The organism is Galbibacter kalidii (assembly GCF_026241135.1).
Lineage (GTDB): Bacteria > Bacteroidota > Bacteroidia > Flavobacteriales > Flavobacteriaceae > Galbibacter.
Genome location: NZ_JAPFGA010000011.1, coordinates 100,599 through 157,685 on the forward strand (window position 1 = coordinate 100,599; position 57,087 = coordinate 157,685).

The following is a 57,087-nucleotide window of genomic DNA, read 5'->3' on the forward strand; positions in this document are numbered from 1 at the left end:
GAAGTCAGAAGTCAGAAGTCAGAAGTCAGAAGTCAGAAGTCAGAAGTCAGAAGTCAGAAGTCAGAAGTCAGAAGTCAGAAGTCAGAAGTCAGAAGTCGGGAGTCGGGAGTTTGTAATTTTGAAAACGGTCAACACTAATCAGGGAAATACAGATTTTGGAGTTACGAAATTAGAAATACGGAAATCCACTACCCAGTGGTGACACTTCACTCCCCAGAGGGGAATTTGGAAGCTTGGAATTTGGAATTTGGTGCTTGAAATTCCACACTTCGAATTTCAACATGTTAATAAACACAACAAAGAGTTATCAACTATTTGGCTTCCCTATAAAATAGTGATACTAAGGCATAGAAAAAAATATTGAACAACTGTTAACAAATTTCATTTTCTAAACTCACAAATAATCGTATTTTTACCTGACTGAATTATACCTTACTAAAATTGAACATACACCATGGGCAAAGTAATTGCTATAGCTAATCAAAAAGGCGGTGTTGGAAAGACCACAACATCTGTAAACCTTGCTGCTTCGCTGGGAGTGCTGGAAAAAAAAGTGCTTCTCATCGATGCAGATCCGCAGGCTAATGCCACGTCGGGTTTGGGCATAGATGTTGAAACGGTCGAAGGAGGTACATATCAATTATTAGAGCATTCTGCATCTGCAGAAGAAACTACATTAAAAACGGATTCCCCAAACGTTGAATTAATACCTGCTCATATTGACCTTGTTGCTATCGAGATTGAACTCGTCGATAAAGACGCAAGGGAATATATGATGGCAAAAGCCATTAAGAACCTAAGGGACTCCTATGATTATATTTTGATTGATTGTGCTCCTTCCTTAGGCCTGCTTACATTAAATGCACTGACCGCATCAGACTCTGTGATTATTCCAATTCAATGTGAATATTTTGCATTGGAAGGACTCGGAAAATTGTTGAACACCATCAAAAGTGTTCAGAAAATACACAACCCCAATCTGGACATTGAAGGTTTGTTGTTAACCATGTATGATTCCAGATTACGCTTGTCAAATCAGGTGGTAGAAGAGGTGCAAAAGCATTTTAGCGATATGGTTTTTGATACCATTATCCAACGAAATGTACGTTTGAGCGAAGCGCCGAGTTACGGAGAAACCATTATCAACTATGACGCCACTAGCAAAGGAGCCACAAATTACTTAAATTTGGCCCATGAAATAATTAAAAAGAATAAGCAAACGGTTTAATGGCAAAAGCAACAAAAAAACAAGCTTTAGGAAGAGGTTTATCAGCTTTACTGAATGACCCCGAGAATGACATCAAGTCGGTATCGGACAAGAATGCTGATAAAGTTGTAGGAAATATTGTGGAGCTGGATATCGATTCCATTGAAGTGAATCCGTTTCAGCCCCGTAGCAATTTTAATGAAGAAACCCTTAAGGAACTTGCTACTTCCATTAAAGAATTGGGGGTTATTCAGCCTATTACAGTTCGTAAAATAGAATTCAACAAATACCAACTGGTTTCGGGAGAACGGCGTTTAAGGGCATCCAAACTAGCCGGACTGGAAGTTATCCCGTCATATATCCGTATTGCTAATGACAGGGAATCACTGGAAATGGCATTGGTTGAAAATATCCAGCGTCAAGACCTCGACCCTATAGAGATCTCGCTTTCTTACCAACGCCTTATCGACGAGATCAACATCACCCAGGAACAATTGAGTGACCGTGTGGGTAAAAAACGCTCTACCATCACCAATTACCTGCGTTTGTTAAAACTCGACCCCATCATCCAAACGGGAATGCGAGACGGTTTTGTAAGTATGGGGCACGGAAGGGCGCTTATCAATATAGAAAACAAAAAAGACCAATTGGAGATCTATGAGAAAGTGATTTCAAACTCACTTTCCGTTAGGGAAACCGAAAAACTAGTTAGGGAATATCAAACAGGTAAAGACAAGAAAACCACCAAAAACACTGTTCCGGAACTGCCCGATTATGTCAAATCGAATGTTGATGGGCTAACCGAATACTTTTCTTCAAAAGTCGACGTTAAAGTAGCCAAGAATGGCAAAGGAAAGCTTATTATCCCTTTTCATTCCAAAGAAGACTTTTTACGCCTTACTAAACTTTTAAAATAGTGTTTTACAGATATCTCGCTGTCATATTTTTCTCTTTTTTCCAATTTTACGCCACAGCACAGGAAAAAGAAATCGACTCGGTTAAAAATACAACCGATTCTGTCGCTACGCACGAAATGACCAAAAGGGAATTGCGCAGACTGGAGCGGGAAAGGCAAGACAGCCTGAAACTGGCTCAGGTCGACAGCATTGATACTGACACTCTTACCAAAAGGCAACTTCGCAGGCTGAAAAGGGAAATGAAGTTTGACAGTATTGCAAAAGTAGCGGTGGATATCGACCCGCTTTCCCCCGCCAAAGCTGCTTTCTATTCGGCTATATTGCCAGGGCTCGGGCAGGTCTACAATAAAAGTTACTGGAAGGTCCCCTTGGTTTATGGAGCGATAGGAACCGGAGTCTATTTCTATATTAACAACACAGATCAGTACAATCGGTATCGCGATGCCTACAAAAGACGCCTTGCCGGATTTCAGGACGATGAATTTTATGATATCAATGGCGACGGTATTATTCCCGGAACGCCCGATGTAAGTGATGATGCGCTAAGAGATGCACAGGAATTCTACCAACGTAACCGCGATCTTTCGCTCTTGATCACTATCGGACTTTACGCCCTGAACATTATTGATGCCAATGTTGATGCACACCTCAAACAGTTTAATGTAAACGAACAACTTTCGTTTAAACCTTATCTTGAACAAAACCAAATTGATTACAGGACAAATTACGGGCTTACTTTGAGTGTTAATTTTTAAGGGAGCCTCCTATACAAAATAATAAAACCAAACAGATGAAGATAGCATTACTCGGATACGGAAAAATGGGAAAAATGATAGAACAGATGGCCATATCCCGTAATCATGAAATTGTGGCCAGAGTAGATGTAAACACCAAGGATTTTGATATTTCGAAAGCCGATGTAGCTATCGATTTCAGTATTCCTTCGGCAGCTTTCGACAATATTTCCCTTTGTTTGAACAACAATGTCCCTGTTATTTCCGGGACTACCGGATGGCTTGACAATTATGATAAGGCCGTAGCACTTTGCAAAGAAAAGAAAGGGGCTTTTATCTATGCTTCCAATTTCAGTTTGGGGGTCAATGTGTTTTTTCAACTGAATGAATACCTTGCCAAGATGATGAAAAACCTCTCACAATATGATGTAAGTATTGAGGAAACCCACCACACACAGAAACTGGATGCTCCCAGCGGAACTGCCATTACCCTTGCTGAAGGCGTTATCGACAACACTCATAAAACAGGTTGGAAACTGGACAAAGCAGCAGAAAATGAAATTCAGATTACAGCAAAACGTGAACCTGAAGTCCCGGGTACCCATACCATCACATACAACAGTGATGTGGATACCATCGACATTACCCATACCGCACACAGCCGGGAGGGATTTGCTCTGGGTGCTGTTATTGCAGCCGAGTGGATTATTGGCAAAACAGGTGTTTTCAGCATGAAAGACGTGTTAAACTTGGGTTAAAACCAACTGCTATAAGCTTTTATGATTGTTATTTTACCCATGAAAGTCAAAAAAAGACATATTTTTACCCTTAATAAAGCATACAAACTATGACGATAACACAATGGTTTATTTTCTTCCTTATCATTCAGGTAATTCATTTTCTGGGAACTTGGAAACTCTACGTTAAAGCCGGAAGAAAAGCATGGGAAGCAATCATTCCCGTATACAACGCAATAGTTTTAATGAAGATCATCAACCGTCCGTGGTGGTGGGTTATTTTGCTCTTTATTCCCATTATCAACCTCATCATGTTTCCGGTTATTTGGGTGGAAACTATCAGGAGTTTCGGAAGAAACAACAATGCGGATACATGGCTGGCGGTACTTACCCTCGGGTTTTACCTTTTTTATGTCAACTACGCCTTGGATGTCAATTATATTGAAGACAGAAGCTTAAAACCACGAACATCTACCGGAGAATGGGTAAGTTCGATACTTTTTGCCGTTGTTGCAGCAACCTTTGTGCATACTTATTTTATGCAACCCTATGTGATCCCGACCTCATCATTGGAAAAAACGCTCTTGGTAGGTGACTTCCTTTTTGTGAGTAAATTCCACTACGGAGCCAGGACACCGATGACCACAGTTGCTTTCCCTATGGTTCACGATACTATTCCAATTGTAAATAAGCGTTCATATCTCAATAAGCCCCAACTTCCCTATTTCAGGCTTCCGGGCTTTCAAAAGATAAAACGCAATGACATTGTCGTGTTCAGTTGGCCGGCAGATACAGTAGAGCGATTCTTCAAAAAAACCAATAAAAAAATCAGGAAACCCATTGATAAAAAATCCAACTACGTAAAAAGGTGTGTTGGAATTCCAGGGGATTCCCTATCCATTATTGATGGCTATGTTCATATTAATGGAAAACAGACCGTACTTCCGGACAGGGCAAAACCTCAGTTTTCATATTATGTACAAACTACAGGACAGTTGAGTCCACGATATATGTATGAACGCTATGGGGTCACCGGCGGATTCGGAAAGGTACAAGAAGGGATGTATTATTTTTCTGCCATGACAGCAAAAGCCGCTAAACAACTTGAAGACAACCCGAATGTCGTTAATGTACAACGAAATATTGAACCGGAAGGAGCTTCAAAAATAGCACCTGTATTCCCACAATTTGGTAATTTTCAATGGAATCAGGATCAATACGGACCTATTTACGTTCCGGAAGCCGGAAAAAAGGTAGCCCTTGATCTGGATATACTTCCACTTTACAAAAGAATTATTGAAGAATATGAAGGGAATACCCTCAAAGTACAAGGCAATCAAATCCTAATCAACGGACAAGCTACCGATAGTTACACCTTCAAACAGGATTACTACTGGATGATGGGTGATAACCGCCATGCTTCTGAAGACAGCCGTTATTGGGGATATGTACCCGCCGACCACGTTGTTGGAAAACCGGTATTTATCTGGTTTAGTTGGGATAGCAATGCCAGCGGTCCCTTCTGGAACAAAGTACGCTGGAAACGTGTTTTCACCACAGTTGGCGGCAGCGGAGAACCACATTCATATTTGATGTATTTCCTTATCGCTATAGGGGCTTGGATTGCTTATAGCAGGTTTAGAAAAAGGAAGAAAAGTTGATGGTGGTTGTTAGTTGTTAGTTGTTAGTTGTTAGTTGTTAGTTGTTAGTTTAAGGAAAATTATTTTTTAGCATATGCAGCCAATTATTCACCCCACCTATTTTCCAACCGTAGCCCATTGGGTGGTCATCAATAATGCTGAAGGAAAACTGGTCTTAGAGAAAGAAGACAACTATCAGAAACAAACTTACAGAAACAGAGCTTATATCTATAGCCCTAACGGCATCCAAATGTTGTCTATCCCTATAAAACACACTAAGAGCAAGGGACACAGAAAATACAAGGATGTTATTTTAGAGGATAGCTTCGATTGGAAAAAACAACATTGGAAATCGCTGCAAACCGCATATCGAACCTCTCCTTTTTTTGAGTTTTATGAAGATGAACTGGCTCCTTTTTTTGAAAAAAAGCACCGTTTTCTTTACGACATGAACCTGGAAAGTATGGAATTGATGTCCGAATGTTTACAGTTGGAACTTGATCTCACACCTACTCAAAGCTATGAAACACAAATAAGTGATTATGCAGATATGCGTTTTTTGGTCAACGCCAAAAGTGGAAAAAAATACGATTTCACCCCTTACACACAAGTATTTGGTGACAAACACGGATTTATTGAAAACCTAAGCGGACTCGACCTTTTGTTTAATGAAGGCACTAACGCGTTGAGTTATTTGGAGGAGCAGGGATTCTGAGGTGGTTAGAACATTTGGATTATAAAAACACCTACTACGTTAGCATTGACAGACAGGAAAAAATATAAAATTTTGACTTACCTAATTGGAGTGGTATGGCTTGTAAATGGGCTATTTTGCAAGATTTTAAATTTTGTCCCAAGACACGAACAGATTGTTGCAAGGATTTTAGGTGATGATTTCTCAAAACCTATTACCATTTTAATCGGACTCTCAGAAATTATAATAGGTTTATGGGTTTTAAGCAAGTTAAAATCACAGCTAAATGCTATTGCACAAATGACCATTGTAGCTTCAATGAATATTTTGGAATTTATCTTGGCACCTGACCTTTTACTTTGGGGGAAATTAAACGCCCTATTTGCACTAATGTTTATTATACTTGTTTACTACAATGAATTTGTGCTGCATAAAAAACTAAAACTGGAAGCCTCAAAATGAAATTCTTAAAAAATCATCCTTTTGCGGTTGAAGCATTTTTTGACAGTTCACTTGTACTGACATTCGCAGTTCCCAAAAAAGAACTTCAAAACTTGATTCCCGAAAGTTTAGAACTCGATACTTTCCATGATAAATGGGCTTTTATTGCTGTCGCATTGGTTCAAACAACAGGGCTAAGACCAAAAGGTTTTCCAAAATTCACGGGCAATAACTTCTTTTTAATTGGCTATCGCATTTTTGTTCGTTACACGAATAATGCTGGAAAAAGACTTAGGGGATTATATATCATCAAATCGGAAACAGATAAAAAGAGAATGGAATTTTTTGGTAATATTTTCACCCACTACAATTATACAACAACAGACATTCATCAATCAACAAAAGGAAATCTAAAAACAATAAAATCAGATAAATCAAAATTTAAGGTTACCATTGAACAAACCAATAATGAAGTAGATATCCCTGAAGGCTCTCCATTTTCAAATTGGAAAAATGCAAGAAAATTTGCAGGTCCTTTACCGCATACATTCACATATAATGAAGAAGATAAAACAGTTTTAATCATTTTAGGAGTTTGCAAAAACTGGAAACCTGAACCTGTAAAAATTGAAAGCTATAATTTTGATTTTCTCAATAGTTTGAAACTAAAAAACGTAGTTTTAGCCAATGCTTTTGAGATTAAGAACATTCCCTATTATTGGAAAAAAGGCAGAATAGAAAAATGGAGCTAAAACGTAAGCCCTTTCAAGGCGTATTAAACATCATTCACTTTAACTGGCATTTTTTCTTATTGTCAGCCTTGGTTCTTATTGTATTAACCCTTTTAAAAAATCAATTCTCAGAAACTATTCAAGATGTCTTAATCATTGGTGTGATCATTACCACATTCACGATCACTATTTCACTGCTAGTATCTTTTTATATTTATGATCTATCCGATCTTTATCAACTGAAGTGGCTTAAAAATTCCGGTTCCAATAAAATATTGAATATCAATGCAGGTTTTGATGAAACAAGTGAAATCATCAAGAACAAATTCAATAATGCTGATTTAACAATTTGTGATTTTTACAACCCAAGTAAACATACAGAGGTCTCAATAAAAAGGGCAAGACGGACATATCCACCACATCCAAAAACAATTTCTGTCCAAACAGATCAACTTCCATTCCCTGAAAATACTTTTGACAAAACACTTGCTATTTTATCAGCACATGAGATCAGAGATAAGCAAGAAAGGGCACAGTTTTTTAAAGAGCTCAACCGAATCACAAAATCATCAGGACAAATATTTGTAACTGAGCATTTAAGAGATTTAAATAATTTTTTGGCCTACACTATTGGTTTTTTGCATTTTCACTCAAAATCAAGTTAGTTACAAACATTCAAACAAGCTAATTTGGCTATAAAACAAGAAATTAAAACAACTCCATTTATTACAACCTTTATACTTGAAAAGAATGGAAATACACTTTAAAATAATAGGGGTTTTATTAATGGCTTTGGCATTAATTCATGTCTTTTTCCCGAAATATTTCAACTGGAAAGAGGAACTGAAATCATTAAGTTTAATCAATAGGCAAATGATGACAGTCCATACCTTTTTCATTGCTCTTGTTGTCTTTTTAATCGGCTTATTGTGTTTGACATCTGCTACAGACTTAATCCAAACTGAACTCGGCAAAACAATATCACTCGGATTTGGTATCTTTTGGACAATTCGATTGTTCGTCCAATTTTTTGTCTATTCATCAAAGCTATGGAAAGGAAAAAAATTTGAAACCACAATACATATTATGTTCTTGCTATTTTGGATCTATTTAAGTGGAGTGTTTTTATGGACAGCATTCCATTGATTATAATCAACTATTTTGGAGCAAATCCACATAGCGGGATCAAAACGGCACATCATCATCCCCCTCAAAATCATCGTCGTTCATGGAACTACCAAAAGCTTCATCGGCACTTGGAAGGCCTTTTGTGGTAAACGGATTATCATCCCCTGAATTCATTTTTGACTGGAACTCGAAAGGTGAATCAAAATCATCGAGATTATCAAACTTACCAAGATGACCGATAAACTTCAAGCGGATATTATCCAATCCCCCATTACGGTGTTTGGCCACGATAAATTCTGCCTGACCTTGTGTTGGCGTTCGTTCTTCGTCATCCCATTCTTCAATTTTGTAGTACTCCGGACGATAGATAAACGAAACGATATCGGCATCCTGCTCGATCGCTCCCGATTCACGTAAATCCGACAGCAACGGACGCTTACTTCCACCTCGCGTCTCCACAGCCCTTGACAATTGGGAAAGTGCGATAACCGGAACATCCAATTCCTTGGCCAGGGCTTTTAAATTTCTCGAAATGGTCGATATTTCCTGTTCACGGTTTCCTCCTTTTTGGCTTCCTCCGGCAGTCATCAACTGCAAATAGTCAATCACGATCAGTTTAATATCGTGTTGAGAAGCCAGTCGGCGTGCTTTTGCCCGAAGGTCGAAGATGGAGAGCGAAGGTGTATCATCGATAAACAGCGGAGCTGTTTCCAGAGCTTTTACCTTTACATTGAGCTGTTCCCATTCGTGTTTTTCCAGTTTCCCTGTTCTCAGTTTTTCTGAAGAAAGCCCGGTTTCAGAAGATATCAAACGCGTGATCAACTGTACAGATGACATCTCCAAAGAGAAAAAGGCCACCGGAATATTAGAGTTGACTGCAATATTTCTCGCCATGGAGAGGGTCAGGGCTGTTTTACCCATACCCGGTCTTGCCGCCACGATAATCAAATCACTGGGTTGCCATCCGGAAGTCAATTTATCGAGTTTGTCGAATCCGGAAGGGATTCCGCTCAAACCTTCTTTATTGGATATCTCTTCGATCTTCTTTTTGGCCTGTATCACCAAACTTTGGGCTGTCTCTGAAGATTTTTTGATATTCCCCTGGGTAACTTCGTAAAGTTTGGCTTCAGCCTTGTCCAACAAATCGAAAACATCGGTCGATTCGTCATAAGCATCTTCTATGATTTCACTGGAAATCATAATCAGGCTACGCTGAATATATTTCTGAAGAATAATACGCGCGTGAAACTCAATATGTGCCGAAGATGACACTTTTTTGGTCAATTGGATCAAATAAAAGTCACCTCCCACCTGTTCCAACCTTTTATTTTTCTTCAATTGGGCTGAAACTGTTAATAAGTCCACCGGCTCCGAAGTTTCAAACAATTGAACTACAGTTTCATATATGTATCGATGTGCATCTTTATAGAAAGCTTCAGGATGTAAAATGTCTATAATCTCGTCAACCCCTTTCTTGTCGATCATCATCGCACCTAATACAGCTTCCTCTAAATCAATGGCTTGCGGAGGTAATTTACCTTTTTCAAGCTTAATCACGTTGGATTTATCAATCTTGACTCCTTGTATCGGGTTTGTGTTCTCCATGAATGCGAAAGTATATAATTGCAGCCTCAAAAACCATTAATCACTGTTATTGGTTTTTAACTGGTCATCAACAATTTAACTGTTAATAACTTTTAATTCCTGTTAATAAAGTTAAAAAAAACCGAAGTAACAACTTCGGTCTTAACAATAAAGTAACAAACACGGGGGATTAGTCTTTAAAAACTCCCATACCTCCATACTTGTCCATTCGTTTTTTTACTAAATCTTCTGGGGATAACTTTTTTAATTCACTGTATGCCGATGAAATTTGTTTTTCAACGGTTTTGAAAGTCTTTTCCCTATCGGCATGTGCACCTCCCAATGGTTCTTTTACGATACTATCGACCAAATGCAGTTTTTTCATATCCACGGCAGTCAATTTTAAAGCTTCTGCCGCTTGTTCTTTATATTCCCAACTTCTCCAAAGGATAGACGAACACGATTCGGGGGATATCACGGAATACCATGTGTTTTCCAACATAAAAACCTTATCACCTACTCCGATTCCCAAAGCACCACCGGAAGCTCCTTCTCCTATGATCAATACAATAATAGGTACTTTCAAGCGTGTCATCTCCAAAATATTCCTGGCGATAGCTTCCCCTTGTCCTCTTTCTTCAGCTTCGATTCCGGGATAAGCACCGGGAGTATCGATCAAGGAAACTACAGGGATTTCGAATTTTTCGGCCATCTTCATCAAGCGCAGGGCTTTTCGATAACCTTCAGGATTGGCCATTCCGAAATTTCTGTACTGACGGGTTTTGGTGTTGTATCCTTTTTGTTGACCGATAAACATATAGGTTTGGTTTCCTATTTTACCCAAACCGCCTATCATTGCCTTGTCGTCTTTTACATTTCTGTCCCCGTGAAGTTCAAGGAAAGTATCCCCACATATCGCCTGGATATAATCCAAAGTATAAGGTCGGGAAGGGTGCCTGGACAACTGAACCCGTTGCCACGCACTGAGGTTTTTATAAATATCCTTTTTTGTTTTTTCTAATTTTTTCTCCAATTGCGTGCAAGTATCGGAAACATCAATATCACTTTCGGTTCCTAAAACCTTGCATTTATCCAGCTGCTCTTCAAGCTCTTTAATCGGTAACTCAAAATCTAAATACTCCATGAGTCGGTTTTGATCATTTTGTTAGCTTACAAATATAAAACTTTTAACTATTCAGTCGATTCAACAGGCGGTTTTCTTTTTACTGAATTCGTTTAAACTTTTTCCAACCTGCCCGTTTTGTTCAGACGGGTTGGCTGCAAAATTATCGTTTGGCATTTTTAAGCAAAAATATAGCCAATACCCCAAACAGAATATTAGGAATAGCCACGGCGAGCAAGGGAGAGAAATCCGATTGTTCGGCCATGGTGCCAAATACCTTATCAAAGAAAATAAAAATAAAGGCGAGGGAGATCCCCACGGCTAAATTCATCCCCATACCGCCCCTTCTTTTCATGGAAGATACCGAAACGGCAATAATGGTGAGTATAAAAGCTGAAATAGGCAAACTCCACCGTTTGTATTTTACGACCAAATAGGTGTTGATATTAGGCGATCCTTTTTTCCGTTGTTCTGCGATAAATTCATTCAACTCAAAAAGGTTTTTGGTCTCGGCAACATAAGAAACGGGTGTCAAATCATCTAAATCAAAACTGAAGAGTGTATCGAGTCTGTTTTGTTTTTCAATAATATCATCATCGATCCCTACAATTCTTTTTACATAGCCACTGAGTCGGTAGGTGCTATCTTTGTCTATCCAACGGATGTTGTTGGCTTTGATCTTGTATTCGAGTTCGTTGCCACTGAAATGCTCCAAGGTGAAATTGTAACCTATTTTTGTACTGGGCGTAAAACTGCTCACGTAGATATATTCATTATCATTGATCTGATTGAACAGATTAGTGGTTTCCCGGTTTTTATCCTTGCCCCCTTTCAGGTATTGTATCCTGAAGTCGTTATAACCTTCACTAGCATCGGGCACTATAAACATTCCCATAACAAAAGAAAATATGGCTATAACAGTCGCTCCAATAAAATAAGGCCTTAAAAAGCGCCAAAAGGAAACGCCTGAACTCAAGATTGCAATGACTTCTGTATTATTGGCCAATTTTGAGGTAAACCAAATAATAGACAGGAAAAGGAAAATGGGAAATAAGAAACTCGCAAAGTAAAAAGTAAAATCAATATAATAGGAAATGATTGCACTGGTAGGTGCTTCGTTGGAAATCATCTTGTCTATTTTTTCCGAAACATCCACCATAATCCCAATGGGGATAAAAAGCAAGATCATCGCAAAAAAGGTGATCAGGTATTTTTTTAATATGTATCTATCTATGATCTTCATTAACTACAAGCGCTTATCCATTTGCTTAACCATCATATTCTTCCACTCATAAAAATCTCCTGCTAAGATATGTTTTCTCGCTTCACGAACCAACCATAAATAAAAACCAAGATTGTGAATGGTCGCAATTTGTTTACCCAAATATTCGTTGGCTGCAAACAAATGCCTCAGGTAAGACTTTGTATAATAAGTGTCTACATAGGTCATCGCCATCTCATCAATAGGAGAAAAATCGTCCTCCCATTTTTTATTTTTTATGTTGATGGTTCCATGGGCGGTAAACAACATTCCATTTCTCGCATTTCGAGTAGGCAATACACAATCAAACATATCAATCCCCAAGGCGATGTTTTCCAATATATTGATCGGTGTCCCTACCCCCATCAGGTAACGGGGTTTGTCTTCAGGAAGGATCTCACATACCACTTCGGTCATGGCATACATTTCTTCAGCAGGCTCCCCTACTGAAAGTCCTCCGATGGCATTTCCATCTGCACCGGCATTGGCGATATATTCAGCCGATTGTTTCCTTAAATCTTTATAAGTAGAACCCTGAACAATAGGAAACAGGGTCTGCTCATATCCGTATTTTGAAGAGGAGTCGTTAAACCTTTTTATACAACGGTCCAACCAGCGGTGTGTCATATGCATGGAACGCTTGGCATAGTTATAATCACACGGATAAGGTGTACATTCATCAAAGGCCATGATGATATCGGCGCCAATGGTGCGCTGAATATCCATCACATTTTCAGGGGTAAAAACGTGGAACGAACCGTCGATATGACTTTTGAATTTTACGCCCTCTTCTTTTATTTTTCTATTGGCTGACAAGGAATACACTTGATATCCGCCGCTATCGGTCAGGATATTGCGATCCCAATTCATAAATTTGTGCAGACCTCCAGCTTTTTCCAGAATATCCGTTTTCGGACGCAGGTACAAGTGATAGGTATTCCCCAGAATAATGTCCGGATTGATATCCTCTTTCAGCTCCCGTTGGTGTACCCCCTTAACCGAAGCCACCGTTCCGACAGGCATGAAAATAGGTGTTTCAATCGTTCCGTGATCTGTGGTTACGACCCCTGCCCTGGCCTTGCTTTGTATATCTTTTCCGCTTAGCGTAAAATCCATCAATCTGTATTTTTGTGGTACCTTTTCAAGTCCGCAAAGATAAACAACTCTACCGCTCAATACTGATAAAAAAACTTTAAAACCTGATATTTGAAACAATAATGTTTAATATGTGTACAAAATTACTTTGTCAGGCTTTCTTAATGGTTTATTTTTGTCAAGAATTTAAATTAATCAATACAAATGCCAGACACACAACAATTAAACGATCTAGTAACCCAAGTAAGAAGGGATATCGTAAGGATGGTACACAAAGTGAACTCAGGGCACCCCGGAGGTTCTTTGGGATGTACAGAATTTTTTGTAGCACTGTACAATGAAGTTATGGAACTTAATGACGGTTTTGATATGGACGGAACAGGAGAAGACTTGTTCTTTTTATCAAACGGGCACATCTCTCCCATCTTTTACAGCGTATTAGCAAGAAAAGGATATTTTCCAGTTGATGAACTCAACACTTTCAGATTAATCGATTCCAGATTACAAGGGCACCCCACTACACACGAAGGGCTTCCCGGTGTTCGCGTTTCTTCAGGTTCTTTAGGACAGGGAATGTCTGTTGCCATCGGTGCTGCCTTGGCTAAAAAACTCAACAAGGACAATCATCTTGTCTTCAGCCTTCACGGTGACGGAGAGTTGCAAGAAGGACAAAATTGGGAAGCGATCATGTATGCAGCCGGGAATAAAGTAGACAACTTGATTGCTACTATTGACTATAACGGACAACAAATTGACGGAGCGACCGATGACGTATTGCCGATGGGCGACCTGAAAGCAAAATTTAAAGCTTTTGGATGGGACGTTATGGAAATAGAAAAAGGAAATGACCTTGAAGCTGTTATCGCCGGACTCAACGAAGCCAAATCGAGAACAGGAAAAGGAAAACCCGTATGCGTTTTACTGCATACCATAATGGGACACGGTGTAGATTTTATGATGGGAACACATGCATGGCACGGAAAAGCTCCTAACGACGAGCAACTGGAACAAGCTTTGGCACAAAATGCCGAAACTTTAGGAGACTATTAATCAATCGGATGTGAAAAACTCCTTCAATCAAACACTAATAAAAGAACATTAAAATGAAAAAATATACATATACTGAAACAATAGACACCCGTAGTGGTTTTGGAGTCGGCCTTGCGGAATTAGGACGAACCAATCCTAATGTTGTAGCCTTATGTGCCGATCTAGTTGGATCCCTGAAAATGGCCGAATTTATTAAAGAAAACCCTGAACGATTCTTCCAAATAGGAATTGCTGAAGCTAATATGATGGGTATCGCTGCCGGACTGACCATAGGCGGTAAAATTCCGTTTACCGGAACCTTTGCCAACTTCTCTACCGGACGTGTATATGATCAAATACGCCAATCTATTGCCTATTCGGATAAAAATGTAAAGATCTGTGCTTCCCACGCCGGACTTACCTTAGGCGAGGATGGAGCAACACACCAGATCTTGGAAGATATCGGTTTGATGAAAATGCTACCCGGAATGACGGTTATCAATCCTTGTGATTTCAACCAAACCAAAGCGGCTACCATTGCTATCGCAGAATATGAAGGACCTGTTTATCTTCGTTTCGGAAGACCAAAAGTGCCTAATTTTACGCCTGAAGATCAAAAATTCGAGATCGGTAAAGCTATCATGATCAATGAAGGTACCGATGTAACCATCGTTGCCACAGGACATTTGGTATGGGAAGCTATCCTGGCCGGAGAAGAACTTGAAAAACAAGGGGTTTCTGCTGAAATTATTAATATTCACACCATCAAACCTCTTGATGAGGAAGCTATTTTAAAATCAGTTGCCAAAACCGGATGTGTTGTAACAGCAGAAGAGCACAACTACTTAGGTGGATTGGGAGAAAGCGTTGCCAGAACATTGGTAGAAAACACTCCGGCACCTCAGGAATTCGTTGCAACACAGGACACTTTCGGAGAAAGTGGAACACCGGCACAATTGATGGATAAATACGGATTGAACAGTGAAGCTATTATAAAAGCTGTTACAAAAGTGTTAAAAAGGAAATAAAATACCGAACTTTCTGTTTATAGAATGAAGAACTCGTTTAAATGAGGTCTATTATTAACATCTTAAAAAGCAACATAATGAAAAAAGTATTTTTAATGATATGTGTATTAGTCGGATTCATCGGTTATTCGCAATCTACCTCGGGATTTGGGGTGAAAGCAGGATTTAACTTTAACTCCAATGGAGAGTTAAGAGATGTACAGAACATCAATGCTGATTCTCAAATTGGTTTTCACATTGGGATTTTTGGGAAAGTAGAGGACGGACAAGCCATCTTCTTTAAACCGGAACTGGTCTTTACCAAAACAAATTCTGATTATGACGGTGATAAATTTGAAATGAGCAAATTGGATGCACCTTTATTGGTGGGACTTAATATTGTTGGTCCGTTACACGTTTTTGCCGGACCATCGTTGCAGTATATCCTTGATACCGAATTAGAAGGAGTTACTCTTAACGATGTAGAGAATGACTTTACCGTAGGTTTAAACATGGGCGTTGGACTCAACTTAGGCGAAAGAGCCGCTGTTGACCTCCGATGGGAAAGAGGTTTTAGTGACAATGAAGCCGAATTTGTCGGCCTAAGTCCTGAAGGAGGAAGAATAGACACCCGACCATCACAACTTATTTTAAGTTTATCTGTGCAATTATAGACTTCAACAAGTTTGAACATAAAAAAACCGACATTCAAAAAATGTCGGTTTTTTTATGCTTAATTATTTCCTATTTGATTATCGGGATCCAGATAATCTGGGGTTCCATCGCCATCGCTATCATCGGGGACACCGTCACCATCGGCATCATATTCAAATTCCGTTAATATACCATCACCATCATCATCGGCATCCTGATAATTGGGGATTCCATCTTCGTCCGTATCATCATTCCTTGGATCGCCATCACCATCAACATCTTCCAAATGAGAAGGGATTCCGTCCGGAGATGAAGCTGTTTCAGTTCGGGAAATAAGAACAACATCTACATCCAATTCGTTAAAAGTCAATAAATCTACTTTAAAGATCAACGGGCTATAGGCAGGGATACCGGATTGTGCAGCATTAAAATAGCCTAATCCTGAAGGCACAAACACAGCTCCTATCCCATAATCTTGATTCCAAGTAATGGTACCATCCGGGTTTTCTGCCTTCCCTGTTCCGGTTTTTAGTTTAGGAAAAATATAGTTAAACCCATTCACACCATTTACAATTGGTAAATTAAAAGGCACTGCTACATTAGAAACATCAAATACAGTTCCGTTGGTCAGACTCCCCTCATATCTGGTAATCACTTGATGTCCTAAAGCAGGACTTTCCCCTTTCTCTTCATCACCTTTTCTTACAATCAAATAATAAAGTTTGTGTGGTACATCTTGAAAATCGATGGTCATAGTTTCTACCTGATCAGCCAAAGGCGTCCTGCCGGCATTTTCGCCCGCAATGGTATCAAATACGATTTTATAATCAAAACCTTCGGTAGGGGTTTGAAAATCCTCATCATTATAAAAATGTGTTTCTAGGTACAACTGGAGTTCGGCGTCATCTTCTGCTTCCACTTCAGCTACATCCCTCACCTCAACAGTGTTACCACCATCGTCATCGTTATTACAGGCCATAAAACCCAATGTCAACAAAAAAACAGGTATTAAACTTTTTATCTTCATCAATCTTGCTTTTTCTTTAGTATATTCCATAAATATAAGTGCGCAAGATACTATTTTCTAATATTTTTGCTTCAGCTATTAACGAAATTTTTTGTTTAGGGTTCGTTAACATTACCAGAAAAGATGGGTTTTTGAAGATATTTTTTGTCTATTGAGGCATTTTTGACGAATTTGGCAGCGTCAAATGAGAAAAACAACGAGAAGAGACGGGAAATAGACCAAAAAACCGCTTTGAGTGTGTAGTGTTAACAGACCCCTTAGTTTATGCGTATTGACAAGTATTTATGGTGTGTTCGTTATTTTAAAACCCGAAATAAGGCTACGGAAGCCTGCAAAAAAGGGCATGTCAAAATAAACGAACAGCAGGTTAAACCATCACGCGAGGTCTTCCCTACTGATAAAATAGAACTGCGAAAAAACCAGATCAACTACCAAATAGAGGTTTTGGACATCCCTAAAAACCGTGTGGGAGCCAAAATTGTAGACCTCTACCGCAAAGATACCACACCACAGGAAGCTTTTGAACATACCGGCTTGCTAAAATATTCAAAGGATTACTACCGAAAAAAAGGTAGTGGTAGACCTACCAAAAAAGACCGAAGGGATATTGACGATTATCTGGAAGATGGTGAAGGTTGAGTAGGAAGGAAATTTCAAAAACTGTTCTGAAAATTATGTACTTTTTCTCTGTAAAAAATTATGTATTTTTGGAAAAAAGAAGCCATGACCATACAGGAGAATAAAATTCTAAATCATCAGGAGATTCAGCACAAAATCAGAAGGATTGCCTATCAGATTTATGAGACCTATAGTGACGAAAAGGAAATCGTTATTGCGGGAATCGCCTCCGGCGGATTGGAATTGGCTAAAAGGATCAATAAGGTAATCCTTGAAATTTCCGATATCAAAACCGTTTTTTGTGAAGTAAATATCGACAAGGAAAATCTATTGATCCCTGTTCAAACTTCCATTCCCGAAAGCGAATATCAAAACAAGGCCTTGATTTTGGTGGACGACGTACTTAATTCGGGTGGCACACTGATCTATGCCGTAAAACACTTTTTGAATGTTCCACTGAAAAAACTCAAAACCGTGGTCTTGGTAGATAGAAATCACAAGCGTTATCCTGTAAAAGCTGATTTTAAGGGTATTTCCCTGTCAACATCCCTTCAGGAACATGTTGATGTTGTTTTCAAAAAAGGAAATGACGCCGTTTATTTAAACTAACTTCTTCTCTATTTTTTCCGATATCCCTTGCGGAGTTTCGTCACCAACAGTTATGATATGGTGCGACCTTAAATAGAAGAAATTCCTTTCAAACAAATGCTTTCTGATGAAATCGGATAAATCGATATCGGCAATATCTTTGATCAAGGGTCGGTGTTCCTTTTCAGCCTGCAAACGCTCTACTAGTTTTTCAACGGACAGTTTTAAATAGAATACGTTTTGGGTAGCTTCAACAACAACATCCATATTATTCCCAAAACAAGGAGTTCCTCCACCTAAAGAAATCACTGCATTTGGTTTTTCCTTGAGCAAGACCGACAAATAAGCTGTTTCTTGTTTCCTGAAATAAATCTCGCCCTTTTGTTTGAATATTTCCGGGATAGTGAGTTGCTCCTTTTCTTCAATATAATCATCGAAATCTATAAACCCCATCCCTCTTTTTTTAGCTATAACTTTCCCCACAGTTGATTTACCACTGCCCATATATCCTATTAAAACTACCATCATATACGATTCACTTTCTTAATAATCATTTAATTATATCGCTCCCACAAAAAAAAGACAAATTTATGGGAAAAAGGTCTTGAAATATAAATAAATGATATTATATTTGCACCCGCATTCAAGCAATGCCACGGATAGACCTGGTAGCTCAGTTGGTAGAGCATCTCCCTTTTAAGGAGAGGGTCCTGGGTTCGAGCCCCAGCCAGGTCACTTGTTGGGACAAGTCTAAAAATGATAGGCTTGTCCCATTTTTTTTACCCTTTAATTTATTGGTTTTAAAATAGATAAGGTCGAAAGCAGTATTTAGTCTTTGAGTTCGATGTCGGTTTCCGTCAAATAGCAGATTTTCGGGGAACATCGAACTTATGATTGTCCGTTTTTCTTCAATATCTCCTCTTTCGTATTGTTTATCAATACCTATAAGCTTTCTTAGGTTTTTTCGGAGCAGGTCGTTTATTTCAGAGTTGATATCAGAGAGGTCATTCAATTTAGATTCCAGTTCTTCTAATTCTTTATTCGTAAACTTCTTTATCTTTTGATAATCGTCATCGTCAAGTTTTCCATCGACATTTTTGATTAGTGCTCCCTTTAACCGACTATTAAGTTTATCAATTTGAGCCAACAGATCCTTTCTTTTCTTCCTATCTGTTTTTCTTCTATTATTGTATTCTTCGAAAAAAGAATCGAGATACATATCAACTATTGCTTCACTTGGGCTTAAACGGCGGAGTTGCTCTATGAAAATTTCATTAACCTCTCCCGCTTTAAAACGCGTGCCACATCGGCTTGTACAATGGTAATAGTAATAATATTTTCCCATTTTTCCTTTGGAGGCACTGCCAGTGAGCACCCTGTCACAGTTAGGACATTCGAGGAATCCCCGTAACGGTAGATTATCCAATGACAGGATTTTGGGTTTCACGACCCTTTTTCGGCCTTCGAGTATTTCCTGTACTTCATTAAACTTACGTTCACTGATAAGAGGCTCATGCTGCCCTTTTACATAATATCCCTCCTCCTCTTTGTAAGGGGGGACGAAAATTTTGCCACAATACAGTGGGTTACGCAAGGCTACCCAAAAGTTGTTTTTGCTAAACCTATATCTATTTCCACCCTTCTTGAGAAGAAGTTTCCATATCTGTTCAGTACTAAATTTATTCTCAAGGATCTTCTCAAAAGCCCATTTCAATAATGCCCCCTCCTTTTCATGTATAGCGATATATTTTTTCTTATCCTCCGACATTTTATTTACATAACCCACCGAAGCCGGCCCCATATAGCGCCCTTCTTTCTTTGCCCTTCTCATACCGTGGAACACATTAAGAGACCTACGATCATTTTCAACTTCAGGAGAGGCAAGATAAAAAGCAAGCATCATCTTGTTTTCGGGAACAGAAAGATCCAGGGGTTGTTCTATGGCACTCGGCTCCACATAGAGTTTCCTCAACCGGTTAATCATTTGATAAGCATCGCCGGCATTACGACTAAACCTATCCCATTTCGTAAACAATAGTAATGTAGTATTCTTAGCTTTTTGTTTCCGAAGGTTGGAAAGAAGTTTTTGCCATTCAGGTCTCTTAAAAGATTTGGCAGAATAATCCTCTATATACACATTCCGTACTTCCAGACCTTTTATCTGGCAGTATTTCCTTAACCGTTCTTCCTGGTCGCGTTGGGAATATCCCTTGTCGGCCTGTTCGTCCGTACTAACCCGTATATACAAATCCGCCCTTTTCATAACATACAGAAATTTAAATCAATAAATCACTTGGCTTTCTTTTCATAAGTCTTCAAGCCTTCCACTAAGATATTGATTTACTGCTATACGTGCAATCGTTTGTACAAACTTTAAGATAGTTTCTGCTTCTTCATAGGTTACAGTAGTTCCCTCATGCCTTAAATCTTCAATTACTCTCTCCGGTATTAATTTCCTTCTTTCACAATGATCCTTCTCCATTTTCATTTACGTAACCTTTCTTTTCAATTTTTACAGAAACTAAACCTACGTATTGGATAAAGTAGTTACTTAAGAGTGTCTTTAGGTGGCCAAATTTGGCTATGATTGTCTTCTCTATCCGGAAAGCACATTTATCTCCTTGCGCCGATCCCTCCCATAAAAGAGCTTTGTCCGGATGCTGCAATAAAGCCTATTGAAAAATGCCCCACACTACCCACAACACTATTTTCCAATACCCTTTCCGTGGCTTCCAAAGCCACGATTTTGAACAAACACGGTTAAATCCAGCGTATTGGTATGCAATATCCTTAACCACAACATACCATTTGAACAATCCCGTCTTCATTGCTTCCACGGTTTTTTTTAATCAAAGAGCCGGTATGCAGTTTTTGTCCCATTTCAAGAGCAAAGGTATTTACGTGTTCTTGACCCAGCCCCAAGGTCATGCAGAGTTTGGAGAAAAATCTCCACCCGCCAACTGGCGGGTAGTATTTCCCTCCAAAACCTTGGTGCTACTAAACACGAACCTTTTATGCTCGTGAAACGAGACTAAGCATACTCCGGCTCTTTAAACGAATAAAAAAAATGTCGGCAATGAAAAACATACAAATTGAAAATGATAAAAGGGTGAAACGAAACAGCACCTCCTCTCATTGCCGAATAAAAATCAAATCAAAATCAATAACTAAAAATGTAGAAATCATGAACATCACAGGAAGATTGACAGGGGACGCACAAGTCCACAAGCTAAAAGACGACCGACAGGTAGTGAACTTTTCAGTAGCGGTAAACGACAGCTACAAGACCAAACAGGGCGAACGGGTGGAACAGACCGCCTTTTTTGATTGCTCTTACTGGATAAGCCCGAACGTAGCCAAGATACTCACCAAAGGCACTTTGGTGGAACTCACGGGCAGGGTAAGTGTAAGGGCGTGGACGGATATGGACGGCAAGGCACGTGCAGGGCTGAATTTCCACACCTCCAATATCAAACTGCACAGCGGTGGCAAAAGAACGGAAACCGTACAGGCTACCATGACAACCCAAAACAGTAAGGTTACTGCACAAGGAACCGAGGACGACCTCCCATTTTAACAGGGAACATTCAATCATTTTTAAACCTTTTAAATCATTTCATTATGGCACACAACATTAATTTCAACAGCAGGACAGGGCGTTATTCATTCTTTAGTGTTAAGGAAAAAGCATGGCACGGCTTGGGGCAAATCGTAGAGGATTACCCGACAAGCGAGGAAGCTATCAAACACGCAGGACTGGACTATGAAGTCGTAAAAAGCCCATTGTTTACCAAAGGTTCGGGCATTACCGAAACGGCTGACGGTATAGAAATGGGCAGTAGCGAACTGGAAGTACCCAACTACTTTGCCAACATACGCACCGATAACAATACCGTATTGGGCGTGGTGGGCAAAGATTACCACATCGTACAAAACCGTGAAGCCTTTGATTTCTTTGACGCCATTGTAGGCGGTGGCGAGGGCATCCTTTACGAGACCGCAGGGGCATTGGGCAACGGGGAACGCATATTTATCACGGCAAAACTGCCCGGTTATATCCGTGTGGGCAATGGCGATGACGTGACCGAGAAATATATCTTCCTTACCACTTCGCATGACGGTAGCGGAAGCATTACCGCAGCGTTTACACCCATTAGGATTGTCTGCCAAAACACCCTGAACGCTTCACTCCGCAATATGACCAACGTAGTGCGTATCAAGCACACTTCGGGGGCAAAACAGCGTATCGAAAACGCACACAAGATTATGGGGTTGGCAAATACCTTGAGCGACCAATTGGAGGGCATATTCAACAAGTGGACTAAGATAAAGACAACAGACCAAGAGGTCAGAAAGCTCATCCAACTGGCACTTTGCCCCAACAAGGAAACCTTGGAGCATATCAAAAAAGGTGCGGATGATCAACTATCGACCGTGTTCAAAAACACCGCCAATGATGCCTTTGCCTATGCAATGGTAAGCGACACCCAACAAATGGACACGACCAAAGGCACATTGTACGGAGCGTACAATGCCGTAACGGGCTACTATCAAAATGTACGCAATTACAGGGACGATGAAGCCAAGTTAAAGAGTATTGTAATGGGCGGTACTGCCCAACTCAAATCACAGAAAGCATTTGAATGGTGCAACGCATTTGCAACGGACGGTGCGGAAATCCTAAACCTTAATTAAAAATAATTACAGGCTACTGCCTTAAACGGTGGTAGCCTATTTAAAACGAAGGAGTATGAAAACAAAATCAATAGACGAAGCCAAAGGTTTTGCCAAGACACAAAGCCTTGATAAACAATACAAAGACGTGGCTATATACATCATTCATTGTAACCGAACAGGACATTTCTATGTGGACACCAATAGCCTGATACGGCTATGGGAACAGCTTTTAGGCTACTATGTGAATGGGGTTTATACCTCTGAAAAAAAAGGAGATTAACGATAAAAACATTTGATTATGGCAAATTGGTGTAACAATACGGTTGTCTTCGAGGGCAAACCCGAAGCAATCGAGCAGGTACAACAGCTATTCAAAGCAATGGCTGAACAGGAACAAAAAGAAGAAAGAGGACAACTGCCCGACTTTGTAGAGGACAGTAATGGGGGCTATTTCTTCAACATCTATAAGGACGATGATGTTACAGGCGTGGTTCAGTACGAAACAAGGTGGTCGCCCAACCTTGAAATCGTACAAGCGATAGCGGAACACTATAACATGGATTTCATACAGGATTATGAGGAATTGGGTTGCTTAGTATATGGCAGGGCAACCTATATGGATGGTATATTGACGGACATCTGTTTGGATGATGAAGCGTTTGAAGCGTACAGCTATGACGAGGAAACCGACACTTACCGTTTTGAGGGGGAAACCTACGAAAGTGATTACGAGATACTGGAAACCCTGTTGGAAAGGAAATTGGCACAGCTATGAAGGTAACGGATTTGAACGGTTGCCAAATTGAAGTAACCGACCTTGACGAAGCTATCCGCATAACAGCGGAATACAAGGAATACGAACACATAAGCGAGGGCTTTTCCGAGTTTGATAAACGGCAAAAAACCTATTGGACGGATATGTACGGGAAACTGACAGCAATCAAAGAACAATTAACGACAACATTAAAAAATACAAGACAATGAACACAAATTTTTTCAATCAAATAGCACAGTTGGAGTTCACGGGCAACCTGCAATTGAACATTGCCAAAGGGGCAGGAAACAACCTGATTGTATCGGTAATGCTCCATAACGACGGGTGTGGGGACAGCGCCAAGAACCTTATTCCCCCGTTGATATTCAACGCCACCGCCCAAGAGTTTGACGAGGGATTTTTTAAGCAGATAACCACGCCCATCGAAAAGGTTTCGGGGGTCATGGTGGACATGGAAAAATACCTAAAACAAGTCGAAGAAGCCAAAAAGCAATCGGCAATGGAAAAGGAAAAAGCCGAGAAAGAGCGTAAGGAAAAAGAAGCCAAAGAGAAAAGATTCAAAGACGCTATGGCAAAAGCGGACGAACTCGAAAAAGAGGGCAAATTCCGTGAAGCATGGTCAAAAGTGCCCAACCCTGCCGACTACCCCAAAAAGGCAGACGAAATCCGAAAACGCAAATCGGAACTGTCCGCTAAGTTTGCCCCCAACCTTTTCGACAAGGGGACATCACGGGAAAGAACGCCAAGACCATCGGCAGAAGGGCATTACCCCGACTACCAAATAAAAGAGGTAGAACAGGAAATGGAATTTGGGGAAAAGGAACAACAGTAACACTTAAATCAAAGATGATGTTAACAGCAACACAATTGGAACGGGTATTTATACTCAAGGACAAAGGACAGGACATTAAACTGACCGACCCCGAACCCCGTTGGGGCGTGGAAGCCGTGTTGAACTTTTATGCCAACACATATCCCATATTGACAACGGCAAAAGTATCTGCACCGAAAATCAAAGATGATAGGGTCGAGTACAGATTTGAAAGTGTAATGGGGACAAAAGGTTAAAAGCCTCCCCCAACCCCTCCAAAGGAGGGGCTATTAAAATCCTATAAAAAAATGAAAGATGAAGCCACATATCCTATCGGGGACTATCGAGATCCCCGAACAGAAACGGCAACAACAATTGCACCAGCAGTTGGGCGGGTTCGCCCATTGGATGCAAAGACCAAAGGACGCAGGCGAAATACAGAAAGACAAACGCCAGTCCGTGCCGATAGGCATGTTGCCAATGGTTTTCTAAGGTGCAGCTTTCTGCCCAAGCTGAAAGAAACGCAAACCATACAGGCTTGCAGGAAATCACAACAAACGGAAAGGGATTTTTATCGGTCCCTTTCCCAATTAGCAGGGCATTACAACATTGAGCCAATGCAGACCAAGGGTTATGGTTACCCCTACAATATGGCTTTGGCGATGTGGGATATGGAAACCAAACTCAAACAGGTAAATGTAAATTGGGATGGTTTCCATCTGTTACAGGACAACGGGAAAACCTTTTTAGTCAGCAAGGAACGGTACGATACAGGCACGACCTTGTATTACATTCCCATTGTACCGCTCTTTCAAATGCTCCACGACCCGAAGCGTAAAAAGACCGCCCAACTGTTGGTCTCGGTTTGCAGCTACCTCTACCATATTGCCGACATCCCCTATTACAGGCAAGAAGGCAGTTATCTGTATTGGCAATATGAAATGTTCAGTGAATGGGTGGAATATGACGACTGTACGGACGATACCGAAAGCTACAAAAGCGAATTGAGAAAAGCCGGACAGCTTGGCGACATCATGGAACAGAAACTGTACAACCGTATCAATTTACAACTGTTTGAACAGCGGTTAAACCGTTTTAAAAGCCGTGATGCTTTTGATGAAGAATGCCGTAAAGTGGCTTGTGATGCCCTTGCACTTTATAGGGACTATCCGAACGCTACTATTTTCCGAAACGCCCAAATGCCCGGGCAAGTCCCCTATATTGATGATTACGGCAATGAAACCATTGGAATGGAAAAGTACATTTCGTTTGTTGCCGATACCAAAGGTTGGTTATATGAAAGACTTGCGGACTGCATCAACAACGAATTCAACGAATATGGGACAATTGAAGAACCGACCCTTTGCAAACGCTTTGACGGAAGCAAAATAACGGCAACCGACCTCGGTTTTGAGAACCGTTTGTTTGCCCTATTGGGTGACTTGTGCGGTTTACTGCATGAATATAAAACAACAGGAAAATGAACAGCAGCAACGATATAACCGAAAATTTCGGGACATTGTACAGCCCTAAATCCGCTTTGGTTTTTTATGAAACCAAAGGGACGAATCCCGATATGTATGTAGAGCATTTCGATATGGACAAAAACGGCAATCCCATCAATGCCCACCCCTTGACCGTAAGGGAAGCCAATGCGTTGGCAAAGGCTTTACGAACCGATAAAGAAAAGGACAAAGCCTTTTTAAAACCGAAAGGGATTTTGCCGACCAACATCCTGCACATCAACCCGAGCGGGAAAGGTTCGGTACTTTGGCACACCAAAGCTCAACAAAGGCAACTGTACTTTGTGAACAACTTGGGCATTCCCAACGGAAAGGCGCAGGTACCACCGATGCTTTGGTTGGCAAGTAAAAATAGCCTTTTTGTATTTGCCCTTGCATCGGACAGGAGACCTACCGAAAAAACACCTTTGCATTATGCCCCTTTTTTCAACATTTACGAGAATGGCAACGTATGTATGGGTACGGTAAACATTGAGATTAAAAAATCGGCTTCGGTGGAGGAATTTACCACCGCTTGGGAAGATTATTTTTTTAACAGCTATTTCAGCCATTTGTTGGGAGGGTACAACCCGATAAAAGGGAATTGCGTGAACCTTTGGAAAGACCTTATCCATACAGGCGAAGCCTTTCCGAAAGAGGTATTGAAAAAGAACAACAAAACACTTAAAAACCTATTGTGATGAACGGCACAGAAAAACAAACGCTTGATGGGCATGACCGAACCAAAGTCCATTTTACGGACAACTATTTGATAAGCCCGACCAATCCCATTACCGTTAACCTTATCGGTGCAGGGGGCACGGGCTCAAAGGTATTGACCGCCTTAATGGAAATGAACCACAGCTTGGTGGAATTGGGGCACGCAGGGCTGCAAGTCCGCCTCTGGGATAATGATACGGTAACCCCTGCCAATTTGGGCAGACAGCGTTTTGCGGAATGTGAAACGGGATTGTACAAATCCGTGGCACTGATAAACCGTGCCAACCGCTTTTCGGGAACAAACTGGAAAGCGGAAGCAAGAAAATTTGAAAAGGATCGTTTGCGCAGGTTGCCAGAATATGCACGGGCAACCCTTACCATTACCTGTGTGGACAGCGTAAAGGCAAGGTTTGGTGTTGCCGGGATACTGAAAGAAACAAGCAACCGCAGACATCACAGGGACGAGCCGAAATATTGGCTGGACTTTGGGAACAGCCAACACACAGGGCAAGTGCTGTTATCCACGATAGGAAGCATTCGACAACCCAATTCAGAAAAATACGAAACGGTGGCAAACCTACCTATGGTTACCGAAGAATTTGGCAAATTGTTGAAACAGTCCGAACAACAGGACGACATACCAAGTTGCAGTTTGGCTGAAGCCTTGGAAAAACAGGACTTGTTCATCAATTCATCTTTGACCCAAATGGGTTGCTCTTTGTTGTGGAACTTGTTCCGCAACGGAATGACTGAGTACAGGGGATTTTTCCATAACCTGAAAGATTTCCGAACCCGTCCGATAACAGTTGATTAACCCAACCCATTGAGGGCGGGCGGCGAAAAGATGCATCCTTCCATTGGTCGGAACCGTCTTTTCGCAATTGAAGCGGTGCAACCCCTTTGCCAAAATGTAATCCCTACGCAGTGTTCCCTTCATTACATTTTATCAAACAGGTTGCGGCATTATTGTACGGGATAATTATTATCCCGTTATATTGGTTTTGTAACGACTTCTTTTCTTTCCACACAAGCGACCAAAGAAAAGAAGCAAAAGAACGTCGCTTGTTTAAATTGAGAATTATAATATTGATAGTATGGTAACCAATGTTTTTAAATTATTTCTCCAATCGGAGAATTTTTAATACCTTTATATGTTTTTATATTAAACCCTATAGTTAGCCTACAAATGTAATATCTACCCATAGGCGTTTTATAATCAAATTGTTAGGAACTGCCCCAAATGTATATAAGCGTTTATGAATTTTTATTTGATATCCTTAATTGATAGAATACTGGAGGAAGCTATGATCAAGTTTTCAAAGTTTCCAAGGGGACAGTCTGCCTTTTATTATGACCAAGATGAATTTCTTTTACGCCATACCAGAAAAATAGTAGATTTTTATATGATGTTTTTCAGTGAAATTGATTTTTTATCTGTTGATTATGACTATTACAAAAGTGAGTTGCTACAAGAAGTCAACCTGGAAAATAAGGAATTTCCCGAATCAGATATACTCTTAAAAAGATTAACCACTTTTCCTAAAATCAAAAGGATAGAATTACCCTTTATAAAAGACGAAATCCTTCCGGTTCACCTGCACTGTTCCACAAAATCGGAGATATTGCTTATTATGGGAATAGTTGTACTGGAAAAAGGAGATATAAATGCGCGGTTTATCCTTCATAAGGTAGGAGTCCCAAGAAGCCTTATTAAACCAGCACCACGCCATCTTCAATACTTGCATAAGGTGCTGGAGCGATATGAAAGCAATAAACAAATGTCCATGGACAAACTATTGAGATACTTTGATAAAAATTACAATCAGTTCCAAAGGGATTGCAAGCATTATTTTGGGGATACGTTCTATCAGTTTTATACCAAAAAGAGGATGATTGACGGGGTGGGAGACATTTTGTTCAGCAAGTTAAGCTTAAAGGAAATTGCCTATAAGAACAGCTTTTCAGATTATAATAGCATGTACAAGGTTTTTAAAAAGTATGACAACCTGACACTGGTTAACATACCAAGGTTCTTGCAGGATATTTAAATTATCTTTCTCTTTTTTCCATAAGGACTACGTTTTCCTCCATATTTTTTACACTATTTACCATATATTTTATTCTTTTTTCCATTTTTTCATGGTTTACCTTTTAGGAACTTTGAGGCGTAAACAAATTAAAAATGAAGTTACGAAAGGTGTTTCCTGTCTTGGTCAGCTACCTGTTTATACTACTTTTTGTATATGCAGCCGTTAGTAAGTTGCTTGATTTCGAGAATTTTCGAATTCAACTCGGGCAATCCCCTTTGTTAAGTGCTTTTGCTAGTACTATATCCTGGAGCGTTCCGCTGTTGGAACTGGCGATAGCCTCAATGCTTATTGTTCCGAAATTCAGGAGAATAGGACTGTATATGGCATTCACCTTGATGGTGATGTTCACGGCCTATATTTTTATCATTTTGAATTACAGCATTTTTGTACCCTGCTCCTGTGGCGGTGTCTTGGAAAAAATGGGTTGGAAAGAACATTTACTGTTCAATGTTTGCTTTGCTGTACTTGCCTTTGTTGGTCTGTTTCTGATGAAACAGGGAGGCAACTCCCAAAAAGTTAAAATATTTAGGATAAAATCTTTTGTTTTAAAAACATTAAGCTGTTTTTTGGGAGGTGTCTTTTTGGTTACTACCCTGTACTTGTTGTCGGAACAAAAAATACATCGGAACAATGCTTTTACCAGAAGATATCTGCCCCACCCCATCCTAAATAAATATGAGTTGCCCATAAAATACAATTCCTATTACCTGGCCGGCCATAGTGGAGATACTCTTTACTTAGGGAATACTACAGCCCCCTTGCATTTGCTACAGGTAAACCTGAATGCAAAAGATACAGTGCACGTAAGAATTAAACTCAATAGGACCGACTTCCCTTTGCGTACTTTAAAAGTTAATGTCCAACCACCTTATTTCTTTGTAATGGATGGGACAGTCCCCTGTATTTTCAGGGGTAGCATTAAAAACTGGGAAGCGGACGTATGGATGAAAGACAAGGCTTATTTTAGAAAGGCATTTCCTGTTGACAGCAATACTATATGTATCAACACTATCAGCAGTAAAACCCAAATGGCGACCCTTGGGCTTATTGGGAAATCCGATGATGATTTCAACATTAGGTTAAACCCTGAAATTTTGGAAAAGCAGATAGACGGCATCTTTGATGTCAATGGGATAATGACCTCCTCCTCGACAGGTAAGGCTATTGGTTATATTTATTCATACCGCAATCAGTTCATGATAATGGATTCCAATCTAAATCTATTAAAAAGACTGCGAACCATTGATACGGTACAGAAAGCCCAAATAAAGCTTACACAACATACCAAATCAGAAATTACTCAAATGAAGGCACCTCCACTGCTGGTAAACAAAATGGCCGCAATGAGTGAACGCTTTTTATTCGTAGGTTCTGACAGGCTTGGTAAAAACGAGGACAAAAGTATGCTCAAAGAGGCATCCATTATTGATGTTTACGACTGGAAAAAAGAAACCTATGAATTCAGTTTTTATTTATATAACATCAAAGAGGTAAAGGTTAGAAAGTTTGGTGTCTATGGAAGATACTTGGTAGCCTTAGCAGGAGATTGGTTGTCAATTTACGAATTGAGAAATGAACTTTTTACCAGTAATGAGGGAAAAATAATTCTATCGGCCGATAGTGGGAAAAGAGATCGAAAACCCGTAAAAAAGAGTAGATCGGAATATTAATTTAAAATTTTGTTATCATGAAATTTTTAAAATCCAAATTTTTAATGCCGGTCTTGGTTGTTGCTTTTGCCTTGACCGCGAGCGCTTTTACTGCCATCGATAATTCGAATGCAGAAGACAATGCTATCCAGGGTTATGTTTTTAACGACAATCCACAACTTCCGTGCAATACGGTACAGGTTGAATGTGACATCACAGGATCCGAGCTGTGCAAGCACGAAGGGAAACAGGTCTACAGGTTTGCTGCCGGGACTATGTGTTCCAGTGAACTGTGGAGGAACTAATACTGGGAGCAGTTGTAAACCAAGGAAGGAGCCTATTAAAGCTCCTTCTTTTTTTGTTTTTTGTTGTGTGTTATTATAGTTTATCAATTAGTTTCATACATAATTCTAAATGCCCAATCGTGGGTTTGTCCCCTATTGCTTTTAACTTGACCTCAATACCTCTCCTTAGGGAAAACAGTTCGGACATCAAAATGCTTTTTGAATAGTCACTATAAAACCGATAAGTGTTATTTGGGTTTACGGTGGTGTAATTATTTTCCTGTGTAGCTGCCTTGACTAAAAGTTCAACATAAGCTCGTTGTAATTCTTGTCTTCTTCTTTCTACAACTATATTCGTACAATGGAGTTCCCTAAACAGCCCTGATCTTAACTTTGACAGCAGTGTTTCAGAAATCCCATTGTGGGAGCCATCCCCTTCCATTTGTTCCAATCTTTTTATCCTACGTGCGTCCAAAAGTTCCGACAACAACACTTTTTGATACCCCAATAGTTTATCGGTATTTGTAGAATATTGTATTCTTGGTAAGAAATCGGGTTTTGACAGCCACTTCGGAACTTCAAAGGCGTTGTTAAGCAGGAAATCCAAAGCTTCCTCTTGGGACTTCTTGGGGATTGGGCTATATACATCCCCTTTCTGCGAGCCAGATTTATATTGTATGGTATAGCCCCCTATCAGGGACATGACCTGTTGCATCTGCTGATACCATAATTCCAAAGCCTTATTATAAAGCCGTCCCAATAGAGCATTGTCCGGTTGTTTCTCGTTTATGGCCGGGAGTAATTCCAGCACCCGTTTTAGGTTTTTCAAGCTGAGATTTATGCTTTGCACAGGATTGTCATTCTCCACTACTTCATTGGTACTTCCCGGCCCAAGGGTTTCCGACTGCTGCAAATTGAACCTGTACCAAGGAACGGAATCTTGTTGTCGGACAATTTTTTCCAAATAGGGCAGTTCGTCCTTGGGGTTATTGATTCCAGAAAATGGTTTATATCCCCATTTAATCTGGTAACTATCCATAGGCCCCACTTTTTGAATGAGTAATGAAGGTGGGATGTTGTCCTCCGGTTGAACGACATGGTTATGTCTGGCATAGCTCATTATACTCGGTGTATGTCCCATTTTTTCGAGCCACTCCTTATTCCGTATCTTTTCAAAAGGGTAGGCAAACTCTCCATAATGACCATCCCTAAGCCCAAAGGCATGCCCGGCCTCATGGGCAGTAATAAATTGGATCAATTCCCCTACAAGGTCATCGGGGAAGGGGTATTGTTGAGCGCGTTTGTCCAAGGGGGCACACCTGACCATATACTGATCGGATAGGCTTTGGTATGAGCTCCCAATGATAATGTCTGCTTTGAGTATCTCACCCGAGCGTAGGTCAATAATGTGATCGGCGGTCGAACCTGATCTATCCTCGCCCCCTCGAATATCTGTGTAATTGGACCAGCGTATAACGGAATGGCTGACACTGTTCTTATGCCAGTTTTTATCGTTTTTAGATACTTCCCTAACCTCTATAGCATCCTTAAAACCTGCTGCTTCGAATGCGGGCAGCCACTCCTGTACTCCCGCTATGACATAGGGTTTCCATTTATCGGGCATGGTAGGATCCAAATAGAATACGATTGGATCGATGGGCTTGCTTAGCTTTTTATCTTTGTGTTTCTTTTCTAAACGCCATCGCAGCACACTTCCCTTTACTGTTTTGACCTGACTATTCACGATACTGAACTGATCTTCACAGAAAAAGCCCATCCTGTGGTCAAACAACCTTGGTGTCATAGGTTCAGGCAGTTTATAAAAGCTAAAAACTGCATCAATGGTCCTTTTATCGCCAAAATAGTCAACGGTTCTTTTGGTCTCAATTATGGTTTCGTTTTCCAAATACCTTATACCCTTTATATAGGAAAGTTCCCTAACTACCGTTTCAGAAGATTTCAAATTCCAACGGATATTGGTTTGCAGCATTAAATCAGTGACATCAACAAAAAAAGAATCTTTTATACTTTTCTCTTTTATGATAGGGAACCGTCCAATGATATTCGAATCAATCTTGTAATTAAAGTACAAGGGAATAACGGTCCCCGAAAGGGATTCAATCTTTGAGGTGGTCAATAAGATATGGTCGTTGTGTTTTGACCAAACCACTTGTTGATGCCCTGAACCGTGCCGTACAAAAAGCATAGGCGTGTCCAGCACTTCAACATCAACACCAATTATCAATCTGTCCTTTTCCAGATATGCCTTGATGCCATTATTGGCCTGCCCCCATAAGGAACAGGTTACTGACCCAATAATCAAAAAAAATAAAACCTTACTGAATCCCATTGTTCCTATTTTTAATTTAATAGCCTTCATTTTGTGGCAACAGATTAGGATTCAATGCCAATTCAACTTCCGGTATGGGGAGCCGTACATCGGTACTCTCCCAATTGGGTTTTATGGGAGACAGCACAGTAGTGGCCCGTCCCGTTCGTTTCAGGTCAAAGAAACGATGCCCTTGTTCGGTAAAAAATTCAATACGCCTTTCCTTGTAAATGGCTTCCAGTAGGGCATCCTGTTCCATTGATGTGATTGGGGGCAATTGAGCCCGGTTTCTCGTTGCGTTCAGGTATCCTGATGCTTCGGGTAAATTGCCCAGTTGTGCTTGTGCCTCAGCCGCCGTCAAATAGAGTTCGGTCAGCCTGAACAGGATAGAACACTCTTCTGTGGTTCCAGTGGGGGTGTTTAGTTTATATTTATAGGGAAAAAACCAAGTGTCCGAGCCATCTGAAACAGTCCCGACCCATTCATCAAAACGGGCATCACCGGTCTCAAAACCATTGAGCAAATGTTCAGAGAGAGCCGAGTTGGAAGGTGGCCCAGCAGCAATGACAAAAGTGTGCGCCTCGTGGGTGTTGGTGCCGGGAATCCCTGTATCCAACTGCCATATGGTTTCAGGACTGCCCTTTAAGAAAACCTGCCCCAAATCGGTGTTCAGTACATACCCCCCATTGGAAATAACGTGCAAGGATTCGTTCAAGGCCAATTGCCATTCTTGCCTGTACAAATAGACCCTGCCCAGCAATGCCGAGGCAGTCCAATGGTTGGGACGCAAGTTGGCAAGGCTGTCATCGGTTGTAGGCAATAGTTCCTTGGCGTTCAATAGATCTTCTACAAGCCTTTGATAAACCTGTTCCTCGTTTAGCCTAGAGACTTCGCTATTTGTCCTGTAATCTGTGGAGTCGATAAATGGGATATCCCCAAAAATATTGACCAAGTGAAAGTGTATAAAACCCCTCAAAAAATAAGCTTCCCCGAGAAACCGGTTCTTTTCTTCCTCCGAAAGTGAAGTGGAGGCTTGCACCCCTTCTAAAATACTGTTCGTAGCATAGATAATACTATACCCCGTATCCCACAGTTGTTTTATACTACTATCGGATGGCAGTACATTGTTATTTGAATAGGTTTGCACTCCCGGGAAGTTGGCGTAGAGTTCCAGTTCGTCCGTGTAATGACCCATCAGATACGAGAGCCCGGTAATAGCGCCATTGGTAAATGCGGTTTCCCTCATTTCACTGTAAATGTGAGCAAAGGCGGCATTGACCGTAGCTACATCTTCGAACACTACCGTTCCTGTCAGTTGGTTCGTTGGTGGCTCGATTTCCAAATAGTTTTCACAGGAAATCAGCACTAAAGCCATCAAAAAAATAGCTTTAGTTATATGTTTTTGGAACAGTTTATATGTTGAATCCATAATATTATTTTTAAAAGGTTAATCGTGTGCCCATAGTAATAAACCGCAACGGCGGTATGGTTTGGTTACCTGTTTCAGGATCCAATCCGGTGTAATTTGTATATGTCCACAGGTTTTGCCCTCTGAGGAACAATTGACAACCCCACCCGTTAGTACCCTTTTCATAGAGTTGGTATGCCAAGGAAAGGGTCTTTAACCTTAGATAAGAGGCATCCGAAATGGCCGCATCACTTTCAGTATAGTTTCGAAAGGCCTGGACTCCTTCCTGATTTGCCCCAGTGGTAAACTGTTGGAAGGGCTCTATATCTCCTTCTTCTTGCCAATGCTGCAACACTATGCTGGGCTGGTTTGACATACTGCCCACAATGGGCGGTCCGTTGTACCAGAAATTCCAATTCAGTTGTTTTGAGAATTGAAGCAATATATCCATACTGAACTTTTTGTAGCGGATACTGTTGCTAAATCCTCCAAAGTACTTGGGATCAAAGTTTTTTACAACTTGTTTGTCATCGGGGGAAGTGATTATACCATCGTTATTGAAATCCTCGAATTCATAAAGTCCGGTCTGTGGATTGACCCCGTTCAAACGGTACACTTTCCTGATGTTCAAAGATTCCCCTATGACCAATTGATTGGCGTAGGTCGAACCTTCCAAATCGGGAAATTCAAGTAATTTGTTCTTTGGTATGGTAAGATTGAATGAGGATATCCATTCAAGGTCTTTGGTTTTTATGTTGACCGTGTTCAGTTCCAGTTCCCAACCCGTGTTTTCCACCGTAGCGTCTAGATTGGCGTTAATGGAAGAGAAACCTGTTGTACCGGGAAGCGGAATGCCCACCAACTGGTTCGAAGAGCGGTTACGATAATGGTTGACGCTTATAAAAATACGGTCTTGCACAAACCCGAGCTCCAATGAAAACTCCAGTTTTCGGTTTGTTTCCCAACTAAAATCGGGGTTAAACAGCCTGGTCGGGTACAGGCCAAGAATGTTCTGGTATTGAGCGGTTCCAAAAGAATAGGTATCGAGGTATTGATAATCACCTATCTGGTCATTCCCCGTGGTGCCGTAACTGCCCCTTAACTTTCCGAAACTCAAGAACGGAAAGGTTTGGTCGATAAGGGTCTCTTCTGAAAATATCCAAGCCACTCCGACAGCCCCAAAGTTGGCAAAACGCTTATCAGTACCGAATCGGCTGGAGCCGTCCCTACGCCCAGTAATGTTCAAGAGGTATTTTCCCTTGTGGTTTAGGTTTATCCTACCGAAAGCCGCCTGGTATCTGTATTGTTCCTGTAAGTCCGATAAAGGGAATATGTTGGATGCAGCCGACAGGTTCTCAATCAGGCTATTACTTGTAAAACCAAACGCAAACTGAGATCGTTGACTGCTTTTTTGCTCTTGGAACGAAAGACCGACCAAGGCTTCCATTTTAGTTTTGCCCATGTCATAATTGAAATGCAATTGCGGCTCTACGATCCACGAGATATTTTGTCCTGTGTTATGAACAGCTGTTGAAGATCCTGGGCCTATACCATAGGCAGGGTCAAAAGCCGTGGACGGGTCAGTCCTGAGTTCTTTTAGGTGGTTTTCGGTATATCCCAAATTGGTGGTCAACTTCAAATTTTCGAGTATATTGTAACCCAACCTCGCATTGGCAACCAATGTGGTCGCATTGGATTCATAGGTCTTTTTAAGGCTGGCCAAGGGATTGGCCCAAGTTGATCCTTCCCAGTTTAAGCTGCCGTCATCATTGTACAGTTCCGGGGCATTGGGAGCTAAGCTAATGGCCTTGGAGACAAATAAGCCATCACTGGGCAGGTTGTTTTGGTTTGAGGTATAATTGGTTGAAAGTTGAAGGGACAGCCTATCGTTTTTTGACCTATGGCTTAAATTGGCTAAAGCGGATATTTTGTCGTTGTGGTAATTCCCGGGGAACACGCCCGTTTGTTTGTGGTAATTGCCACTGACCAAAAACCGGGTCTGCCCGCTGCCACCCGATACTGAACCCTGCACGTTGGTAAGGTAGGAGGTCTTCCCGTACAATGTTTTTTGCCAATCGGTCTCGCGATTTTCTTCCCAGGTGCCGTTTATGTCGTAGGCATAGGAAGGCAAAGGGTCAATACCGTCGTTTGCAAAAGCCTCCCTGCGCATAGCCAAGTATTCTGATGTGTTGAGCAAATCGAGTGCATTCGATACAGTTCCCAAACCGGAAAGGATATTGAACTCTACCTTGGTGTCCCCGTATTTGCCTTTTTTAGTGGTTATCAAAACGACACCGTTGGCACCCCGGGAACCATAGATTGCTGTTGCATCGGCATCTTTAAGTATCTCGATGTTTTCAATATCAGAAGGATTAATGTTGTTCAACGGGCTAACACCACTGCCTCCTGGCAATATAATAGAGGCTTGACGCTCACCAAGGCTTGAAGATGAATAGGGCACCCCATCTATAACATACAATGGGTCGTTACCGGCAGTACGGATACTGTTCCTGCCCCGTATCTTGATGTTGAAATTAGAACCCGCCAGACCGGAAGTCTGTTCAATTTCAACTCCAGCCACCCTGCCCTGTAAACTAGCCAACGGATTACTTACAGGTTGCTTCTCGATATCTTTGGCGGTAATGCGGGAAATACTTCCGGTACGTTCCCGCTCGGTTGTAGTGTAATAACCGGCGTTAATGACCACCTGTTGCAGCATGGTAGTGTCTTCTTGTAGCTGTACGTTTATTACAGTGCGCCCATTGAGCGGTTCTTCAACAAGTTGGTAGCCCAAATAAGAAAATACCAGCATGTCTGTGGGTTGTGCCTGCAATTGGTATTTACCGTCAATATCTGTGGTAGTGCCTTTTGTTTTGCCTTTAATGATAATGTTTACGCCCAGTATAGGCACGTTGGTGGCATCTGTTACCGTGCCTGTGATGGGTTGTTGCTGTATTTGAAGTGTGGTTGTGTGTATAGGGTATGCATAGGTTGGCGAATGCAAAAGGTATATGGTTTTTATAAGCAAACACCAAAGTAACCCCCACCCTTTGATGAGTGCAAATTTCTTCATAGTTTTGAATAGTTTAATTGAAACAATCGTTTTATTGAATTAAAGTCCTCTATGCTGGTTTGCCGACGAGATAGAGGGCTTTTTTATGCAAATATTTAATAGCCTGCTACTGTACTGACTAATTCAAATTAATAAGACAGCGCAGGCATTAAATAGCATATAGATTCTTTCCATAGGCACAATAGGTTATTAAATTAAACACCTTATTGCGAAACTCTTGTAAACTATGAAGTATGCTAAGAATGGTAAGGAGAGTGCCATGATTTTGGCCAAAAAAATAGGCGCGGAACTCAGCTTACTGTTATCGGGGTACTGGCGGTACCTTTACCACAGATAAGTGAGCCCACGCCCGGGTCGTGAGCTTTCTACTTATCCTCTCGTGGTAATTTAAAAACGCCAGTTTTCGATAACGAGATTCAAAGCGAATGCTTCTAATATTTTTTACTTAAGAAGTAATCGCAAAAATAAATAATCTTGGGCTAAGATATAAAAAAATATTTACATAGTCATATATATGTGAATAATATTCGATAAATCTCGTGATTTACATACATATATATATGCAGTATGATTGTAGAAATAATAATATCCCATATAGACTTCCATGTGATTGAAAGTTTGAGAGAGTTGAGAGTCAAATCAAACCCATACATAGATCAAGTAGAATTGGCACAACGTATTGGAGTGTCTGAAGGTTATGTTGGACAAATAGAAAATCCCAAGAGTAGAGCTAAATATAACATGAGAATGATGGCAAGAGCTGCAAAAGCATTGAGTCTAAAATCATATCAAGATATTTTTCCCGTAGAACTTTTAAAAGATGATTTGGTAAGAATTAGACTGAAATTACTAAAGTCTGATACCAAAAAACATGAAATTGATGAAAACGGGAATGTAAAAAAGCGGTTTGAAGTACTCTCAATCAAACCCCTAAATAATGATGAACTTATTAAATGGAACAATGGAGATTTAGAGTATTTGACTATAATTGAAAAGTAAATTGTTTAAAAACTATTTCTAAGTAGTAGAGATTGAGGGGTAAATTATATTTGGTGTGATGTAACGAGTTAGCTACCATTTGAACAAAAAACCGAACTTATGCCAAAAAGCAGAGGAAGAAAGAAGAAAAAAAAGAAAAAGATAAAAAGAGTTTACGGAAAAGCTTCTAGCGTAAAGAAGGAACTAGTTAATGGCATTGAGTTAAAACTTGAAGGGAAAAACCTTACAGTAAAAAACAAACGGACAAAAAAACAACACGAGGAATACGTACAACAAATAATATCGAATAGACCCAAAACGCTGGAGTTTATAGAAAATTCAATTAACAGAGTTGTAGAAATTTTTAAAAAATACGACAACTTTAAATTGTTAGGATTTCTATCATACAATCATTTCCTTAACCATAACAATCCTGAAGATGATGGAATGGCAGAAGTTTCATTAGAATATGCTACAAGTTTTACAACAGCCATAAAACACAATCCTACTGAATCACCATCTATAGAAATTTTTGAAGAGTTAAAGGATTTGCTTACAAATATTCGTATGGCTTACAATGCCTATATTTCCACAGAAGTATTAACTGGAACTTACTCTGAACAAGAAAGTCATTTAAGGTTTTTAACTGTGTTGGAAGCACTTCATATACGAGGAGACGGCTATATGAGTCACATCTATGACGTTTTCAAAGAAATGTTTTCTGGACACGACCAGTTTTTTACCGATAATTATGGATTTGATTCGAATGATATTCTTGAAACATTTATTCAGCTAGAGGATTCTTGGTACTGTAGAATAATATTACCAAATGGGATGCCTCATCCTCAATCATTTAACCGATTTAAAGAATGGCAAGAGTCAAAGGGCATAAAAATGTTCAGAGCAGATGACCAAAAACCAATGATTGAATTTTTATCTGACAATCCTGACTTTGTATCAAAGGATAACAAACCAACTGGATATTTAATAAATGACCCTGAACAATTTCAAGAATTACATAAAATACGATTTAGGAAAGAATCACATAAAAAGGTGGTTGAAGCTATTAGTCAAGATTTTGGAGAAAATGCAGATTTCCTTAATCCAAAGTTCCAAGGATTGCCACTAAATGAAACCTTAATTACCCAAAAACCTATAATTAAATACAAAAATGAATATTATCTTTTTGCGTTTAATCTTCTGACAAGGAATCTCTTTGACATAGCAGAATTCTTAATCAAGAATGCCGACAAAAAATACTATAAAGAAAAATATCTAGGTAATAAGTACTCGCAATCTAGAGACAACTATTTGGAAAATAAAACAGCAGAGTTACTAGATAATTTCATTAAGGGCTCAAAGTCATATCTGAACCTAAAATATAAACCTGGTATTTTAGATGAAAATGGGAATCCTATTGAAACGGAATTAGACTTACTAATTATTTCAGAAAAAGCTAATTATATAGTTGAAATAAAAGCAGGAGGTTTATCTGCACCATCAAGAAGAGGCGCATTAAAAAGTTTAACAGGACAACTATCAGATACTATAGGTTATGGTGCTTACCAAAGCCATAGAGCATATAAATATATCATTGAAAACGATAATAATTCATTCTATGATAATCAAGGAAAAACAATAACCGTTGACAATAAAAAGAAAACCTTCAGAATAACAATTACACTTGAACACCTGTCTGGGTTCATTTCAAATTTACACGAGTTAAAAAAACTAGGAATTGTGAAACCAGATGCGGATTTTGCTTGGAGCTGTAGCCTGTTCGACTTGATGATATTTTCAGAAATTTTAGAAAATGAAGATGATTTTATAGACTATTTAGAGCAACGTATTCCATTGTTCACCAACCCTAAAATGCGTGTAAACGATGAAATAGATTTACTAGGTTATTTTCTCGAAAATGATGAATTAATTGACGAAAAACAGTTGAAAAAGGTGGATAATTATTCGTTGAATAAGTGCTCTGCAGAAATAGATGAATATTTTCAAAAAGGAGGTGAAAAACCTAAGAAAAAACGGTAGCTAATATTGGTAACCGATTTGCACAAGCCTTTAAAAATGTAAACTATTGACTCTCGTAGCCGTCTTTTAAGACGGTTTTGCTTTTGCGAGAAACTGTAAGGAGGTTTTTGAGGTTGGGAAATGAATTATATTTGATGTAGATGAGAGATGGACTTAATATTAACTTAGAAACTGTATGCTTACAAAAACAATGATTGGGAACAGTATCGAACTGATTAATATCTATTTACCTAACCTATGGCTTTATTTGAACAAAGAGGAGTTTAAAACCTTCCTTTCCAAAGCATTTGAGCATACACAAAAATTCAATGGAGGAACTCCCAACAATAACTTCATAGTTACTTTTTTCAAATTAATTGAAGAACACAAGACCAATAATTCAGAAACCATTCGAAATGAATTTGGCTACTTTAATTATTTACTTGGGAAATTCAAGAAATACAAAAATAAAAGGGAGTTCAGGAACTTATTAATTGGAGTGCTTTATAATTTTCAGAGAAACAACTTTCATCATACTCTTGGAGAGATAGCTGTATGTTTAGGTTTAAGTTTAAAAAACACCTTTCAAAAATACGAACAAATACTTGACAACGAAAAGAGTATTGATTTTAAGTTCATTAACAATAAAGGAGAAACAATTCTTGTAGATGCTTTAACGATTGATTATAATAACAAGAAATACGAAAAAGAAAAGTTCAAAGCCTTTTTGAATGGCAGGTTAAGAGTTAAATTCGAGGATAAAAGCAAAAATTTAGGCGTGGATGTTAAAAGAAAAATTTTTGTCTTTCCTATTTTGTCCGGTTTCACGATTGGCATCATAAAGGAACAATCGGAATACTTAAAAGACCTTAGTAATTCGACAATCGAGAAAGATGGTTTTCAAACTTTTCCACCGAGAGCTTTTGGAAATGTTCAAGGCACTTTTTTTAGTCTTTTTACGATTGACGAAATAATTCATCCTGAAAAAATTAAAAGAAAATATAGCCAGCAGTGGTAACTGTAAATCGAAAGCGTTGAAAAAATGTTAAAAACTGCTTTCAAGTTTAGTTACATAATTTATCAAATTGAGATATCTTGCCTATATAACTAAACACTTAAGATTATGGACTACAAAAAGATTATTCAACGTTTAAAAAAATCTGAATACAAATCCTTAGAAGTATTATCAATAAAAAGAGAACTAAGGAATTTATCTATAACCGAGAGAACGGTTATCCTTGGCAAACTTCAAGAAGAAAAATATAAGAGTGATAATTCTGATGTGAACGACGTTATAGATGATATAATACAAGAGTTCAAACCAAAAAAATAAATGGAGATTATTTGGGGACTTGATTTAAATGAGGTTATAACTGTTGGCATAGCATTATTAGCAATAATTGTTAGTGTTTGGGACAGGATTCTCAACAATATTGCGAATAAAAAATCAAATAAAAAGGCAGAAGAAGCTATTAGGTTATCACAAGGAATTTCAGAAATGGAATTGAGAAATTCAATCAGCTCTGCTCGCAGTAAGATAAATGAATTTAGTTTTGAGTTAAAGAAATTTAAATCAGATAAACCCAAAGAAGATTATTCGTCATTAGAGAAGATTTTTCGTTCTATTCTTGAAGATTATTTTAACCACTATGATAGAGGCTGTCGGCTTTATTTGGATAAAAAAATTGACAGGAAAAGTTTTAAGAAAGAATATAAAAAGGAAATTAAGAACATCATCGAAAATAAAAACTACGGAGAATATTTTGACCCTAAAAAGAAACGCTACAAAGCAATCTTAAAGGTATATAAAAAATGGAATAAATAGCTACTTTACCATACTTGCAGTTGAGTTCCTTATCGAAAATCTTATCTTCGATGCACAGGAAAAATCCTGTAGATGTTTTCCACAACGAGTCAATTTGTTACCAGCAAACTAAAAAAATGAACGAATCAAATAATTGGAAATATAAGGATAAGAATTTAAATCTTCTTGAAAACTTCAATAGTGATTCTATGCAGTCAGAAAAGAGAGAAAAACTATTAAACATTATTGACGAATCTAAAAAGACTGAACTCAACGAAATTTTTGAAAACGGTTTGAACATAAAATATGAACAATTCAAAAGATACTTTTATGAAATAAATTTATTTATGTTCAAAGAATTGGAGTATAATATTTCCGAGTCTATTAACTGTTTAATAATCGGAGCTAATATTGCAAGCATTACGAATACAAATCTCATTTTAGAAAGAGCTTTGAAATTAGCCTTAATTCAGTATGAAGTAGGTAAACTTTGTGATTATAATGACAAAAAAATCATTAATGAATATATTGAAGCAGATAAAAAATATTCAAATGAGCCTATGGGAAAAAATATTCAAAAATGTAAAAAGTATAAAATTTTAAGCGAGGAAGAAGCGAAAGAATTGCGTAAATATAAGTTAAAGTTTAGGGATGGTTTTTCACACTTTACGCCAAGTAATATTTTAAAAGGCGAAAATAATTTGACATTTATAAGCCTTCCGATCAAAAATTCTGAATTAGATAAAAGTTTAAAAATGCCAAATTTTCAATCTGCCGAAGTAAGACAATTTGCAATAAATAATGCTGAAGAACATTTGAAGTATGTTTTAGGAATAATTAACCATCTACAACATAAGGTTTTAGAAAAATATAAAGAAATAAAATCATCTGCAGGTAACAAAAGTAACCACTCCACCATAAAAATATAAAACCAGAGCGTGACTGCGCGTAGCCCGTCAGTTGCCAGCAATAATATATGTGTAAACTTAAATCCTTAAAATATTTTTGTAGTTCATTAATGGATCCAATGTTCGAGGTGTTTGAGGCTTTAAATGATCATGAACATCAAGAGCACCAAAATATTCTAAGTGATATTAAATCTCTTGATTCTGATGCTTTAACTGAATTTGTTGCCAAGTTTCATCTAGACGAAATGATTGACAGACAATCAGACAAGGATATAGCAAAAAGAGCTCGTTTTTTAGTCTATATATTGCAAAATCAAATAAATGAACAACGCAAAGAAAAGCTTACTGAAATAATCGAAAGACGGGCTCCCTATAATTCATCTAACTTGTCTGAGATCGAAATCAACGATAATCAATTGGTCAAAATGGAGGTATTCGACCTATCTTATTACAACCTTATGTATAATGAAATGGTTTATATGATATGTCCTGTGACTGAAAGTTCAAATTCAAGCTACTGGCTATCACAAGTCATCTTCAAATTGCAAATCGAGAATAACGTAAATTTTAAGGTTCGTTTGGATCCCTTAAAAGAGATTCATAAAGACCAATACAATCCAATAATGTACAAAATGCATGTACATGGAAAACCTTTGGATTGGAATAAACTAAAATCCCTAAGATTTGACGATTTCGGTCAATGGTTCAACGAAAAAGACTATGAAAAAGCTGGGTTTACGGATTATGTATGGTCACCTAAAAAAGATAATACGATACACTTTACTTGTGAGGAAGTGCCTAAACTTGGATACAATGGTATTCTGTCCAGTAGATATTTTCATGCCATATTTGATAAAAACACAGGAAGAATAAATCATTGTGATGGAGCTATTAGGTTTTATACAGAAGAAGAATTGGCTAACCGAGTTCGATACCAAGTGAAAGACCCTGATGCTAGAAAAGTAGGGAAAAGAATTAAAATATTTCAATTTGACAGTAAAGACAATAATGATGTGGAGTTAGGACAAGATGATTTCTGTGACTTAGCTGTTAACTTCTTTGTCTGGAACCAAGATGTAATGAACTACTTTAATTAAAAGAGTTAGTAACAAAGCGGGTAACCGGTTCTCAATCTTTAAAATCTAAAATATTGACTTGCATAGCCATCGTCTAAGACGGTTTTGTTTTTGTGAGAAACTGTAAAGAGGTTGTTTAAGGTTGGGGAGTGAAGAGGGTAACAAAACGGAAAAGTGTTGTTGCCCCACAATTTTAAGGGGTAAATTGTTAATTTGGTAGTGATATAACGAGTTATGGACAAGTATGAAAAAAAATTGTGTCCTCAAGAACTTATCACAACTAATTATTATATAGATTTAACTTATAAGCTTTTTTTAAAGAATATGGATGACAAATTTCAATATAGATTATCTAAAAATCAAAAGAGTGAAATAGCTCAAAATCTGATTGAAATTTTACAGAAAGATGCTAATATAGCTGAACAAACCAGAATATTTATTTCTAATTGGATTCTTACTGGACCTGAAGAAAAAAGAAAAGCTTTCTTTGATGTATGGGATATCGTTTTAAAGAACTATTTACCAACAACAAGACCGATTTTGTTTAGGTCATGTGAAAAAATTAGCAAAAAAAATAAAATAACAAGTTTTACAGGACGATTAGAATGTGCTAAAAGATTTAGTGAAGGTAAAGGTGCATTAATAATATGTGACACCAAAGAAAGCCTCAAATTTGAAGAGGAACTTTATAAGGCTGGTAATTATAACCATACATTTTACCCTCTTGTTAGTGTTTTGATAAGAGCGAAAAATTCTGGAGGTTGTGGATTTTCTGAAAGAATCTTGAATAATTATATAGGTGAAGACGAATACATTATGAGGTTTGACTTAGAGAATATGCACAGCTTAAGATGGATTTAAATGACTTGTGAAAGTTAAAAAACCAGCCCATAACGAGTAGACGGCTCCGCCAGAAACTGACAGAGTGCACCCCTCACACCACAAAGTACGTACGAGTTGCGTATACGGAGGTTCTCTGTTCATTGAAAACGAACATCACCGTTAGGCTGGCTGTTCTGTCTTTATTTCCGGTTGTGGTTCCTTTCTATCTTTTTCGGATGAATATATACATAGAAAAAGAATCCCAAGAATTATCAGACCATATGCCAGCAATTTACCAATACGTTCCATAAAACGTACAAAAACGGATGCCTCAAAACTTGAAAATTCTTGAAGGCCTGCCACATTGCGCCTGTAAAACTTCCGGCGGTTAATCCAATAGATAATCCCTACCCCTAACGCAAGGGCTATTATACCAAGTATTAATTGAGAAGTGATCGCTTCCATAACAAATAAATTCTGAACTTATAAAATTAAATTAATTTCTCTTAAAGGAGAAATAATTTGTTTCTTTTGAGTAGTATCCATCTAAAATAAGCGGCTCATTACAATAGTATAAGCCGCTTATTATTTATTATTAACCTGGGTATTTTTTAATCACTACTGTTAAACTGAAAGCTCAATTGCTTTTCGTTTCCGAAATTGTCAGAAATCCACACCTCAAAGGCTTGTGATTCGGTTGATAAAGAAGTATAATACAACCGGAACTGTTCCATAGGTAACGAATACAAGTCGTTCGGCAGGTACGGCGGTTCATCGTAATACCGTAAACTTCCTTCTCCTTCAAACTGAAAATACCGTATAAAATATTCCGTGTTGCTATAATTCCCGGTTCTTTGTATGGTCATACGGATCTCAACGGTCTGCCCATTGGCAACTTCATTGGGAACCGGCATCACTTTGACCTCGAAAGGAAAATCATTCTGTATTTCCAGTTCGTCCTTATCACAGGACACCAATGTAACCGTGCTTACAAGGGCTACCAGCAGTAACCCTGTTCTGAATGTATTTAAAAATGCTATCATTGCTTTCTGTTTTAAAAGTTAACCCTTAATCCCACACCTGCTGATGGCCGGAACTGTTCCAGGTCCGTGCCCCAAAGGGCTTTTGTACGCCCATGCAGAAGCAATACAAAACGGTCGGACAGATAGGTTTCCAAAGTCAGCCGTCCACCGGCCCCATAAATGAAATTGTCCCCACTCACAATTTTCGCTCCGTCATGTAACATGGCTTCACCACGATTAATGCTTTCATAACCGAATACACCTGTTATGGCTGCATTCAGGGTGATATTCTTACGGGCATCTCCCAACAGGAAGAAACTGTAGCCACCTTCTGCCGTATAGGTTTCCTGTGGTATGCGAAGGCCTTTGTACTTATAATACTGGTGCGTATATTCCAACGCCCAAAGCCGGTAATTGCCGTTTTTACCGTTTACGGTCAAACCTATATTGAGATAATAGTTCCTGCCGGGGTTTTCATTCGACAAGGTTCCTGCACTTACTTCCAGTCCCTTTTGTTTGGGAAGCATCCTTTGTGCCTGTGTAGCCGTAATACCCACTAAGATGAGCATCACGGTATAGATATATGTTTTCATTTTTAAAATGTCTTAAAATTTCAGGTGCATATCGTTAATCAAACGTGCCTTGATCAAATCGGAGTTTTCCACCTGAAGTGTTTGGTGCCTACCCCCGTTCTTTTCAAAAATCTCAATTAGCAGCATTTTATCATTGGCAATGGTAAACCGGTCTAAAAGGAACACGTTCTGCTTGGTCGCTTTTCCCTTAATTCCATCCAACGGTTTATATGTTCTAAGTGGTGCCAAAGGCTTTTCCTGTATTACAGTACGTTTGGCTATCTTCTTATCCACTACTTTGAAATTGATAAAATCAATATCGAAAGGCACATTCGTTCGGTTCCTAACTTCCGTATGGAAATAGTATTTACCGTTGTGGACATAAATCCCTTTCAGTAAAAATTGGATACCGAAACTTTTAGCGCCGATGTGCTTCACCCTACGTTTGTCCTTTTTGTAAATGGTTTCCATAATCAGGTCAATAAGTGAAGGGGAACTATTGCCCAATTCTTCAAAAAGTACGTCATTACCCTTGGCTTTGTCCATTGCTTTCCGCATGGTCAAGAGGTCATAACTCAATACTGAAGGATGAGTGCTGTAAAACACGTTAAAACTGTAAAAACGCCCGTCATTGGTAATCACCGAAAAATTGGTCTCCTGCTCAAAATCCCTGACCGCAGCTTTTACACGAAGTACATTTTCCGCATCTTCCGCTTTTCCGGCAATCAGGTATTCACTGCCTAGGTCCACGTAACGGATAGCAGTCGGGAAAATCAGGTGCGAAGTCTTGTCATAGGTAACTTCCATTCGGTACGGTTCTATTTTGCCCAAAGTAAGCGGGGCCTTTGCGCTTTTCTGTGCAAAAGATTGTACGACAAAGCCGATCATTAGGGCAACTGCCCAAAAGGTTTTAAAATAATTTTTCATTGTTTGATGTATTTGAGTTCAACATTAATTTTTAGAAACAAGGAAGACTTGGTAGCCTGCCTTTAGGGTTATTTTGGGGGTTTTGACCTTTTTAGAGAAATAGCCCGAAATCCCCTGTACGACACCACGGCTAAGGTCTGCTGCAACCTGCTGTCCTGCGGATTGGGTCATCATCAGGCTTGCGCCGGAGGTCTGCCCCATATTGCCGGCCATTTCGGAAAGGGCATTTATTTCCGGTGAGTAAGGAACGTACAGGCCTTGCTGCCCGTCCAGATCGTAAATACTGATGTCAACCGGAATGATGTTGCCTTCCAGTTCTATGGACTTAACATTAAGTTGCAAACGATTTTTCTGGAATTTGGCATTCGCCGATAGTACCGTTCCCTTTGGAATGCTATGGTTAGGCGTTTGGGCAGGTTCCAACAGCCGCAACCGCACCCTTGTTTCCCCGATAACGGTCTGCGTTTCCTGAATACATGCTTTGATACTGTTTTTGGGTTGCACTACCCGCCCGGTAGTACCGGAAGTATAAAAATCACGGTTTCGGTGCCTTGTCCAGTTGGCCATAAATGTACTGTCAGAGGGTTCCCTGTATAACCTGGAAACAGGACTTTTCTTAACCGAGGTAAAGGCGACAAAGTATTCCTGTTCTGTTGAAGACGAAGCTGGAGTAACTTGGTTGGTTTGGGTATTTGCCGGAAGGTACTTGGCTGCCATTTTGTACGATTCCTCCATTAAGGCCAATTGATCTTCCACGGTATGCACTTGAGGTTCGTCCTTTTCTTCCAATTGTGCTTTCAGCTCTTCAATTTGTTCTTGAAGTTCCTGAGTTTCGTGATTATCGTCTTCATAGAAAGAACTCAACGTATTTTGTGCATAGCGGTAACTGTTCAAAGTCGGGTTTTGCTTTCTATGGGGAGGAGGTGTACCATACCCGGTTGTTTCCTCTTCCTCTTGGTATGCTTGTGGGATTTCCTTTTCCTCTTCATTGTTCCAATAATCGGAAAGGGACATCATGGCATTTCGTTTTTCCTGTACTTTCTTTTTGAACATCTCCTGTTCGTATGCCTTGCCCTTATCTTCGGGCAAGCCTTCATTGGTAGCCTGTGGGACGGCATCGTTAAGGCCAACGTTAATTTCCTCCTGTTGCTTTTCAGAAGGTTTAAAGATCAGGTACATACAACCAAGGAACACGACACCCATCAAAATGAATATCATTGGTTTTTTTAGCTTTTCGGCTTTGTTTTGCGTATTCTCTTGCAATACATCAGCGGTTTCGTTCGGGCTACCTTCAGTAACCCGTACAACCGACTTTTTGTCCTTGTTCTTTTCCATAAATCTTATTTTTTAGGTTTGTTTTTTGATAAAGTGCCCTGTACGGATACGGGACTTTCGTTCTTTTTAAGGACGGGGTTTTCGATATGTTCGATAACCATATCGCTGTCAAGCCTTCCGGCATTGTGCCATATTTTGAAAACGACCGCTGCGGTAAACAACAGGTAGCCTGCAAAAAAATACATGGTGTACCTGCGTTGTTTTCGTATGGGCAAAGCCTGCCAACTCTCGTCCAGTTTATCGATATAGCGGTCCGTATTTGTTCTTAAATTTTTCATGTCTTACACTTTAGCCGTTATTATAGTTTGAAATGCCGCTTGTTTCCGGGCATAGCTCTCTGCTTTATCCCATCACTGACCATAGCTATCGCCATATTGGCTTTGGGGACAGTGGCCACGGAAAGGCCTGTTAATTTTGAATGTTTCAGTAATTGACCATAGCGGTCATTTTTTGTCACCTCTATTTTTTGGAGATCAAAGGTTCCCTTTTCGTGCTTTACCCACATGGTACATTCAACACTTGGCCGGTCACTTCCCTCCCATTTGAGGTAACCTGTTATGGCAATTTCATCTTGAGGTAAATCCTCCGTTCCTTTTCGGCAGGCTTCCATATACCTGCCAATACTTTCCTTTAATTTGCCGGGGTAACCCGATTGGGTGAGGAAATAGCCATCGTATCCCTTGTCGGTAAGGATTTTTGTGAATGTGTTCAAATCTGTCAGTGTTTCCATAAGATTGTTTTTAGCGTTCTATACTTTCGATGTCCTTGTTTTCCAGTACGGTAAATTTTTCAATCGTAAAGCCCTGCGGGTTGTCGTCGGAGCGAACGGAGTTCAACAGGTAACAGGAAGTAATCAGGTTGCGTTTGGTCAGGTTGCTGGATCGGATGATAAACTGTTTGGCATAGGCACGAACTGTGTAAGGGTAGGTCTCGAAATTGCACACCACACTGTCAATCTCAATCCGCTGCTGGACGTTACCCGATATGATACGGCTGTAATAGCCTTTTTCTGAAAGGTCTTTGTAGTAATCAAAAGCCGATTTATCTGCCAGATTAAAAGCCCTTTTCATATTGCTTTCGATAGCATCCTTATTGGGGGCTAGCGTAAAAAATAGCTCGTGAAAGCGCCTGACGTGTTCCCTTGCTTCAACAGGACGGTTGATGGATGCGTCTTGGGAAAGTGCCAACATCAACGATTTTCCGTTGTCCAATACATAGATTTTCTGGCGTTGTTCCTCTGCAAAGTGGTAGGATCTCCAAATGGTAAATCCCACTATACTTATGCAGAGTGCGGCAAACACGATGGCGTATAACCTGATCTGCCGAAAGCTGTTTTCTATATTTCTTAAAGTTTTAAATTCCATTTTAAATGATGATTTGTTTTGATATTACTTCATAAGCTGTCCACCGATATTTCCGGCTGCGGAGCCCGCCCCGGCACTGGCCACATTTCCTGCCTTTTTGGCGGTTTGGTTGACATTTCGCGTAAAGTTACCGGCACCACCTGCCTGGATGATCCAGCCCGTAACGGTAGGAATGGTAAAGTATCCCACAATCCCGATAATCATAAAAATGGTATAAACCGTATTCGAGGTATCGGGAATAAAAGTCGGGTCGGCAAGCATTTCAATATCCCTTTCGACAATCAGTGATTGTATCTTGGCTAGCATGGCACTGAACAGATCGGCAACGGGCAACCATAGGTATATACTGATGTACCGGGTAAGCCACTGCGTGAGCGTGGACTGGAAACCGTCCCAAACGGATATGGCAAAGGCTATCGGCCCAAGTATGGACAGGACAATCAAAAAAAATGTCCGTATGGTATCGATGACCAAGGCTGCCGCCTGAAAGAGTACCTCCAACAGTTCCCGGAACCAATTCTTTACCGCCTGCTCCATTTTGTAGGACTGTCGATCCATATACATCCCGGACATGGTAACCAGGTCGGCCGGGGACCATCCCAGTTCCTCCAATTTTCTGTCGAACTCTTCATCAGATGCCAGATAGGCGGTTTCGGGATTACGGAGCATCGCTTCCCGTTCCAATAGGTCTTTTTTAGCCTGTAAATCATTCAAATCAAGTACCTGCCCCTCCAACATCCCGTGAGTACCCTGTACCACCGGACTCAATACAGCATTGATGCTTCCCAATACAATAGTTGGAAAGAACATGATGCAGAGACCAATGGCAAAAGGTCTCAAAAGCGGGTACACATCTATCGGTTCTGCCCGGCTAAGCGCCTGCCATACTTTCAGGGCGACATAGAACAGTGCACCCAATCCGGCAATGCCTTTTGCCACAGCGGCCATATCGGCCGACATGGGCAACATCTCATCGTACAATGAGCGCAGGACTTCATGAAGGTTTTCAAATTCCATGGCTTACCAGTATTTTTGATTGGCGGTTCCGTAGAGTTCCAGTACCCGCTGGGTATTGTTCTGTTTTTTTGCCCTCAAAAAGCTTACGGAGATATTCTTGTTGGTATAGTAGCGTACCAGGTTATGGTATTCCTTAACCTCTTTGTACACCTTATCAATGATTTCCATACGTTCCTTGTCGTTCAGCGAAAGGCTTGTGGAGTTTATGATCTGTTTGAGCTCTTTCAATAGTTCAGTACTTTCACTCAAAAGTGCAGAATACCCATTGCCGATGGCCGTCAATTCTTGCGGGGAGAAGTTCGGGTCGTTCATCATCTTCCCGAAATTGTTCACGTATATTTCCGAGACATCGCCCACCAAGAGCACGGTCTGCTGTACCTTACGGGCGTCTTTAATCAGATTATTGACGGCTTTTAATTTGTCATAGTACTCTTTGCCCTGCTTATATACTTTTTCCACTTCCTTGAAGTTTTTAACGACATTGCTTACAGTGGAAGACGTCTGTACGATTTCATTCGCACTGTTGAGAATACCTGAAGCGAGGTTCGCCGGGTCGGTAACTACAAATTGAGCTTTCGCTGATGGTGCTGCGGCAAGCATGAGTGCCGTACACACCAATAACATTGTTTTTTTACTCACATTCATCTTTATTTGATTTTTGTGTTCGTGAATCTTTGATTTCATTGTTCTTGATTTTTAAATTGTTACTAATTATTGATTTGCTTTATCACGCCTTTGCATCGCGATATGTTTGATGGCGAGTTCTACATTGCCGTCCAGTTCGGAAGCGAGCTGCATCACTTCCATCTTTTCAGTTTCTTCCGTGGTATAGGCCAAATATTCCTCAAGGCTCACTTCCGTGGCATAAACAGTGGAATGGGTTCCCCCCAGACCAATCCACACTTCCTTGTACAATCGTGACGGGTCATTGTTCATATTGATGGAAAGCACTTGTGCCTTCTCTTTGTCCGTAAGCCCGAGCATCGCCTGTATATCATCAAACTTGTTCATATACTTTCGCTGGTCGAGCAGGATTTTACAATCGGAATTGTTGATGATACTTTCTTTTACTATCGGCGACTGGATGATATCGTCCACTTCCTGTGTGACCACAATGGCCTCACCAAAGAATTTCCTGACGGTTTTGAAGAGGTACTTGATGTATTCCGCCATACCTTCCTTGGCAATGGCTTTCCAGGCTTCCTCGATCAGGATGAGTTTACGGACACCTTTCAGTCTCCGCATCTTGTTGATAAAAACCTCCATAATGATGATGGTAACAATCGGGAAGAGTATTTTGTGGTCTTTGATGGCGTCAATTTCAAACACGATAAAGCGTTTGGAAAGCAGGTCCAATTGCTTGTCTGAATTGAGCAGGTAATCATATTCCCCACCTTTGTAGTAGGGTTCCAGTACGTTCAGGAAATTGGCAATATCAAAATCTTTCTCCCTTACCTGTTTTTCTTCGAGTACCTTGCGGTAATCGCCCTGTACATACTCATAGAACCCATTGAAAGAGGGCTGAACATCATCCTTTTTGATATGTTCGATATAACCGCTTACCGCATTGGAAAGGGCAACCTCTTCAGAACGGGTTGGCGGCTCGTCATCACGCTTCCATAAGGTCAGTATCAGGGTTTTGATACTTTCCCGTTTTTCGATATCGAAAACACCGTCATCGGTATAGAAGGGATTAAAGGCAATGGGGTTGTCTTCGGTATAAGTAAAGTAAACCCCATCTTCGCCTTTGGTCTTGCCCTTGATGAGTTCACACAGGCCTTGATAAGAGTTTCCGGTATCCACCAGTAGCACGTGCGACCCCTGTTCATAATACTGCCGTACCATATGGTTGGTAAAAAATGATTTACCGCTGCCCGAAGGCCCCAAAACAAACTTGTTCCGATTGGTAATGATGCCCCGTTTCATCGGTAGGTCGGAAATATCCAGATGGATGGGCTTTCCGGTTAACCGATCGGCCATTTTAATACCAAACGGTGATGGCGAATTGTGGTAGTTGGTCTCTTCGGTAAAGAAACATAGAGCTGGCTCGATAAACGTGTAAAAACTTTCTTCACTTGGAAAATCCCCTGCATTGCCCGGTATCCCTGCCCAATACAAAGTGGCTACGTCCGTAGTGTTGTGTCTGGGTTTGCATTCCATCAGTGCCAAGGCACTTCCGCAATCGTTCTTCAATTGCCTGAGTTCATTCTTATCTTCCGACCAGGCCATGACATTGAAATGGGCCCGGATGGATGAAAGTCCATAAGAATGGGCTTCGTTCAGGTATTGTTCTATCCACTCTTTGTTGATTTGGTTGGCACGGCTGTACCTTGCCAGTGAGTGCATATTCCGTGCGGACTTCTCAAACTTTTGCAAGTTAGCTTCACTGTTGTCCAAAAACAGGTATTGATTGTAAATGTGGTTGCAGCTCAACAGTAATCCTACGGGGGCAGCAAAGGACAGCAGGCAATCGCTCCGGTCGGTGGACAGTTTTTCATAACGTGTATTGGACGAAACAGTCCCGGGGAGGTCATCCGTATCGGATAAGGTATGCAGGCACAACCTTTTGTTGCCGACACGGACTTCTTCCGCTCCCAATGCGATGTCCTGCATCGGAGTTTCCATTTCCCTTGACAGGGTTATGTATTGTTGCAGCAAGCCCTGTTTTTCTTCTGAGCCGATAATATCGTCTTCGGTCAAACGTTCGAGTTGTAGAAAACCAGAATCGTTTACAATCCGTTCAAATTGTGTGACCGCTTCCATAAACTGATGGATGGTTTCTTTGTTCCTGATTTCCTTGGGTATGAGCGTACCTTTGCAAAGCGATGAAAAATTGCTCTGCATCCGCATACGTTCCTTGGTGGTCTTGGTCAGGAACAAGTAACTGTAATGGTTCAAAAATGGACGTTCATTGAAATGACGCTGGTAAGACTTCGATAAAAAGCTTTGGTTTTCCCGTACCATATCAGGGGCATAATTTTCACTGATGTACCAATCCTGTTTGTGGATGATGGTATAATCCGGAAGCGTTTTTATGGCCTTGTGCCAAGCCGAATGGATCGCTTCATATTCTGCCGAAGCCACCGTAAAGAGTTCCGGAAGGTGTACCCGAAAGCAAGCGGTAACATCCGCGTCTTTCGAGATGATGCAGTTGTTCTCAACGGCAAGTAACGGGAACTTGCTTTCCAGGGTTGCGGTTTTTGCTGTGTTTCTCATACGGCAGGGGATTTAGTGAAAAACTTCAGATAACGGTGTACAGCTTTGCGGCACATGATGTATTTGGGGTGCCTTTTCTTTGCCCCTAGTTTCATCAATCCGTGTTCACCGTACTTTCGGTTCAGTAAAAAGGTTTGCCAGACGATCAGCGATGCCCCTCCTGCCCCGAGAAATAGGCAGATATAAGAGTTCACGCCAGCCATATACAGCACCATCACAAGAACAAGGATACCGAGCAGCCCTCCTGCGAAGATGAACAGGTACTGTGCTTTCAGCCCTTTAAATTCTACCGTCCTTCCAATGCCCTTGTTGATATTGTACGTATTCATAAGGCAATAGGTTAAAGGAAGAATGATTGTAGGATAGTAGCCGCTACGATCAAAAAGATACAGGCACCGAACCACGAAGCTGCCGTTTTGCTTGTATCGGGGTCACCGCTACTGAACTTGTTGTACACCTTGACCCCTCCAATGAGTCCGACCACGGCGCCGATGGCATAGATGAGTTGTGTGGCGGGACCGAAATAAGAAGTGATCATCTGGGTGGCATCGTTGATACCTCCCGTACCGTCTTGTGCAAAAACACTAAATACCGATAAGGTTGCAACCACCATCAACAAGCGTTTTTTTCTTTGTTTTACCATAATTTAAAAGACATTTATTTGTTAGCTTTTCCCCACACCTTGCGGGCTATTGGGGCAAATGTCTCATGGAAATCGACGGGTTATAACAAAGTGGCAGCTAGAGGAGTTATTTGGCAGGGAGTGGCGTTATGATTGGTGTTTAAGCAATAAAAAAACGCCAAAACGATATGGTTTTGACGTTTTTACTTTTTTGAGAATTTTGTAGATAAGTTTTTAAACAAACTCCCCAATATCAAAATCCCCCACATTATCATTCCGCAAAGTGGAAGAACTTGAACCATTTTCAATGGAAAGGTTTTGGTCCAATAGCTCGGCTATCTTTCTTGAAGCCCCTTCCATTGAATTTTCAAGCAGGTTGAATAATTCGGTTCCCTGTATTTTATGAACTATGGCTGCTGCTGTTTCCTTTTGGGTGGGCTCCAGTTTTTCCTTTTGGAGCAACATCCCCGCGGAGCTGAGTTCTTCAAAGGTAACCCCTGTGGCTAAACCGTCATCATTGCCTACTGTTCCGTGTCCCTGCCATTCTTCTTCCTCTTCTTCCAAATCGGGCACATTGGTGAAAACATCGTCCAGTTCTTCCTGCGGAATTTGAATACCGATTTCTTCATTTTCATCGTATTCAATGTCTAAATTAGCGGGATCGATTTCCGATTCCGGAATTTGACGTTCATTGGCTGGGCTTGGCACCGAAAGTCTTTTCAATGGTTTGGGTTGCCCCATAATATCAGGTAAATCCGGATTGGTTTTTTCCTTTGTTGGCTTTTGCTCCTGTCTTTTCTTGATTACAACCTTGTCCTGCAAAAGCAGCACAATTACAATGAGTAGGCATATCACAATTACTGTTTCCATAGCTTACAAAATGGGTTTAAAATGTTCATTGAAATACGTGGTGATGTCTTCCCCGAACTCCGAAAAGTGATGTTCAAGGATATTGTCGATATAGGAATAGAGCGTAATTTTTTCTTCCCTTGTCAGTTGGACCATCCGGAGCAAACGCTCGTGGTATTCGGGACGTATGTAAACGACCTTGCCGTTACGCCCCGAGGGGAACCGGTTGACCAGAAATGTTTCCTCATAATCCGGTTTCTTCGAAGAACTTTTTCGCACCCTCTTTTGGGACTTGGTTTTCTTTGTCTTTTTCTGTTGTTGATTGTCATCGGGTGATGAATCCGCTTCATCCCCGCTCATAATATTCATAAGAAGATCCTCATCAACATCGGGTTTTTCAAAATCTTTCCTTGTCTTGTCCATAGCCATATTTCAATGATTTTAAAGGTGAGTTATTTTTAAGAATTCCTCGACAAACCGATTCAGTCTGGTGATTTTCATCAGTTTCTTTTCGGCGGGTAACAGGCTTGACCTGAAAATAAAATTGATTGTGTCATCGGGTTCTTTACGGAAACGCTTACTGTCCATCAACCTTGCCTGCATAATGGGCAGATTGAGTTTTTCGATAACGTTTTGGTAGGCATCGTACAAGCCAGTTTTCTCCCTACCGTCCACCTGGTTCCAAAATAGCCACATGGCTTGTTTCTTGTCGTTGTCCTCGGTTTTCGGGAGCCGGATAAATGCTTTGATAAAGCTCAATGTACTCTCCACCACCAAGCGGTCAGCGGTAATGGGCGAAAAGATAAAGTCCATTGCCTTCAATGTGGTCAACACCCCTTTGGTATTTGCTGTTCCCGGCAGGTCGAAAAAGGTAATGTCCGGTTTCATGACTGATCGGCTTACGTAGTCCAACGCTTTCTCCAAAGCACTTTCAGCTTTACATTTAATAACGGGGTATGCCTTTTTGTTGATGGATTGAAACTGTTTCATTGCGGCCTTTTTGTGATAGGCATTCTGCATAAT

Annotated in this window: 63 protein-coding genes, 1 tRNA gene and 1 pseudogene (1 of these 65 cut by a window edge); 37 read left to right on the forward strand and 28 right to left on the reverse strand. The window is 40.1% G+C overall.

Features of this window, described 5'->3' with window-relative positions; all coding sequences use genetic code 11:
* From OOZ15_RS12200 to OOZ15_RS12245, 10 genes are all read left to right on the forward strand, one after another.
* Positions 1–202 (forward strand): hypothetical protein (locus OOZ15_RS12200; RefSeq protein ID WP_265956697.1); only part of this gene is annotated, 202 nt, incomplete at its 5' end.
* A gap of 252 nt (positions 203–454) precedes the next feature.
* Positions 455–1,228, forward strand: coding sequence for a ParA family protein (locus OOZ15_RS12205; RefSeq protein ID WP_265956698.1), 774 nt, complete (start codon positions 455–457; stop codon positions 1,226–1,228).
* Positions 1,228–2,124 carry a ParB/RepB/Spo0J family partition protein gene (locus OOZ15_RS12210; RefSeq protein ID WP_265956699.1) on the forward strand — a complete coding sequence of 299 codons (897 nt, stop codon included), beginning with the start codon at positions 1,228–1,230 and terminating at the stop codon, positions 2,122–2,124. Before OOZ15_RS12205 ends, OOZ15_RS12210 begins: the two co-directional genes overlap by 1 nt.
* A complete protein-coding gene (locus OOZ15_RS12215; protein ID WP_265956700.1) occupies positions 2,124–2,879 on the forward strand; it encodes a DUF5683 domain-containing protein in 756 nt (251 codons plus the stop codon). The genes OOZ15_RS12210 and OOZ15_RS12215 overlap by 1 nt, the downstream gene beginning before the upstream one ends.
* A gap of 35 nt (positions 2,880–2,914) precedes the next feature.
* The gene (dapB, locus tag OOZ15_RS12220) at positions 2,915–3,616 is read left to right on the forward strand and encodes a 4-hydroxy-tetrahydrodipicolinate reductase (protein ID WP_265956701.1); all 702 of its coding nucleotides are present in this window, start codon (positions 2,915–2,917) and stop codon (positions 3,614–3,616) included.
* A gap of 89 nt (positions 3,617–3,705) precedes the next feature.
* On the forward strand, positions 3,706–5,256 hold the full coding sequence (gene lepB, locus OOZ15_RS12225) for a signal peptidase I (RefSeq protein ID WP_265956702.1): 1,551 nt from the start codon (positions 3,706–3,708) through the stop codon (positions 5,254–5,256).
* 73 nt (positions 5,257–5,329) lie between these two features.
* Positions 5,330–5,950 carry a WbqC family protein gene (locus tag OOZ15_RS12230; protein ID WP_265956703.1) on the forward strand — a complete coding sequence of 207 codons (621 nt, stop codon included), beginning with the start codon at positions 5,330–5,332 and terminating at the stop codon, positions 5,948–5,950.
* A gap of 45 nt (positions 5,951–5,995) precedes the next feature.
* Positions 5,996–6,391 carry a DoxX-like family protein gene (locus tag OOZ15_RS12235; RefSeq protein WP_265956704.1) on the forward strand — a complete coding sequence of 132 codons (396 nt, stop codon included), beginning with the start codon at positions 5,996–5,998 and terminating at the stop codon, positions 6,389–6,391.
* Positions 6,388–7,122 (forward strand): DUF2071 domain-containing protein, encoded by a 735-nt coding sequence (locus OOZ15_RS12240; RefSeq protein ID WP_265956705.1) that lies wholly within the window; start codon positions 6,388–6,390, stop codon positions 7,120–7,122. The genes OOZ15_RS12235 and OOZ15_RS12240 overlap by 4 nt, the downstream gene beginning before the upstream one ends.
* Positions 7,113–7,766 (forward strand): class I SAM-dependent methyltransferase, encoded by a 654-nt coding sequence (locus OOZ15_RS12245; protein WP_265956706.1) that lies wholly within the window; start codon positions 7,113–7,115, stop codon positions 7,764–7,766. The genes OOZ15_RS12240 and OOZ15_RS12245 overlap by 10 nt, the downstream gene beginning before the upstream one ends.
* Positions 7,767–8,286: 520 nt before the next feature.
* Here the strand turns inward: OOZ15_RS12245 and dnaB are convergent.
* The 4 genes from dnaB to tgt all read right to left on the reverse strand — a co-directional run bounded on the left by dnaB (position 8,287) and on the right by tgt (position 13,313).
* Positions 8,287–9,834: a replicative DNA helicase gene (gene dnaB, locus OOZ15_RS12255; protein ID WP_265956708.1), complete on the reverse strand. Its 1,548-nt coding sequence runs from the start codon at positions 9,832–9,834 to the stop codon at positions 8,287–8,289.
* 169 nt (positions 9,835–10,003) lie between these two features.
* Positions 10,004–10,957, reverse strand: coding sequence for an acetyl-CoA carboxylase carboxyltransferase subunit alpha (locus tag OOZ15_RS12260; RefSeq protein ID WP_265956709.1), 954 nt, complete (start codon positions 10,955–10,957; stop codon positions 10,004–10,006).
* Between the two features lie 142 nt (positions 10,958–11,099).
* On the reverse strand, positions 11,100–12,179 hold the full coding sequence (locus OOZ15_RS12265) for an LptF/LptG family permease (protein ID WP_265956710.1): 1,080 nt from the start codon (positions 12,177–12,179) through the stop codon (positions 11,100–11,102).
* A 3-nt stretch (positions 12,180–12,182) separates the two neighbouring features.
* Positions 12,183–13,313: a tRNA guanosine(34) transglycosylase Tgt gene (gene tgt, locus OOZ15_RS12270; RefSeq protein ID WP_265956711.1), complete on the reverse strand. Its 1,131-nt coding sequence runs from the start codon at positions 13,311–13,313 to the stop codon at positions 12,183–12,185.
* A 183-nt stretch (positions 13,314–13,496) separates the two neighbouring features.
* On the opposite strand from tgt, the gene OOZ15_RS12275 reads away from it, so the two are divergent.
* From OOZ15_RS12275 to OOZ15_RS12285, 3 genes are all read left to right on the forward strand, one after another.
* A complete protein-coding gene (locus OOZ15_RS12275) occupies positions 13,497–14,342 on the forward strand; it encodes a transketolase (protein ID WP_265956712.1) in 846 nt (281 codons plus the stop codon).
* A 53-nt stretch (positions 14,343–14,395) separates the two neighbouring features.
* Positions 14,396–15,349, forward strand: a complete 954-nt coding sequence (locus tag OOZ15_RS12280; RefSeq protein WP_265956713.1) for a transketolase family protein — start codon at positions 14,396–14,398, stop codon at positions 15,347–15,349.
* 77 nt (positions 15,350–15,426) lie between these two features.
* Complete coding sequence (locus OOZ15_RS12285) at positions 15,427–16,002, forward strand: outer membrane beta-barrel protein (RefSeq protein ID WP_265956714.1); 576 nt, start codon at positions 15,427–15,429, stop codon at positions 16,000–16,002.
* Between the two features lie 59 nt (positions 16,003–16,061).
* On the opposite strand, the gene OOZ15_RS12290 is transcribed toward OOZ15_RS12285, so the two are convergent.
* Positions 16,062–17,009, reverse strand: a complete 948-nt coding sequence (locus OOZ15_RS12290; RefSeq protein WP_265956715.1) for an FKBP-type peptidyl-prolyl cis-trans isomerase — start codon at positions 17,007–17,009, stop codon at positions 16,062–16,064.
* 264 nt (positions 17,010–17,273) lie between these two features.
* Between OOZ15_RS12290 and OOZ15_RS12295 the strand changes: the two genes are divergently transcribed.
* The gene (locus OOZ15_RS12295; RefSeq protein ID WP_265956716.1) at positions 17,274–17,648 is read left to right on the forward strand and encodes an RNA-binding S4 domain-containing protein; all 375 of its coding nucleotides are present in this window, start codon (positions 17,274–17,276) and stop codon (positions 17,646–17,648) included.
* A gap of 84 nt (positions 17,649–17,732) precedes the next feature.
* On the forward strand, positions 17,733–18,236 hold the full coding sequence (locus tag OOZ15_RS12300; protein WP_265956761.1) for a phosphoribosyltransferase family protein: 504 nt from the start codon (positions 17,733–17,735) through the stop codon (positions 18,234–18,236).
* Here OOZ15_RS12300 and OOZ15_RS12305 read toward each other — a convergent pair.
* A complete protein-coding gene (locus OOZ15_RS12305; protein WP_265956717.1) occupies positions 18,228–18,743 on the reverse strand; it encodes a shikimate kinase in 516 nt (171 codons plus the stop codon). The two genes, OOZ15_RS12300 and OOZ15_RS12305, sit on opposite strands and share 9 nt — an antisense overlap.
* Before the next feature lie 134 nt (positions 18,744–18,877).
* On the opposite strand from OOZ15_RS12305, the gene OOZ15_RS12310 reads away from it, so the two are divergent.
* Positions 18,878–18,950 (forward strand) — tRNA-Lys (locus OOZ15_RS12310).
* A 733-nt stretch (positions 18,951–19,683) separates the two neighbouring features.
* Here the strand turns inward: OOZ15_RS12310 and OOZ15_RS20305 are convergent.
* From OOZ15_RS20305 to OOZ15_RS12325, 3 genes and pseudogenes are all read right to left on the reverse strand, one after another.
* Positions 19,684–20,478 (reverse strand): annotated as a pseudogene (locus OOZ15_RS20305) (recombinase family protein); the annotation flags it as partial.
* A gap of 42 nt (positions 20,479–20,520) precedes the next feature.
* The gene (locus OOZ15_RS12320) at positions 20,521–20,703 is read right to left on the reverse strand and encodes a hypothetical protein (RefSeq protein WP_265956718.1); all 183 of its coding nucleotides are present in this window, start codon (positions 20,701–20,703) and stop codon (positions 20,521–20,523) included.
* A 125-nt stretch (positions 20,704–20,828) separates the two neighbouring features.
* A complete protein-coding gene (locus OOZ15_RS12325) occupies positions 20,829–20,951 on the reverse strand; it encodes a hypothetical protein (protein WP_265956719.1) in 123 nt (40 codons plus the stop codon).
* A gap of 448 nt (positions 20,952–21,399) precedes the next feature.
* On the opposite strand from OOZ15_RS12325, the gene OOZ15_RS12330 reads away from it, so the two are divergent.
* From OOZ15_RS12330 to OOZ15_RS12390, 13 genes are all read left to right on the forward strand, one after another.
* Positions 21,400–21,792, forward strand: a complete 393-nt coding sequence (locus OOZ15_RS12330) for a single-stranded DNA-binding protein (RefSeq protein WP_265956762.1) — start codon at positions 21,400–21,402, stop codon at positions 21,790–21,792.
* 44 nt (positions 21,793–21,836) lie between these two features.
* Positions 21,837–22,910: a DUF932 domain-containing protein gene (locus OOZ15_RS12335; RefSeq protein WP_265956720.1), complete on the forward strand. Its 1,074-nt coding sequence runs from the start codon at positions 21,837–21,839 to the stop codon at positions 22,908–22,910.
* A 55-nt stretch (positions 22,911–22,965) separates the two neighbouring features.
* Positions 22,966–23,172, forward strand: coding sequence for a DNA-binding protein (locus OOZ15_RS12340; RefSeq protein WP_265956721.1), 207 nt, complete (start codon positions 22,966–22,968; stop codon positions 23,170–23,172).
* Between the two features lie 18 nt (positions 23,173–23,190).
* Positions 23,191–23,667 (forward strand): DUF1281 family ferredoxin-like fold protein, encoded by a 477-nt coding sequence (locus OOZ15_RS12345; RefSeq protein ID WP_265956722.1) that lies wholly within the window; start codon positions 23,191–23,193, stop codon positions 23,665–23,667.
* Positions 23,664–23,876, forward strand: coding sequence for a hypothetical protein (locus tag OOZ15_RS12350; protein ID WP_265956723.1), 213 nt, complete (start codon positions 23,664–23,666; stop codon positions 23,874–23,876). The genes OOZ15_RS12345 and OOZ15_RS12350 overlap by 4 nt, the downstream gene beginning before the upstream one ends.
* Complete coding sequence (locus OOZ15_RS12355; protein ID WP_265956724.1) at positions 23,873–24,499, forward strand: PRTRC system protein E; 627 nt, start codon at positions 23,873–23,875, stop codon at positions 24,497–24,499. The genes OOZ15_RS12350 and OOZ15_RS12355 overlap by 4 nt, the downstream gene beginning before the upstream one ends.
* A 17-nt stretch (positions 24,500–24,516) precedes the next feature.
* Positions 24,517–24,735: a PRTRC system protein C gene (locus OOZ15_RS12360; RefSeq protein WP_265956763.1), complete on the forward strand. Its 219-nt coding sequence runs from the start codon at positions 24,517–24,519 to the stop codon at positions 24,733–24,735.
* Positions 24,736–24,786: 51 nt separating this feature from the next.
* On the forward strand, positions 24,787–25,962 hold the full coding sequence (locus OOZ15_RS12365) for a hypothetical protein (RefSeq protein ID WP_265956725.1): 1,176 nt from the start codon (positions 24,787–24,789) through the stop codon (positions 25,960–25,962).
* On the forward strand, positions 25,959–26,681 hold the full coding sequence (locus OOZ15_RS12370) for a PRTRC system protein B (protein WP_265956726.1): 723 nt from the start codon (positions 25,959–25,961) through the stop codon (positions 26,679–26,681). Before OOZ15_RS12365 ends, OOZ15_RS12370 begins: the two co-directional genes overlap by 4 nt.
* Positions 26,681–27,514 carry a PRTRC system ThiF family protein gene (locus OOZ15_RS12375; protein ID WP_265956727.1) on the forward strand — a complete coding sequence of 278 codons (834 nt, stop codon included), beginning with the start codon at positions 26,681–26,683 and terminating at the stop codon, positions 27,512–27,514. The genes OOZ15_RS12370 and OOZ15_RS12375 overlap by 1 nt, the downstream gene beginning before the upstream one ends.
* A gap of 442 nt (positions 27,515–27,956) precedes the next feature.
* A complete protein-coding gene (locus OOZ15_RS12380; RefSeq protein WP_265956728.1) occupies positions 27,957–28,748 on the forward strand; it encodes a helix-turn-helix domain-containing protein in 792 nt (263 codons plus the stop codon).
* Positions 28,749–28,882: 134 nt separating this feature from the next.
* Entirely contained in the window at positions 28,883–30,460 is a 1,578-nt protein-coding gene (locus OOZ15_RS12385) for a MauE/DoxX family redox-associated membrane protein (protein ID WP_265956729.1), read from the forward strand.
* Positions 30,461–30,477: 17 nt separating this feature from the next.
* Positions 30,478–30,744 (forward strand): DUF6520 family protein, encoded by a 267-nt coding sequence (locus tag OOZ15_RS12390; RefSeq protein ID WP_265956730.1) that lies wholly within the window; start codon positions 30,478–30,480, stop codon positions 30,742–30,744.
* 73 nt (positions 30,745–30,817) lie between these two features.
* Here the strand turns inward: OOZ15_RS12390 and OOZ15_RS12395 are convergent, their stop codons facing one another.
* The 3 genes from OOZ15_RS12395 to OOZ15_RS12405 are packed head-to-tail and all read right to left on the reverse strand — an operon-like array spanning position 30,818 to position 37,533.
* Entirely contained in the window at positions 30,818–33,073 is a 2,256-nt protein-coding gene (locus OOZ15_RS12395) for a zinc-dependent metalloprotease (protein WP_265956731.1), read from the reverse strand.
* Positions 33,074–33,089: 16 nt separating this feature from the next.
* Positions 33,090–34,481: a RagB/SusD family nutrient uptake outer membrane protein gene (locus OOZ15_RS12400; protein ID WP_265956732.1), complete on the reverse strand. Its 1,392-nt coding sequence runs from the start codon at positions 34,479–34,481 to the stop codon at positions 33,090–33,092.
* A gap of 10 nt (positions 34,482–34,491) precedes the next feature.
* Entirely contained in the window at positions 34,492–37,533 is a 3,042-nt protein-coding gene (locus OOZ15_RS12405; RefSeq protein ID WP_265956733.1) for a SusC/RagA family TonB-linked outer membrane protein, read from the reverse strand.
* Between the two features lie 567 nt (positions 37,534–38,100).
* On the opposite strand from OOZ15_RS12405, the gene OOZ15_RS12410 reads away from it, so the two are divergent.
* The 8 genes from OOZ15_RS12410 (at position 38,101) to OOZ15_RS12445 (ending at position 45,179) form a co-directional block, all read left to right on the forward strand.
* Positions 38,101–38,532, forward strand: a complete 432-nt coding sequence (locus tag OOZ15_RS12410) for a helix-turn-helix domain-containing protein (protein WP_265956734.1) — start codon at positions 38,101–38,103, stop codon at positions 38,530–38,532.
* 99 nt (positions 38,533–38,631) lie between these two features.
* On the forward strand, positions 38,632–40,551 hold the full coding sequence (locus tag OOZ15_RS12415; protein WP_265956735.1) for a hypothetical protein: 1,920 nt from the start codon (positions 38,632–38,634) through the stop codon (positions 40,549–40,551).
* A gap of 175 nt (positions 40,552–40,726) precedes the next feature.
* Positions 40,727–41,548: a hypothetical protein gene (locus OOZ15_RS12420; protein ID WP_265956736.1), complete on the forward strand. Its 822-nt coding sequence runs from the start codon at positions 40,727–40,729 to the stop codon at positions 41,546–41,548.
* Positions 41,549–41,653: 105 nt separating this feature from the next.
* Positions 41,654–41,863 carry a hypothetical protein gene (locus OOZ15_RS12425; RefSeq protein ID WP_265956737.1) on the forward strand — a complete coding sequence of 70 codons (210 nt, stop codon included), beginning with the start codon at positions 41,654–41,656 and terminating at the stop codon, positions 41,861–41,863.
* A complete protein-coding gene (locus OOZ15_RS12430) occupies positions 41,864–42,355 on the forward strand; it encodes a hypothetical protein (RefSeq protein ID WP_265956738.1) in 492 nt (163 codons plus the stop codon).
* 116 nt (positions 42,356–42,471) lie between these two features.
* Positions 42,472–43,263, forward strand: coding sequence for a hypothetical protein (locus OOZ15_RS12435; protein ID WP_265956739.1), 792 nt, complete (start codon positions 42,472–42,474; stop codon positions 43,261–43,263).
* Between the two features lie 89 nt (positions 43,264–43,352).
* Positions 43,353–44,339 (forward strand): hypothetical protein, encoded by a 987-nt coding sequence (locus OOZ15_RS12440; protein WP_265956740.1) that lies wholly within the window; start codon positions 43,353–43,355, stop codon positions 44,337–44,339.
* Positions 44,340–44,552: 213 nt separating this feature from the next.
* Complete coding sequence (locus OOZ15_RS12445) at positions 44,553–45,179, forward strand: hypothetical protein (protein WP_265956741.1); 627 nt, start codon at positions 44,553–44,555, stop codon at positions 45,177–45,179.
* 141 nt (positions 45,180–45,320) lie between these two features.
* On the opposite strand, the gene OOZ15_RS12450 is transcribed toward OOZ15_RS12445, so the two are convergent.
* The 16 genes from OOZ15_RS12450 to OOZ15_RS12525 all read right to left on the reverse strand — a co-directional run.
* Entirely contained in the window at positions 45,321–45,605 is a 285-nt protein-coding gene (locus tag OOZ15_RS12450; protein WP_265956742.1) for a molybdenum ABC transporter permease, read from the reverse strand.
* A gap of 146 nt (positions 45,606–45,751) precedes the next feature.
* Positions 45,752–46,183 (reverse strand): DUF3872 domain-containing protein, encoded by a 432-nt coding sequence (locus OOZ15_RS12455; RefSeq protein WP_265956743.1) that lies wholly within the window; start codon positions 46,181–46,183, stop codon positions 45,752–45,754.
* 11 nt (positions 46,184–46,194) lie between these two features.
* Positions 46,195–46,755, reverse strand: a complete 561-nt coding sequence (locus OOZ15_RS12460; RefSeq protein ID WP_265956744.1) for a conjugal transfer protein TraO — start codon at positions 46,753–46,755, stop codon at positions 46,195–46,197.
* A 12-nt stretch (positions 46,756–46,767) separates the two neighbouring features.
* Entirely contained in the window at positions 46,768–47,661 is an 894-nt protein-coding gene (traN, locus tag OOZ15_RS12465; protein ID WP_265956745.1) for a conjugative transposon protein TraN, read from the reverse strand.
* Positions 47,662–47,685: 24 nt separating this feature from the next.
* Positions 47,686–48,996 (reverse strand): conjugative transposon protein TraM, encoded by a 1,311-nt coding sequence (gene traM / locus OOZ15_RS12470; RefSeq protein WP_265956746.1) that lies wholly within the window; start codon positions 48,994–48,996, stop codon positions 47,686–47,688.
* Between the two features lie 5 nt (positions 48,997–49,001).
* On the reverse strand, positions 49,002–49,274 hold the full coding sequence (locus OOZ15_RS12475) for a nitrogen regulatory IIA protein (RefSeq protein ID WP_265956747.1): 273 nt from the start codon (positions 49,272–49,274) through the stop codon (positions 49,002–49,004).
* A gap of 20 nt (positions 49,275–49,294) precedes the next feature.
* The gene (locus OOZ15_RS12480) at positions 49,295–49,726 is read right to left on the reverse strand and encodes a hypothetical protein (protein ID WP_265956748.1); all 432 of its coding nucleotides are present in this window, start codon (positions 49,724–49,726) and stop codon (positions 49,295–49,297) included.
* A gap of 10 nt (positions 49,727–49,736) precedes the next feature.
* The gene (gene traK / locus OOZ15_RS12485; RefSeq protein WP_265956749.1) at positions 49,737–50,360 is read right to left on the reverse strand and encodes a conjugative transposon protein TraK; all 624 of its coding nucleotides are present in this window, start codon (positions 50,358–50,360) and stop codon (positions 49,737–49,739) included.
* 24 nt (positions 50,361–50,384) lie between these two features.
* A complete protein-coding gene (gene traJ, locus OOZ15_RS12490) occupies positions 50,385–51,377 on the reverse strand; it encodes a conjugative transposon protein TraJ (RefSeq protein WP_265956750.1) in 993 nt (330 codons plus the stop codon).
* A 3-nt stretch (positions 51,378–51,380) separates the two neighbouring features.
* Positions 51,381–52,001, reverse strand: coding sequence for a DUF4141 domain-containing protein (locus OOZ15_RS12495; protein ID WP_265956764.1), 621 nt, complete (start codon positions 51,999–52,001; stop codon positions 51,381–51,383).
* A gap of 87 nt (positions 52,002–52,088) precedes the next feature.
* Positions 52,089–54,593, reverse strand: coding sequence for a TraG family conjugative transposon ATPase (locus tag OOZ15_RS12500; protein WP_265956751.1), 2,505 nt, complete (start codon positions 54,591–54,593; stop codon positions 52,089–52,091).
* On the reverse strand, positions 54,590–54,922 hold the full coding sequence (locus tag OOZ15_RS12505; protein WP_265956752.1) for a DUF4133 domain-containing protein: 333 nt from the start codon (positions 54,920–54,922) through the stop codon (positions 54,590–54,592). Before OOZ15_RS12505 ends, OOZ15_RS12500 begins: the two co-directional genes overlap by 4 nt.
* 11 nt (positions 54,923–54,933) lie before the next feature.
* Positions 54,934–55,236, reverse strand: coding sequence for a DUF4134 domain-containing protein (locus OOZ15_RS12510; RefSeq protein ID WP_265956753.1), 303 nt, complete (start codon positions 55,234–55,236; stop codon positions 54,934–54,936).
* A 213-nt stretch (positions 55,237–55,449) separates the two neighbouring features.
* Positions 55,450–56,085 (reverse strand): conjugal transfer protein TraD, encoded by a 636-nt coding sequence (locus OOZ15_RS12515; RefSeq protein ID WP_265956754.1) that lies wholly within the window; start codon positions 56,083–56,085, stop codon positions 55,450–55,452.
* 3 nt (positions 56,086–56,088) lie between these two features.
* A complete protein-coding gene (locus tag OOZ15_RS12520) occupies positions 56,089–56,493 on the reverse strand; it encodes a DUF3408 domain-containing protein (RefSeq protein ID WP_265956755.1) in 405 nt (134 codons plus the stop codon).
* Between the two features lie 12 nt (positions 56,494–56,505).
* Positions 56,506–57,087 carry the 3' portion of a ParA family protein gene (locus OOZ15_RS12525; protein ID WP_265956756.1) on the reverse strand. 186 nt of this gene lie beyond the right edge of the window, so only the last 582 of its 768 coding nucleotides appear in the window; its start codon lies beyond the right edge, outside the window; the stop codon is at positions 56,506–56,508.

Coding starts and splice junctions, on each gene's coding strand:
- OOZ15_RS12345 (WP_265956722.1), top strand. CDS start 23,191: ATGGCAAATTGGTGTAACAATACGGTTGTCTTCGAGGGCAAACCCGAA.
- OOZ15_RS12280 (WP_265956713.1), top strand. CDS start 14,396: ATGAAAAAATATACATATACTGAAACAATAGACACCCGTAGTGGTTTT.
- OOZ15_RS12265 (WP_265956710.1), bottom strand. CDS start 12,179: ATGAAGATCATAGATAGATACATATTAAAAAAATACCTGATCACCTTT.
- traN (WP_265956745.1), bottom strand. CDS start 47,661: ATGAAAAATTATTTTAAAACCTTTTGGGCAGTTGCCCTAATGATCGGC.
- OOZ15_RS12400 (WP_265956732.1), bottom strand. CDS start 34,481: ATGGATTCAACATATAAACTGTTCCAAAAACATATAACTAAAGCTATT.
- traK (WP_265956749.1), bottom strand. CDS start 50,360: ATGGAATTTAAAACTTTAAGAAATATAGAAAACAGCTTTCGGCAGATC.
- OOZ15_RS12410 (WP_265956734.1), top strand. CDS start 38,101: ATGATTGTAGAAATAATAATATCCCATATAGACTTCCATGTGATTGAA.
- OOZ15_RS12500 (WP_265956751.1), bottom strand. CDS start 54,593: ATGAGAAACACAGCAAAAACCGCAACCCTGGAAAGCAAGTTCCCGTTA.
- OOZ15_RS12395 (WP_265956731.1), bottom strand. CDS start 33,073: ATGGGATTCAGTAAGGTTTTATTTTTTTTGATTATTGGGTCAGTAACC.
- OOZ15_RS12205 (WP_265956698.1), top strand. CDS start 455: ATGGGCAAAGTAATTGCTATAGCTAATCAAAAAGGCGGTGTTGGAAAG.
- OOZ15_RS12445 (WP_265956741.1), top strand. CDS start 44,553: ATGGACAAGTATGAAAAAAAATTGTGTCCTCAAGAACTTATCACAACT.
- traJ (WP_265956750.1), bottom strand. CDS start 51,377: ATGGAATTTGAAAACCTTCATGAAGTCCTGCGCTCATTGTACGATGAG.
- OOZ15_RS12425 (WP_265956737.1), top strand. CDS start 41,654: ATGGACTACAAAAAGATTATTCAACGTTTAAAAAAATCTGAATACAAA.
- OOZ15_RS12390 (WP_265956730.1), top strand. CDS start 30,478: ATGAAATTTTTAAAATCCAAATTTTTAATGCCGGTCTTGGTTGTTGCT.
- OOZ15_RS12440 (WP_265956740.1), top strand. CDS start 43,353: ATGGATCCAATGTTCGAGGTGTTTGAGGCTTTAAATGATCATGAACAT.
- OOZ15_RS12475 (WP_265956747.1), bottom strand. CDS start 49,274: ATGAAAAATTTAAGAACAAATACGGACCGCTATATCGATAAACTGGAC.
- OOZ15_RS12455 (WP_265956743.1), bottom strand. CDS start 46,183: ATGATAGCATTTTTAAATACATTCAGAACAGGGTTACTGCTGGTAGCC.
- OOZ15_RS12330 (WP_265956762.1), top strand. CDS start 21,400: ATGAACATCACAGGAAGATTGACAGGGGACGCACAAGTCCACAAGCTA.
- OOZ15_RS12240 (WP_265956705.1), top strand. CDS start 6,388: ATGAAATTCTTAAAAAATCATCCTTTTGCGGTTGAAGCATTTTTTGAC.
- OOZ15_RS12360 (WP_265956763.1), top strand. CDS start 24,517: ATGTTAACAGCAACACAATTGGAACGGGTATTTATACTCAAGGACAAA.
- OOZ15_RS12245 (WP_265956706.1), top strand. CDS start 7,113: ATGGAGCTAAAACGTAAGCCCTTTCAAGGCGTATTAAACATCATTCAC.
- traM (WP_265956746.1), bottom strand. CDS start 48,996: ATGGAAAAGAACAAGGACAAAAAGTCGGTTGTACGGGTTACTGAAGGT.
- OOZ15_RS12460 (WP_265956744.1), bottom strand. CDS start 46,755: ATGAAAACATATATCTATACCGTGATGCTCATCTTAGTGGGTATTACG.
- OOZ15_RS12435 (WP_265956739.1), top strand. CDS start 42,472: ATGAACGAATCAAATAATTGGAAATATAAGGATAAGAATTTAAATCTT.
- OOZ15_RS12230 (WP_265956703.1), top strand. CDS start 5,330: ATGCAGCCAATTATTCACCCCACCTATTTTCCAACCGTAGCCCATTGG.
- OOZ15_RS12520 (WP_265956755.1), bottom strand. CDS start 56,493: ATGGCTATGGACAAGACAAGGAAAGATTTTGAAAAACCCGATGTTGAT.
- OOZ15_RS12505 (WP_265956752.1), bottom strand. CDS start 54,922: ATGAATACGTACAATATCAACAAGGGCATTGGAAGGACGGTAGAATTT.
- OOZ15_RS12290 (WP_265956715.1), bottom strand. CDS start 17,009: ATGAAGATAAAAAGTTTAATACCTGTTTTTTTGTTGACATTGGGTTTT.
- OOZ15_RS12450 (WP_265956742.1), bottom strand. CDS start 45,605: ATGGAAGCGATCACTTCTCAATTAATACTTGGTATAATAGCCCTTGCG.
- OOZ15_RS12305 (WP_265956717.1), bottom strand. CDS start 18,743: ATGATGGTAGTTTTAATAGGATATATGGGCAGTGGTAAATCAACTGTG.
- dnaB (WP_265956708.1), bottom strand. CDS start 9,834: ATGGAGAACACAAACCCGATACAAGGAGTCAAGATTGATAAATCCAAC.
- lepB (WP_265956702.1), top strand. CDS start 3,706: ATGACGATAACACAATGGTTTATTTTCTTCCTTATCATTCAGGTAATT.
- OOZ15_RS12385 (WP_265956729.1), top strand. CDS start 28,883: ATGAAGTTACGAAAGGTGTTTCCTGTCTTGGTCAGCTACCTGTTTATA.
- OOZ15_RS12380 (WP_265956728.1), top strand. CDS start 27,957: ATGAATTTTTATTTGATATCCTTAATTGATAGAATACTGGAGGAAGCT.
- OOZ15_RS12495 (WP_265956764.1), bottom strand. CDS start 52,001: ATGTTATTGGTGTGTACGGCACTCATGCTTGCCGCAGCACCATCAGCG.
- OOZ15_RS12480 (WP_265956748.1), bottom strand. CDS start 49,726: ATGGAAACACTGACAGATTTGAACACATTCACAAAAATCCTTACCGAC.
- OOZ15_RS12285 (WP_265956714.1), top strand. CDS start 15,427: ATGAAAAAAGTATTTTTAATGATATGTGTATTAGTCGGATTCATCGGT.
- OOZ15_RS12430 (WP_265956738.1), top strand. CDS start 41,864: ATGGAGATTATTTGGGGACTTGATTTAAATGAGGTTATAACTGTTGGC.
- OOZ15_RS12365 (WP_265956725.1), top strand. CDS start 24,787: ATGAAAGATGAAGCCACATATCCTATCGGGGACTATCGAGATCCCCGA.
- OOZ15_RS12375 (WP_265956727.1), top strand. CDS start 26,681: ATGAACGGCACAGAAAAACAAACGCTTGATGGGCATGACCGAACCAAA.
- tgt (WP_265956711.1), bottom strand. CDS start 13,313: ATGGATTTTACGCTAAGCGGAAAAGATATACAAAGCAAGGCCAGGGCA.
- OOZ15_RS12405 (WP_265956733.1), bottom strand. CDS start 37,533: ATGAAGAAATTTGCACTCATCAAAGGGTGGGGGTTACTTTGGTGTTTG.
- OOZ15_RS12350 (WP_265956723.1), top strand. CDS start 23,664: ATGAAGGTAACGGATTTGAACGGTTGCCAAATTGAAGTAACCGACCTT.
- OOZ15_RS12275 (WP_265956712.1), top strand. CDS start 13,497: ATGCCAGACACACAACAATTAAACGATCTAGTAACCCAAGTAAGAAGG.
- OOZ15_RS12260 (WP_265956709.1), bottom strand. CDS start 10,957: ATGGAGTATTTAGATTTTGAGTTACCGATTAAAGAGCTTGAAGAGCAG.
- OOZ15_RS12295 (WP_265956716.1), top strand. CDS start 17,274: ATGCGTATTGACAAGTATTTATGGTGTGTTCGTTATTTTAAAACCCGA.
- OOZ15_RS12300 (WP_265956761.1), top strand. CDS start 17,733: ATGACCATACAGGAGAATAAAATTCTAAATCATCAGGAGATTCAGCAC.
- OOZ15_RS12320 (WP_265956718.1), bottom strand. CDS start 20,703: ATGAAAATGGAGAAGGATCATTGTGAAAGAAGGAAATTAATACCGGAG.
- OOZ15_RS12515 (WP_265956754.1), bottom strand. CDS start 56,085: ATGGAAACAGTAATTGTGATATGCCTACTCATTGTAATTGTGCTGCTT.
- dapB (WP_265956701.1), top strand. CDS start 2,915: ATGAAGATAGCATTACTCGGATACGGAAAAATGGGAAAAATGATAGAA.
- OOZ15_RS12210 (WP_265956699.1), top strand. CDS start 1,228: ATGGCAAAAGCAACAAAAAAACAAGCTTTAGGAAGAGGTTTATCAGCT.
- OOZ15_RS12335 (WP_265956720.1), top strand. CDS start 21,837: ATGGCACACAACATTAATTTCAACAGCAGGACAGGGCGTTATTCATTC.
- OOZ15_RS12510 (WP_265956753.1), bottom strand. CDS start 55,236: ATGGTAAAACAAAGAAAAAAACGCTTGTTGATGGTGGTTGCAACCTTA.
- OOZ15_RS12355 (WP_265956724.1), top strand. CDS start 23,873: ATGAACACAAATTTTTTCAATCAAATAGCACAGTTGGAGTTCACGGGC.
- OOZ15_RS12370 (WP_265956726.1), top strand. CDS start 25,959: ATGAACAGCAGCAACGATATAACCGAAAATTTCGGGACATTGTACAGC.
- OOZ15_RS12340 (WP_265956721.1), top strand. CDS start 22,966: ATGAAAACAAAATCAATAGACGAAGCCAAAGGTTTTGCCAAGACACAA.
- OOZ15_RS12420 (WP_265956736.1), top strand. CDS start 40,727: ATGCTTACAAAAACAATGATTGGGAACAGTATCGAACTGATTAATATC.
- OOZ15_RS12415 (WP_265956735.1), top strand. CDS start 38,632: ATGCCAAAAAGCAGAGGAAGAAAGAAGAAAAAAAAGAAAAAGATAAAA.